Annotated in this window: 40 protein-coding genes and 2 rRNA genes; 22 read left to right on the top strand and 20 right to left on the bottom strand. The window is 70.6% G+C overall.

The features are described from left to right. The first annotated feature begins 82 nt into the window (after positions 1-82). Together C503_RS0133735 and C503_RS0133730 are read left to right on the top strand one after the other, a co-directional pair. On the top strand, positions 83-1840 hold the full coding sequence (locus tag C503_RS0133735) for a glycoside hydrolase family 15 protein (protein ID WP_281170555.1): 1758 nt from the start codon (positions 83-85) through the stop codon (positions 1838-1840). After that, on the top strand, positions 1837-3141 hold the full coding sequence (locus tag C503_RS0133730; RefSeq protein ID WP_018686641.1) for an MFS transporter: 1305 nt from the start codon (positions 1837-1839) through the stop codon (positions 3139-3141). The genes C503_RS0133735 and C503_RS0133730 overlap by 4 nt, the downstream gene beginning before the upstream one ends. A 25-nt stretch (positions 3142-3166) precedes the next feature. Here C503_RS0133730 and C503_RS45245 read toward each other — a convergent pair whose 3' ends face one another. The 3 genes from C503_RS45245 to C503_RS0133715 form a co-directional block, all read right to left on the bottom strand. Continuing rightward, positions 3167-3343, bottom strand: coding sequence for a DUF397 domain-containing protein (locus C503_RS45245; RefSeq protein WP_018686640.1), 177 nt, complete (start codon positions 3341-3343; stop codon positions 3167-3169). Between the two features lie 64 nt (positions 3344-3407). Next, positions 3408-3593, bottom strand: a complete 186-nt coding sequence (locus C503_RS0133720; protein WP_018686639.1) for a DUF397 domain-containing protein — start codon at positions 3591-3593, stop codon at positions 3408-3410. Positions 3594-3622: 29 nt separating this feature from the next. Beyond that, entirely contained in the window at positions 3623-4474 is an 852-nt protein-coding gene (locus tag C503_RS0133715; protein ID WP_018686638.1) for a helix-turn-helix domain-containing protein, read from the bottom strand. A 181-nt stretch (positions 4475-4655) separates the two neighbouring features. On the opposite strand from C503_RS0133715, the gene C503_RS0133710 reads away from it, so the two are divergent. Further along, positions 4656-4925, top strand: coding sequence for a hypothetical protein (locus tag C503_RS0133710; RefSeq protein WP_156893694.1), 270 nt, complete (start codon positions 4656-4658; stop codon positions 4923-4925). After that, positions 4922-5749, top strand: a complete 828-nt coding sequence (locus C503_RS0133705) for a helix-turn-helix domain-containing protein (RefSeq protein ID WP_018686636.1) — start codon at positions 4922-4924, stop codon at positions 5747-5749. Before C503_RS0133710 ends, C503_RS0133705 begins: the two co-directional genes overlap by 4 nt. A 97-nt stretch (positions 5750-5846) precedes the next feature. Here the strand turns inward: C503_RS0133705 and C503_RS0133700 are convergent, their stop codons facing one another. Further along, positions 5847-6665 carry a hypothetical protein gene (locus C503_RS0133700; protein WP_018686635.1) on the bottom strand — a complete coding sequence of 273 codons (819 nt, stop codon included), beginning with the start codon at positions 6663-6665 and terminating at the stop codon, positions 5847-5849. A gap of 297 nt (positions 6666-6962) precedes the next feature. Beyond that, complete coding sequence (locus C503_RS0133695; RefSeq protein WP_018686634.1) at positions 6963-7586, bottom strand: DUF998 domain-containing protein; 624 nt, start codon at positions 7584-7586, stop codon at positions 6963-6965. Positions 7587-7671: 85 nt separating this feature from the next. On the opposite strand from C503_RS0133695, the gene C503_RS41890 reads away from it, so the two are divergent. Both C503_RS41890 and C503_RS48670 read left to right on the top strand, forming a co-directional pair. Next, positions 7672-7866 carry a hypothetical protein gene (locus tag C503_RS41890; RefSeq protein ID WP_018686633.1) on the top strand — a complete coding sequence of 65 codons (195 nt, stop codon included), beginning with the start codon at positions 7672-7674 and terminating at the stop codon, positions 7864-7866. Positions 7867-7887: 21 nt separating this feature from the next. After that, positions 7888-9987, top strand: a complete 2100-nt coding sequence (locus C503_RS48670) for a tetratricopeptide repeat protein (RefSeq protein ID WP_156893693.1) — start codon at positions 7888-7890, stop codon at positions 9985-9987. Positions 9988-10336: 349 nt separating this feature from the next. On the opposite strand, the gene C503_RS0133680 is transcribed toward C503_RS48670, so the two are convergent. Continuing rightward, positions 10337-11371: a hemolysin family protein gene (locus C503_RS0133680; protein ID WP_018686631.1), complete on the bottom strand. Its 1035-nt coding sequence runs from the start codon at positions 11369-11371 to the stop codon at positions 10337-10339. Next, positions 11368-12690 (bottom strand): hemolysin family protein, encoded by a 1323-nt coding sequence (locus tag C503_RS0133675; RefSeq protein ID WP_018686630.1) that lies wholly within the window; start codon positions 12688-12690, stop codon positions 11368-11370. The genes C503_RS0133680 and C503_RS0133675 overlap by 4 nt, the downstream gene beginning before the upstream one ends. A 532-nt stretch (positions 12691-13222) precedes the next feature. Here C503_RS0133675 and C503_RS0133665 point away from each other — a divergent pair. Both C503_RS0133665 and C503_RS0133660 read left to right on the top strand, forming a co-directional pair. After that, positions 13223-14338, top strand: a complete 1116-nt coding sequence (locus C503_RS0133665) for a tryptophan dimethylallyltransferase family protein (RefSeq protein ID WP_018686628.1) — start codon at positions 13223-13225, stop codon at positions 14336-14338. A gap of 45 nt (positions 14339-14383) precedes the next feature. Further along, complete coding sequence (locus C503_RS0133660; RefSeq protein ID WP_018686627.1) at positions 14384-15757, top strand: tryptophanase; 1374 nt, start codon at positions 14384-14386, stop codon at positions 15755-15757. A gap of 54 nt (positions 15758-15811) precedes the next feature. Here C503_RS0133660 and C503_RS0133655 read toward each other — a convergent pair whose 3' ends face one another. From C503_RS0133655 to C503_RS0133640, 4 genes are all read right to left on the bottom strand, one after another. After that, positions 15812-16420 (bottom strand): GTP-binding protein, encoded by a 609-nt coding sequence (locus tag C503_RS0133655; RefSeq protein WP_026316968.1) that lies wholly within the window; start codon positions 16418-16420, stop codon positions 15812-15814. After that, positions 16401-16772, bottom strand: coding sequence for a DUF742 domain-containing protein (locus C503_RS0133650; protein WP_026316967.1), 372 nt, complete (start codon positions 16770-16772; stop codon positions 16401-16403). The genes C503_RS0133655 and C503_RS0133650 overlap by 20 nt, the downstream gene beginning before the upstream one ends. Further along, positions 16772-17203 (bottom strand): roadblock/LC7 domain-containing protein, encoded by a 432-nt coding sequence (locus tag C503_RS0133645; RefSeq protein WP_018686624.1) that lies wholly within the window; start codon positions 17201-17203, stop codon positions 16772-16774. Before C503_RS0133645 ends, C503_RS0133650 begins: the two co-directional genes overlap by 1 nt. Before the next feature lie 64 nt (positions 17204-17267). Further along, positions 17268-19715, bottom strand: coding sequence for a sensor histidine kinase (locus C503_RS0133640; protein ID WP_018686623.1), 2448 nt, complete (start codon positions 19713-19715; stop codon positions 17268-17270). A gap of 420 nt (positions 19716-20135) precedes the next feature. Between C503_RS0133640 and C503_RS0133635 the strand changes: the two genes are divergently transcribed. Both C503_RS0133635 and C503_RS0133630 read left to right on the top strand, forming a co-directional pair. Beyond that, the gene (locus C503_RS0133635; protein WP_018686622.1) at positions 20136-22010 is read left to right on the top strand and encodes a DNA/RNA non-specific endonuclease; all 1875 of its coding nucleotides are present in this window, start codon (positions 20136-20138) and stop codon (positions 22008-22010) included. Positions 22011-22153: 143 nt separating this feature from the next. Continuing rightward, positions 22154-22969 (top strand): hypothetical protein, encoded by an 816-nt coding sequence (locus C503_RS0133630; RefSeq protein WP_018686621.1) that lies wholly within the window; start codon positions 22154-22156, stop codon positions 22967-22969. Here the strand turns inward: C503_RS0133630 and C503_RS41880 are convergent. Continuing rightward, on the bottom strand, positions 22941-23795 hold the full coding sequence (locus tag C503_RS41880; RefSeq protein ID WP_033401346.1) for a response regulator transcription factor: 855 nt from the start codon (positions 23793-23795) through the stop codon (positions 22941-22943). The two genes, C503_RS0133630 and C503_RS41880, sit on opposite strands and share 29 nt — an antisense overlap. Before the next feature lie 272 nt (positions 23796-24067). Here C503_RS41880 and C503_RS0133620 point away from each other — a divergent pair, with 272 nt between their 5' ends. Together C503_RS0133620 and C503_RS0133615 are read left to right on the top strand one after the other, a co-directional pair. Continuing rightward, the gene (locus C503_RS0133620; protein ID WP_018686619.1) at positions 24068-24886 is read left to right on the top strand and encodes a hypothetical protein; all 819 of its coding nucleotides are present in this window, start codon (positions 24068-24070) and stop codon (positions 24884-24886) included. 30 nt (positions 24887-24916) lie between these two features. Further along, positions 24917-25270 carry a VOC family protein gene (locus C503_RS0133615; protein WP_026316966.1) on the top strand — a complete coding sequence of 118 codons (354 nt, stop codon included), beginning with the start codon at positions 24917-24919 and terminating at the stop codon, positions 25268-25270. Between the two features lie 10 nt (positions 25271-25280). Here the strand turns inward: C503_RS0133615 and C503_RS0133610 are convergent, their stop codons facing one another. The 5 genes from C503_RS0133610 to C503_RS0133590 form a co-directional block, all read right to left on the bottom strand. Further along, a complete protein-coding gene (locus C503_RS0133610) occupies positions 25281-25664 on the bottom strand; it encodes a pyridoxamine 5'-phosphate oxidase family protein (protein ID WP_018686617.1) in 384 nt (127 codons plus the stop codon). Positions 25665-25737: 73 nt separating this feature from the next. After that, positions 25738-26673, bottom strand: coding sequence for a sporulation protein (locus C503_RS0133605; RefSeq protein WP_018686616.1), 936 nt, complete (start codon positions 26671-26673; stop codon positions 25738-25740). 82 nt (positions 26674-26755) lie between these two features. Next, positions 26756-27133 carry a RidA family protein gene (locus C503_RS0133600; RefSeq protein ID WP_018686615.1) on the bottom strand — a complete coding sequence of 126 codons (378 nt, stop codon included), beginning with the start codon at positions 27131-27133 and terminating at the stop codon, positions 26756-26758. A 50-nt stretch (positions 27134-27183) separates the two neighbouring features. Then, on the bottom strand, positions 27184-27933 hold the full coding sequence (locus C503_RS0133595) for an IclR family transcriptional regulator (RefSeq protein ID WP_018686614.1): 750 nt from the start codon (positions 27931-27933) through the stop codon (positions 27184-27186). Next, positions 27930-28889 carry a sugar kinase gene (locus tag C503_RS0133590; RefSeq protein WP_245572648.1) on the bottom strand — a complete coding sequence of 320 codons (960 nt, stop codon included), beginning with the start codon at positions 28887-28889 and terminating at the stop codon, positions 27930-27932. The genes C503_RS0133595 and C503_RS0133590 overlap by 4 nt, the downstream gene beginning before the upstream one ends. Before the next feature lie 263 nt (positions 28890-29152). On the opposite strand from C503_RS0133590, the gene C503_RS0133585 reads away from it, so the two are divergent. The 4 genes from C503_RS0133585 to C503_RS0133570 all read left to right on the top strand — a co-directional run bounded on the left by C503_RS0133585 (position 29153) and on the right by C503_RS0133570 (position 34717). After that, positions 29153-30445: an amino acid deaminase gene (locus C503_RS0133585; RefSeq protein WP_018686612.1), complete on the top strand. Its 1293-nt coding sequence runs from the start codon at positions 29153-29155 to the stop codon at positions 30443-30445. A gap of 1 nt (position 30446) precedes the next feature. After that, positions 30447-32045: an N-acyl-D-amino-acid deacylase family protein gene (locus C503_RS0133580; RefSeq protein WP_018686611.1), complete on the top strand. Its 1599-nt coding sequence runs from the start codon at positions 30447-30449 to the stop codon at positions 32043-32045. Between the two features lies 1 nt (position 32046). Further along, entirely contained in the window at positions 32047-33075 is a 1029-nt protein-coding gene (locus C503_RS41875) for a lactonase family protein (RefSeq protein ID WP_018686610.1), read from the top strand. 106 nt (positions 33076-33181) lie between these two features. After that, entirely contained in the window at positions 33182-34717 is a 1536-nt protein-coding gene (locus tag C503_RS0133570; protein WP_018686609.1) for a beta-N-acetylhexosaminidase, read from the top strand. 122 nt (positions 34718-34839) lie between these two features. Here the strand turns inward: C503_RS0133570 and C503_RS0133565 are convergent, their stop codons facing one another. Further along, entirely contained in the window at positions 34840-35616 is a 777-nt protein-coding gene (locus tag C503_RS0133565) for a GntR family transcriptional regulator (RefSeq protein ID WP_018686608.1), read from the bottom strand. A 184-nt stretch (positions 35617-35800) separates the two neighbouring features. Between C503_RS0133565 and C503_RS0133560 the strand changes: the two genes are divergently transcribed. The 6 genes from C503_RS0133560 to C503_RS47485 all read left to right on the top strand — a co-directional run bounded on the left by C503_RS0133560 (position 35801) and on the right by C503_RS47485 (position 43468). Further along, positions 35801-37099 carry a sugar ABC transporter substrate-binding protein gene (locus tag C503_RS0133560; protein ID WP_026316963.1) on the top strand — a complete coding sequence of 433 codons (1299 nt, stop codon included), beginning with the start codon at positions 35801-35803 and terminating at the stop codon, positions 37097-37099. A 10-nt stretch (positions 37100-37109) separates the two neighbouring features. Further along, complete coding sequence (locus tag C503_RS0133555) at positions 37110-38087, top strand: carbohydrate ABC transporter permease (protein ID WP_018686606.1); 978 nt, start codon at positions 37110-37112, stop codon at positions 38085-38087. 4 nt (positions 38088-38091) lie between these two features. Then, the gene (locus C503_RS0133550; protein ID WP_018686605.1) at positions 38092-38925 is read left to right on the top strand and encodes a carbohydrate ABC transporter permease; all 834 of its coding nucleotides are present in this window, start codon (positions 38092-38094) and stop codon (positions 38923-38925) included. Continuing rightward, positions 38925-40430, top strand: a complete 1506-nt coding sequence (locus C503_RS0133545) for a glycoside hydrolase family 3 N-terminal domain-containing protein (RefSeq protein ID WP_018686604.1) — start codon at positions 38925-38927, stop codon at positions 40428-40430. Before C503_RS0133550 ends, C503_RS0133545 begins: the two co-directional genes overlap by 1 nt. A 149-nt stretch (positions 40431-40579) precedes the next feature. After that, positions 40580-42208 carry a glycosyl hydrolase family 18 protein gene (locus tag C503_RS0133540; protein ID WP_018686603.1) on the top strand — a complete coding sequence of 543 codons (1629 nt, stop codon included), beginning with the start codon at positions 40580-40582 and terminating at the stop codon, positions 42206-42208. A 312-nt stretch (positions 42209-42520) separates the two neighbouring features. Then, positions 42521-43468, top strand: coding sequence for a GNAT family N-acetyltransferase (locus tag C503_RS47485; RefSeq protein ID WP_018686602.1), 948 nt, complete (start codon positions 42521-42523; stop codon positions 43466-43468). A 138-nt stretch (positions 43469-43606) separates the two neighbouring features. Here C503_RS47485 and rrf read toward each other — a convergent pair. Beyond that, a 5S ribosomal RNA gene (gene rrf, locus C503_RS0133525) occupies positions 43607-43723 on the bottom strand. 75 nt (positions 43724-43798) lie between these two features. After that, positions 43799-43889, bottom strand: a 23S ribosomal RNA gene (locus C503_RS0133520); the annotation flags it as partial.

Raw genomic sequence — 43889 nt, 5'->3', positions numbered from 1 at the left:
TTGGGGGTTCACCGGGTTTGGGGGACGTGTGGGGGTGGGTGGGGGGTGGAGGGTTGGGGGAAATCGGAGGTTGGGAGGGGTTGTGGATAGCGGGTTTCCGTCTATTGCGGGGCATGGGATGGTGGGGGATTTGCAGACGGCGGCGTTGGTTTCCGAGCGGGGGGCGATTGATTGGTGGTGTAGTCCTCGGTTTGATTCTGCCAGCATTTTTGCCGGGCTGTTGGATCGGGAGCGGGGTGGGTATTGTGAAGTCTCAGCCGTGGGAAAGGCTGTTACGAAGCAGTTGTATTTGCCGGATACGGCGATTCTTGTGACGCGGTTTATGGCGGATAGTGGGGTTGGGGAGGTTGCCGACTTCATGCCGCCTGTTGTCGAGGCTACTGGGGTGCATCGGATTATCCGGGTCGTTCGGGTGGTTCGGGGGCGGATGGAGTTCACATTCGAGTGTCGGCCTCGGTTTGATTATGGGCGGGGTGGGCATTCGCTGGAGTTGCGAGATGGGGGTAGGGCTGTTTTTCGGGGGGTGGAGACCTTGCATCTTTGGGCTTCGGTGGGCGTGGAGGGGGACGGGGCGGATGTGGTGGGGAGGTTTGTTCTTGAGGAGGGGGAAAGTGCGGTTATCGCATTGGGGACGGGGGGCGATTTGGATGTTGTGCGGGCTGAGGAGGAGTTCGAGAGGTGTCGGGGGTTCTGGTTGGACTGGTTGAAGTCCTCGACGTATCGGGGGCGGTGGCAGGATGCGGTGAATCGGTCGGCGATCACGTTGAAGTTGTTGACGTATGCGCCGACGGGGGCGCCGGTGGCGGCTGCCACGTTGGGGTTGCCGGAGCAGGTCGGGGGTGAGCGGAACTGGGACTATCGGTATACGTGGATTCGGGATGCGTCGTTGTCGGTGCGGGCGTTGACGGATCTCGGGTTCGAGGATGAGGCCGATGCGTTTCGGCGTTGGTTGCGGGATCGGTTGGACGAAAGGGGTACCGAACCACTCGGGATTCTTTATCGGGTGGATGGGAGTGCGCAGACCGACGAGTATGAGCTTCCGCATCTCGCAGGGTATCGGGATTCCAGGCCGGTTCGGGTGGGGAATGCGGCGGCCGGGCAGCTTCAGCTCGATATCTACGGGGAGGCGATCGACGCGCTTGCGCAGAGTGGTGAGCTTGGGGCCATCAGCGGGTGGGGGAAGGTCACCGAATTACTCGACTGGCTGGTCGATCATTGGGATCGGCCGGATGAGGGAATCTGGGAGACTCGGAGCGGTCGGCAGAACTTCACCTACAGCAGGCTGATGACGTGGGTGGCGTTTGACCGGGGAATTCGGTTCGCAACGGCGCATGCGCGGCCTGCCGATCTCGGGCGTTGGATCGAGGCGCGGGACGCGGTGTTCCGGCAGATCGTGGATCGGGGGTGGAACTCGGAGAAGCAGGCGTTTGTCCAGCATTTCGACACCGATGTGTTGGACGCGTCACTGTTGTTGATGCCTCGGGTGGGGTTCATCTCGCCGCGTGACCCGGCGTGGTTGTCGACGTTGGATGCCATGGAGAGGGAGCTGGTCAGCGACAGCCTGGTCTATCGGTACAACCCGGAGGCCGCGCCGGACGGGCTGCAAGGCACCGAAGGGACGTTCAACCTGTGCAGCTTCCTTTACGTGGAGGCGTTGGCGCGGGCGGGCAGGGTCCACCAGGCTCGGTATGCGTTCGACAAGATGCTTACCTATGCCAATCATGTCGGATTGTTCGCGGAGGAGATCGGGCCGACCGGGGAGCAATTGGGCAACTTCCCGCAGGCGTTCACGCATCTGGCGTTGGTGGCGGCCGCGCAGGCGTTGGACGAGCACGGATGAGGCAGGTGTTGGTGCCGCTCGCGTTGGCCCAGTTCGTGTGCAGCTTCGCGGGCTCCAACCTGAACGTCATGATCAACGACATCAGTCGGGACCTGGACACGACCGTGCGCGGGGTGCAGGTCGCGATCACGGTGTTCCTGCTGGTCATGGCCGCGTTGATGATCCCGGGGGGCAAGCTCACCGATCGGATCGGGCGGAAGCGGTGTTTTGTCGCGGGGCTTGCCACGTACGGGGTCGGTGCGATCCTCAGTGCGATCGCGCCAGGGCTCGGCGTGTTGATCCTGGGCAACTCGATCCTGGAAGGGGTAGGCACGGCGCTGTTGATCCCGCCGGTCTACATCCTGGCGACGTTGCTGTTCACCGGCACCGCGAGCCGGGCCCGCGCGTTCGGGGCGATCATGGCGATGGGCGGGGTCGGGGCGGCGGCCGGGCCGCTGATCGGCGGGCTGATCGCCTCGACGCTGGGCTGGCGGGCGGCGTTCGGGTTCCAGGCGCTGGTCGTGGCGGTGATCATCGGGCTGAGTCTGCGGATCAAGGACCCGGTCGCGCCGGATCCGACGCGGTCGGCGGATCCGGTCGGGGCGGTGTTGTCGGCGGTGGGGCTGACCTCGATCGTCGGGGGCATCCTGGTGGCGGACGACAACATCGGGCTGACGATTGCCCTGGTCGTGCTCGGAGCATTGATCCTGGTCTGGTTCTTCCTCTGGGTCCGGCACCGCGAGCGCTCCGGGCGTGAACCACTGATCTCGTTGAGCCTGTTCCGGAACAGGACGGCCAACCTCGGGCTGGGCACGCAACACCTGCAGTGGCTGCTGCTGATGGGCATCTCGTTCGTGGTCGCGGCCTACTACCAGGTCGTGCGCGGCTACAACCCCATCCAGACCGGGTTGGTGACCACCTCCGCCACGGTCGGCATCCTGGTCACGTCCCTGTCGGCGGAACGGCTCGCCCGTCGGCACGCGCAGCGAACGCTGATCATCGCGGGCTTCGCGGTCACGGTCGCCGGGATCGGGCTGCTGCTGGCGCACGCGGCTATCGTCGGGCTGCTGTTGATCGGGCTGGGGGTCGGAGCAATGTTGACGCCGTCGGTGAATGTGGTGCAATCCGGGTTCGGCGAGGAGCAACAGGGCGAGATCTCGGGGCTTTCGCGGAGCATCTCGAACCTGGGATCGGCACTCGGCACGGCCATCGCGGGCACGATCCTGGTCGCGAGCCCGGCGCACGCGTACGGGGCGGCGATGATCGTGCTGGCCGTGGTCGGCCTCGGCGGCCTGGCGACGGCCGCGTTCCTCCCCCGCTGACAACCAGCGGGGGAGGAACGGCGCGCTAGCGGCCGAGTCGGCCGGACTTCACCGCGAGCAGCAGTGTGTCCACTGTGATCGCGACGAGGGCGGTACCGGGGTTCTTCGCGTCCCGGATCGCGTCACGCGTGTGCGCGATCTCGACACATTCACCACCGTTGCCGCTGCTGTAGGAACTTCTACGCCACCGGATCTGGTCCATGCGATGTCCTCCGCTCGCCGCGATCATCCCGACTCACGAGGTTATCGAGCCGTCGGGAGCACGGTCAGCGGCTGAAAGAGCCGTTCTTGACCGCTGCGACGAGCGCGTCGACCCGGACCGTGCCCAGTGCGGGGCCGGTCGGGTTCTTGCTGTCGCGGACAGCGTCCATGGTGTGCGCGAGTTCGACGCAGTTGCCGTTGTTGCCTGCACTGCGCGAGCTCTTGCGCCACCTGATCCGGTTCTGTTCCATCGTTCTAGCCTTCCTCTGTTCGCCCGGGTCTAGCTATTGACCAGGCTAACCAGGAGGCTGCGAGTGTCGTCAGGCGACAGTGCCATCGTGGCTGCGTGCCTGAAGGCAGCCGTGTAGGTGACGAGGTCGGCCGGACGCTCCAGGTAGGCCGCCCCGTTCGGGAACTCGACGTATACGAAGTTGGGCTCTTTCTCTTCGGGCAGGGTCAACAGCGAGAACGGGCCGGTCATGCAGGGGTGCGGCCCCACCGTGAACGGCATGACCTGCAGCGTCAAGTACGGCCGCTCGGACATGTCGATCAGGTGCTTCAGCTGGTCGGCGAAGTCGCCGATCGGCCTGCGGACAACGGCTTCGTTCAGAACCACGTGTAGCTGAGGCGGCCTGTTCTCCAGCCGCTTCCAGCGCTCGGCCCGGAAGGCAACCGACTTCTCCAGTTCGGCCTCGTCAGCGCCTTCGGCGTACACGGCTCGCAGAGCGCGGACATAGCTCGGCACCTGGAGCAAGCCAGGAACCAACTCGGAGTCGTAGACCAGGATCTCCGCGGCATCCGCCTCGAAGCCAACGTAGTTCTCGAACCAGTTGGGGACGGTGTCGGAGTGGCTGAGCCACCAGCCGCGCTCATTGCTCTCTTCGGCCTGTCGGATCAGCATGTCGACCTGCGGCGCGCCGATGTCGTAGAGCTGGCAGAGGAATCGGACGTTCCGTGGCAGGATCGCGTGCCTGCCGTTCTCGATGCGACTGATCGTAGGGCGCTTCACACCGAGGTAGGTCGCGGCGTCTTCCTGGGACTTGTTCGCGGCCTCGCGCAGTTCGCGGAGTTGCTTGCCGAGGCGCCAGCGGCGGACGAGGGAACCGGGGTTGAGATCATCTGTCTCTTCCATGGCGCACAGTCTGCCTGCACATCCGCCAAGTACGTACCTAGTTCACTCGATCGAGGTATCGTCGTGGCGTACGTACACACCGTACGGTTCAGGCGTCGGCGAAGCCGACGGCTCGCGCCGCCCGGGGCTCATCGCCCGGGTTGCCGGGCGGCGCGGGTCTCACAGGGCGGGGTGGCGGCTGGTGGCACGTTTACGACGGGCGTTATCGCTGTGCGACCTGTTCAGGCCCGAGCGCGACCCGGAGTCCTGGACCGTGTGGTGCCGCACCGGGGACGGTCGGGTCGCCCGGCTGGACGTGGCGGTGACGAACGCCGGGGTGGTGGTGACCGCGTCCGACCAGGGGCCGTGGGTGCTGCCGCCGTTACGGGTGGGCCGGTTGCGGGCGGCGTTACGGGACGCGGCGCTGACCTGCGCGTCCCTCGATCCTCGGAACACGGACCGGATGTCATGAGCACCAAGACCGCCACCAGCACGCGTTACCGCCGCACGACGACGCAATTGCGCAAGCTGCGACTGGACGCGGGATTGTCCGCACTGACCGTCGCGGAGCGATTGAACTGGTGTCCGAGCAAGCTCACTCGGATCGAGTTGGGTCGGCGCGATCTGCGGCCCGATGATGTGGCCGAGTATCTGCGGGTGGTCGGAGCAAAGGCGACGGAGCGCAAGTCAATCCTGCGTGGGCTGTTGGCGGAGACGGCCGCGCACTGGTGGTGGAACCGGCATCTTGAGGTCCCGGACGCGTGGCGGGACGCGGTGGACCTGGAGTCCCGGGCCGCGTCGGTGACGGTGTACGCGTCCACGCTGCTGCCCGAGGTGGTGCAGACGGCGGATTACGCGGCGGCGGTGTTGGCGAACTCGCATCCGGAGATGGATGAATCCGCTCGGCACCGTCGGGTGACGTTGACGATGAGCCGTCAGCTGGTGTTGTTCAATCGTCGGAAACTGCCGGTGACGATTATCGTCGATGAGCCGGTATTGCGTCGGCGGGTACTCCCCCGGGCAGGCGGGCAAGACCAGTTGAACCATTTGAAACGACTCGCCGCGCGGGTGGATCTGCGGGTCGTGCCGGACACGCACCTGCATCCCGGGCTGTCGACGCACGCGTTCACGCTGCTCACGTTCCGGGACGAGCCGACGACCCTGCACACCGACGGCCGCTACCCGGCCATCGACAGTCCCGGCCAGATCGCCGAGTACCGGCACATCTCGCGACTGCTGCTGTCGGCGGCCCTTCCCCCAGCGGAGTCTTTGGCGCTCATCGGCTCCATCGATTGAATCCGGACCACCGGAGGTCTTCGGCCTTGCTCCTGCTCGGCGGCGGTGAATTGACATGAGCCGTGGTCGGAGCAATATTGCTCCGACCACGGCTTTGTCAGCGGTGCGCCAGGACCCAGCGGGCGTGACAGTTGCGCCAGCCGATGTCGCGGCGGGTGCTGGGGTGGACGAGGGGGATCCAGCGCAGTTCGCGGCCGCCGAGCGGGATGTGGCGGGCGGCGCCGTAGTCGCCGGTGCGGCAGAAGGGGACGCGGTCGGTGCCGACGAGGCCCGCGAAGACGTCGGCGGCCTCCTTGCCGAGGGTGATCACGGTGGGGGCGTCGGACTCGCGGAGCTGGCGGAGCAGCTCGCGGCCCTCGGCGTGCAAGGCGACGCGGACGAGGTCGCGGCGGTCGGGGCGGCGGCGCAGGTGGGACAGGGGCAGTCCGGCGGTGGGGGCGAACCGGTCGTACTGGGAGATGGCGCGGTCCTGGCGTTCGCCCGCCTTGACGAAGTAGGTGGGGACGCAGTCGGTGAAGTAGGTGGCGCGGGGGTCCAGGCGCAGGGGATCCAGGACGTCGCTGACGACCAGGCGGCCGGAACCGGGAGTGGCGGCGGCCTCGACCGTGCCCCAGGCGTCGCGCCAGCCGACCTCGCGGCGCCAGGCCTCGACGTGGGCGGACCGGTCGTCGCCGGTCCAGAAGGCGGTGGGCTCGTCGGCCACGGCCAGCGCGGCCACGGGGCGGGCGCCGGGGGGCTGCCAGCGGACGTGCAGGGCGCTCGGGTAGACGCCGAGGACGAAGGCGGCGGCGCGGTCGGTGCTGGGGAGGCGGGGTTCGCGTCGTACCGCCCGTCGACCGAACGGGTAGACGCCGAGAGTCGGGGGCGGTGAACCCGGGCCGGGCAGCCACGCTTCCTCGGTACAGGCTTCGATCACGAAGACGGTATCGCCAGACGGACGGGGGATGTGACACCGGTCGCACCCGATGGTGGTAGGCGGGATGGGGCAGTCCGCCCGTCCTGGGCCGGGTGATCAATGGGTGTGCTGGTGGGGATGGGGGGTTCAGGGGTGCGCCCATGTGGGATGGGTCGGCAAGTAGGCGGACTGGGCAGAGGTCGTCGGTCGCTCGTCTTCGCCGACCCGGGTGATCGCATCGCGGTAGTCGTGTCCCGGGGGCGCGGACTCGCGGCAGCGTGTCCCTGGGTGACCGCGGCCTGGGACGGTCCTGGTCGGTCAGGCCGGGATGGGCGGTCGGGTCGGGGGCCGGGTCAGGCCGATGAGAAGGGTGGCGAAGGCGGCTACGGCGCTGCCCGCGATCACGCGTTCGACGAGGCCGAGGGGGATCGTGGTCCACCAGGGAGCGCCGCCGGAGAGCATGCGGATGGCGCCGACGACGATGACGGCGAACCAGGTGAGGGAGAGCAGGCCGAGGGCGCGGGCGGACCAGCGCCAGGGTGGGAGGGCGCGGCCTGCTGCGGTGAGGACGGCCAGGGGTAAGGAGAGGAAGGCGGCGACGCTGGCGTAGCGGTGGATCATGCCGCCGGTGCTGGGGCCGATGGCCCAGTTGTTCTTGGTGAACGCGACCACGGCGAGCAGGCTCACGACCCACACCGCGCCGAGGACGAGGACCAGTGGTCGGGTTCGGTCGCGGATGAGGGCGAAGCCGAGCGCGGAGCCCGCGGCGACCAGGAGGATGGCGAGGTCGAACAGCCATTTGTTGGGGCCGAGCGCGTATTCGCTGATGGTGCGGCGGACCGGGCTGAGGTCGCTGGTGGGCGGGATGACGTGCAGGATGAGCAGGCAGGTGACGCCGGTGCACAGGGCTGCCAGGGCCAGGGCGGGGCCGCGGGTCGCCATTGTGGTCACCTCCGTTCGTCCCGGTCAGGGTAGGAGGCGACGATGTGGGGAACCTGAGCCCAGTGTCGGGAGAAGATGAGAAACCGTGAACGAGCCGGACCCGGAGCAGGACGTGCCGCCCGAGGTGCACACCGTGTGCCCGTTGTGCGGGGGTGGCGGCATGATCGCCGACCCGAAGCAGGCCATCATCGGGGGCGAGCCGCGGACGGTGGACAACGGGCGGGCCTGTGGGCACTGCGCCACCGACGGGCATTTCCCGGGGATCGTGCCGCCGGTGTGAGCGTTCGGCGATCATGTGGGGGTGGACGCTGACCGGATCGTGGGTGGGGTCGGGAAGGCCGTTCAGGCCGGAGTGGTGCACGGGGGCATCCACATCCATGGCGAGTCGGCCGGGAGTGGGTTGCCCTGTCGGTTCGGGCAGGTGCCGTTGCGGGCGGAGGCGTACCAGGAGCGGGCGCTGAGCGGGCTGGACGCCGGGTGCGTCGTGTTGGTGGGGATGGGCGGGGCGGGGAAGACGCAGGTCGCGGCCGGGGTGGCGCAGGGGGCGCGGGAGGCCGGGGTGGGGGTGCTCGCGTGGGTCAACGCGGGGTCGCGGGAGCAGGTGGTGTCCGCGTACATGGCGTTGGCGGCGCGGATCGGCGGGGTCGAGCGGGAGCCCGAGGAGGCGGTCGACTGGGTGTTGGGGTGGTTGGACTCGACGTCCGAGTCGTGGCTGGTGGTGTTGGACGATGTCGGGTCGCCCGCCGATGTGCGGGGGTTGGTGCCCGCGGGGACCGCGACCGGGCGGGTGGTGGTGACGACGCGGGAGCGCAGTTCGGTGTGGCGGGGGCAGGGGCGCAGCGTCGTGCAGGTCGGGTTGTTCACCGAGGAGCAGGCGCGGGAGTGTCTGGGGCGTTGGCTGGTCGATCAGCCGCGGCTGTTGGACGGCGTGGATGAGCTGATCGGCGAGTTGGAGCGGTTGCCGTTGGCGGTCGGACAGGCCGGTGCATATCTGTCGGAGCAGGAGATGTCGTGCTCCGAGTACCTTGAGCGGTTCCGGGAGCGGGACGGTCGGTTGTCCGAGTTGTTCCCGGACGGGGAGCGGCTGCCGGTGGGGCTGGACCGGGTGGTCGCGGTGACGTGGTCGATGTCGGTCGGGCGGGCGGACGAGCAGGAGCCCGCGGGATTGGCCGGGCCGTTGATGCATGTGTTGTCCGTGCTGGATTCTCACGGTATTCCGATGCGATTGTTAGGAGCTTGGCCGCTGGTGCAGTACCTGTCGACCGGGCGGGATGCACTGGTGGGCGAGCGGGATGTGCTGGACGCGGCTCGGTGTCTGGCTCGGATGAATCTGATCGGGCTGGACGGTCGGCCCGGGTTCGAGGCGACGGGGATCCGGGTGCATGCGTTGGTGCAGCGTGCTACCCGGGAGCTGGTGTCGGTGGATCGGTTGGCGGTTCAGGTCCGGGTCGCGGCGGACGCGTTGTCGGCGGTGTGGCCTCGGGTGGAGAGCACGTCGGTGTTCACCGAGGTGTTGCGCGCCAACGCGATGGCGGTGATCGGGGTGGCCGAGGGGTTGGCGCCGGATCCGTTGTGGGGGGCGGATGGGCACGCGATGCTGTTCACGGTGGGGCACAGCTGGGGGTCGGTGGGGCAGGTCGGGGTGGCTCGGGATTATCTGGCTCGGTTGTCCGAGCGGAGTGTTCGCATTCTCGGGGTGGATCATCCGGATACGCTGGCTATTCGGCACAATGCCGCGCATTGGCGTGGGCGAGCCGGGGACTTCGCGGGGGCTCTGGACGAGGCGCAGTCGGTGCTGGTCGATCGGTCGCGGGTGCTGGGGGCGGACCACCCGGACACGTTGATCACCCGGAACAGCATCGTCCGGTGGCGGCGGTTGCTCGGGGATATCGGCGGTGGGCTCGCCGAGCTGCAGCGGATCCTGGCGGATCGGGAGCGGGTGCTCGGGCCGGATCACCCGGACACGTTGGTGAGTCGGAACAACATCGCGAGCTGGCGGGGGCGGTCCGGGGATGTCATGGGGGCGCTCGCGGACTTTCGGGCCCTGCTGGCGGATCGGGAGCGGGTGCTGGGGCCGGACCATCCGGGCACGTTGACGGCTCGGAGCAATGTGGCCAGTTGGCGGGGGCGGTCGGGGGATGTCGCGGGGGCGGTGGCCGATCTCTCGGTGCTGTTGGTGGATCGGTCGCGGGTGTTGGGGGTGGATCATCCGAGCACGTTGGTCACTCGGAGCAATCTGGCGCATTGGCTTGGCGAGGGTGGGGACGCGGTGGGGGCGTTGGCCGGGTTTCGGGCGGTGTTGGCGGATCGGGAGCGGGTGCTCGGGGTGGATCATCCGGACACGGTGAGGTCTCGGCGGAGTGTTGTTTATTGGGAGGTGATGGTCGAGGAGGGTGAGTGATCGGGTGGGGGTCAAGTGGTGGGGTGGGGCTGGGGATGGTTCGGGCGGGTGTGGACAACTTCGCTTGGGACCCCCGATGTCTATTCTACCTGGGGGAATAGGCGGGTTGCCGGGGGTTGATCTTGGGTGTGGACAACCCGGGGTGGCTTTCGGGCAGGTTCGTGGTCGGGGTTGCCGGGGTTTGATCGGGTGAGAGGTGGGCCGATCGGCCGCAAGTCCGGGTGAGGAGTCGGGGATGGATCGGGCGAGTTGTGGACAACTCGCCGGGATCCCCCGAAATCCATTCTACCTGGGGAAACAGGCGGGTGGGGTGGGGGTGATCCTGGGTGTGGACAACTTCGGGAGTGGCCTAGGCGGGGTCGGTTTCGTCGTGGAAGTCGCCGAGGATTTGTTCCAGGAGGTCTTCCAGGGCGGCCAGGCCGGTGATGGTGCCGTCGGGGTCGGTGACCAGGGCCAGCTGGGATCGTTCGGTGCGCATGCGGGCCACGGCGTCGGTGGTGGGCAGGGTTTCGGGGAGGGTCAGGGCGGGGGTCATCAGGGATCGGGCCGTGGTGGGGGTCTGGATCATCGTGGCGCGGACGGCGTCGCGGATGTGGACGATGCCGAGGGGGGTGTCGGCGTGGGTGACGATCAGGCGGGAGCGGCCGGTGGCGCGGGAGGCGGCCTCGATGTCCGCCGGGGTGGCGTCGGCCGGGATGGTGATCATGGCGGTGCGGGGGGCCATGACCTGGGCGACGGTGGTGTGGCGGGCCTGGAGGACGCCGGTCAGGATCTGGTGTTGTTGTTCCGGGAGCAGGCCGTGTTCGCGGGATTCCCGCAGTAGGACGCGGAGGTCGTCGGGGCCGTGGGCCTGGGCGACGGTGTCCTGGGGTTCGACCTTGACCAGGCGCAGGGTCGCGTTGGCGAGGCCGTTCAGCAGGTTCAGGACCGGTCGGGTGGCTCGGGTGAATGCCCGGAAGGGCAATGCGAGCATTCGGGCGGAGCGTTCCGGGTGGGAGATGGCCCAGGACTTGGGGGCCATCTCGCCGATGACCATGTGCAGGAAGACGACCAGGATCACGGCCAGGACGAACGCGATGGGGTAGGCCCAGGTGTCGGGGAGGCCCAGGGTGGTGAACAGCGGCTCGACGAGGGCGGCGACGGCGGGTTTGGCCAGGGCGCCCAAGCCCAGGGTGCACAGCGTGATGCCGAGTTGGGCGCCCGCGAGCATCACGGACAGTTCGCGGGTGCCCGCGACGGCCGCCTTCGCGGCGCGGCTGCCCTCGGCGGCGGCCTCTTCGAGGCGGTGGCGTTTGCTGGCCACCAGGGCGAACTCGGCGGCGACGAAGAAGGCGTTGGCGACCAGCAGGACGAGCGAGATCAGCAGGGCGGGGCCGGTGCTCATCGGGACACCTCGACGTCGTGGGTGACCGAGACCAGCACGGTGTGGGGGACGCGGCGGTGGACCTCGGTGACCGAGAGCAGGGCGGTGGCCGCGGTGAGCGGGACCTCGACCTGGTCGCCGGGGCGGGGCACCCGGCCAAGGCGTTGCATGACCAGGCCGCTGACGGTGTCGTAGCCGGGGCTGTCGGGCAGTTCGATGCCGGTCACCTCGGCCACCTCGTCGACCCGCCAGCGGGCGGGCAGCGACCAGGAGCCGTCGGGGTGGGCGACGGCGTGCGACTCCAGGTGGTCGTCCTCGTCCAGGATCTCGCCGACGACCTCCTCGGCGACGTCCTCGAAGGAGACCACGCCTGCGAAGCCGCCGAACTCGTCGACGACGCAGGCGAGCTGGCGGTGTTCGGCGCGCAGGCGTTCGAGGACCTCGGGCAGCGGGAGGCTGTCGGGCAGGAACAGGGCGGGTGCGGCGATGTCGCCGACGGGGGTGTCGGCGCGGCGGTCCGGGGGGATGGTCAGGACCTCGGCGAGGCCGACGACGCCGCGGACGTCGTCGATGTCGGTGCCGACGACGGGGAAGCGGGAGCGGCCGGTGTCGAGCAGTTCCACCACCCGGGTGACGGGGTCGTCCGCCCGGGTCACGTGCACGTCGACGCGCGGGGTCATGACCTGCCCCGCAGTGAGGGTGCGGAAGTCGAGGCCGCCTTCGAGCAGGCGGGAGGTGCCGGGGTCGAGGTGGCCGCCCTGGCGGGACTCGCCGATGATGCCGCGCAGGTCCTCCGGGGTGGCGCCCTGGGGCAGCTCCTCGATGGGCTCGATGCCCACGGCCCGCAGCAACCGGGTGGACACGGTGTCGAACAGCCTGATCAGCGGGCCCGCGACGGCGAGGTAGCCGAGGGTGGAGCGGCTCAGCGCCTTGGCGAGGGCCTCGGGTTTGGCGATGGCGAGGTTCTTGGGGGCCAGCTCGCCGAAGACCATCTGCACGACGGTGGACACGAGCAGGGCGAGCACGACCGACAGCGCATGGCTCGCCGCGGTCGACAGGCCGGTGAGGCCGATCGACTCGGCGACGCCGCCGCCCAGGTAGGGCTCGGAGACGTAACCGACGAGCAGGGCGGTGACGGTGATGCCGAACTGGGCGCCGGAGAGCATGAACGACAGCCGCTGGGTGACCCGGTAGGCGCGTTCGGCGGCCTGGTCGCCGTCGTCGGCGAGCTGGCGCAGGCGGTTGCGGTCGACGGCGACGTAGGCGAACTCCTGGGCCACGAAGTAGCCGGTGGCGGCGGTGAGCACCAGGACGGTCACGAGACCGATCAGGATCAGCACCGGCACTCCGCGGGAAGCGGTGTGCGGCGGGTCGGGCGCCGGGCGTCACCCGGCCCGGGACTGCAGCCATCCGGTGATGTCATGACCCCGACGCTAACACGATGTCCGATTCGCGGGCCGGGACCCGGGCGGACCGCGACGGGGTGAGTGGACCGCTCGGGTGCCCGTTCGGCCCACTGGGTGGACACGTGATGCAGATCGCTCGACTACGGTGCGTGTCCGACAGGGCTCGTCTGTCCGAGATGGACCAGTCCGAACGCGATCTTATGCACGTTCACGCATATTTACTGATCATGCGCGATGCCCGCGGCACGGCCCGGATCGGTAAGTTTTTCACGATGTGAATTGGTTCACATCGACCGCCGAAGAAAGGGGCGACACTCCGTGGTCAATTTGCCGGTCAATGGTGGAATTCGCCACTGGACCGTCATTTACGCTCGGTCAGCGCGACGGCATGATCTCTTCACTTGCTTGGCGGTAGTGGCGGGTTCCGGCTCACCCGTACGTTGCCCACGAACGTTGGAGACCAGTATTGTTCCGCGACAGTGAGGGCCCCGAGGTGCAGAGCACGATCTCGCTGAACGAACATACCGGGGCCCAATTGCGCGGACTCTGCCACGCCATCGGCCTCGACCACCGGGCCGACGAGGTGTGCGCGGTCGTCGCCGGGCTGTTCGGCCCGGCGGGCACGCGAGCGGTGACCGAGCCGCCGCTGTGGCGGTCCGATGTGTCCGACGACCACACGCCCGTCGAGTACTCCGTCTCGTTCGAAGAGGACGGTTCGCACACCCTGCGGCTGCTCGTCGAATGCGGCCCGCAGCGGCCCGGCGGACGCGCGCTGCTGGCCGCCGCGCTGCGCGGGCTGGACGGCCTGGCCGAGCGGTACCCGTTGTCGCTGGACCGTTTCGACGCGGTGCGCGACCTGTTCCTCCCCGAGGACCCGCGCGGGCTGTTCTCGCTGTGGTTCTCGGTGGTGGTGACCGCGGCGGCGGTGCGGGTCAAGGTATATCTCAACCCCCAGGTGTCCGGCGCGGCCGCGGCCGAGGGCCTGGTCATCAGTGGTCTGGACCGGCTGGGGTTCGCCGACGCGGCGGCCGCGCTGCGCGGCCGCGGCGCGCGCCCGTGCTCCACTGTGGACACTTTCTCGTTCTTCGCGCTGGACCTCGACGACACGCCGCGCTCGCGGGTCAAGGTCTACCGCACGCACCCCAGGGCCCGGATCGCCCACATGGGACCGCTGGCGGCGGCCAGCCCGGACACCGACCTGGACGCGCTCGCCGAGTTCCACCGGGTCGTCGGCGACACCGACGTCTACGACGGCAGGCCGCTGGTCTCCAGCCACACGTTCCTGCAGGACGCGCCGGGGCCCAGCGGGTTCTCGCTGTACCTGCCGGTGCGCGACTACGTGCCCGACGACGAGGTGGCGCTGGCGCGGGTGCGCGCCCTGCTGGCCAGGCACGGGTTCGACGACCGGCCGCTGTCCCGGGCGATCGCGGCGGTCACCGACCGTCCACTCGCCGACGGTGTCGGGCTGATCGCGCACGTGTCGCTCAAGACCGGCCGCCCCCGGCCGGGCATCACGGTCTACCTGTCGGCCGAGGCGTACGCGGTCGCCGAACCGGGGCGGGTCCGGGCGGGCGCGGCGTGAGGACACTCCACTGAGAACAACCGGGGAAAAGGACGTTAACAAAACATGCCGTTGATGGAGCCGTACCGGGTCAAGGTCGTCGAACCCATTCCGGTGCTGACCCGGGCCGAGCGCGAGGCGGCGTTGGCGCGGGCCGGGTACAACCCATTCAACCTGCGCGCCGAGGAGATCACGATCGATCTCCTGAGCGATTCCGGGACGAATGCCCTTTCCGCCGCGCAACAGGCCGCAGGCATGGTCGGGGACGAGTCGTATGCGGGCGCGCGGTCGTTCTACCGCTTCCGGGCCGAGGTGGAAGGGCTCACCGGCTATCCGCACATCATGCCGGTGCACCAGGGGCGGGCGGCGGAGCGGATCCTGTTCGCCACCCTGCTCAAGCCCGGCCAGCTGTCGCTGAGCAACACGCATTTCGACACGACCAGGGCGAACGTGCAGCTGGTCGGCGCGGTCGCGGTCGACCTGCCCTGCCAGGAGGCAGCCGACCTGGACAGCGAGGCGCCGTTCAAGGGCGACATCGACCTCGCGGCGCTGACCGACGCGCTGACCGGCCCGGACCGCGACCGGGTCGGCATCGTGCTGATGACGGTGACCAACAACGGCGGCGGCGGGCAACCGGTATCGATGGCCAACCTGACCGCCGTGTCGCGGCTGTGCAGGCAGCACGGGGTGCCGTTCTACCTGGACGCGGCCCGGTTCGCGGAGAACGCGTGGCTGGTGACCCAGCGTGAGCCCGGGTACGCGCACCTGTCCCCCGCGCAGGTCGCCCGGCTGGCGTTCGACCTGGCCGACGGCGCGGTGGCGTCGCTGAAGAAGGACGCCATCGCGCACATCGGCGGGTTCCTGGCGGTGCGCGACGAGGAGCTGGCCAAGCGCTGCGAGCTGCTGCTCACGGCCACCGAGGGCTTCCGCACCTACGGCGGGCTGTCCGGGCGGGACCTGGAGATCCTGGCGCAGGGCCTGCGCGAGGTCGTGCAGCCGGACTACCTGCGGTCGCGGGCGGCGGCCACGCACCACCTCGGCGAGCTGATCACCGCGGCGGGCGTGTCGATCGTGCGGCCCGCCGGGATCCACGCGCTGTACCTGAACGCGGGCAGGCTGCTCACGCACCTGGCGCCGGGCCGGTACCCGGGGCACGCGCTGGCGATGGAGCTGTACCTGGCTGGCGGCATCCGGTGCGCCGAGCTGGGGTCGCTGTACCTGGGCGAGGAGGACGCGGACGGCAACCTGGTGAAGTCCGCGCCCTACGAGCTGGTGCGGCTGGCGATCCCGCGGCGGGTGTACACACAGAGCCACCTGGAATACGTGGCCGAGGTGCTCGCGGAGATCGCCAAGGCGCCGGAGCGGGTGCCCGGCTACCGGATCGTGGAGTCACCGCCGCTGCTGCGGCATTTCAACTGCCGGGTCGAGCCCATCCGCTGAGAGCACGAGCACGGCCCGGGGTGATCAACCCCGGGCCGTCTCTCGTTCCCTGGGTCAGGACTGGCGGGCCGGGGCGCGCTGTTCGAGCTGGGCCATCGTGTACTGGACCAGCTCGACCAGGACGCCCTTGCTGGACTCCCGCGTGCGCGCGTCGCACTTCACGACCGGCACCGTCGGCTCGATGTCGAGGGCCTGGCGGACCTCGTCCACCGTGTGGTCCCAGGCGCCGTCGAAGCCGTTGACCGCCACCACGAACGGGATGTCGCGCCGCTCGAAGAAGTCGATCGACGGGAAGCTGGAGTCGAGCCTGCGGGTGTCCACCAGGACGATGGCGCCCAGCGCGCCGTGCGCCAGCTCGTCCCACATGAACCAGAACCGGTTCTGCCCCGGGGTGCCGAACAGGTAGAGCACCACCTGCGGGTTGATCGTGATGCGGCCGAAGTCCAGCGCGACGGTGGTGGTCTCCTTGCCCTCTATCCCCTGCATGTCGTCCACGCCGACGCTGGCCTCGGTGAGCACCTCCTCGGTGCGCAGCGGGGGGATCTCGCTGACCGAGTTCACCATGGTGGTCTTGCCGACGCCGAAGCCGCCTGCGACCACGATCTTCAACGAGGTGGGGACCGTGAGGGTGTCGTTCACCTGGTCAGATCCTCCGAATGCCATCGAGTACCGCCTGTAGGAGCTTCGTGTCGGAGATCTCCGTGGTCTGGAACAGCGCGCCCGCGCGCACGTCGCCGCGTTCGATCAGGTCGCCGAGCAGGACCTTCACCACCACCAGCGGCAGGTTCACGTACGCGGCCACCTCGGCGACCGAGAGCGGGACGTGGCAGAGCTCGATGATGCGCAGGTGCTCCGGGGACAGCGCCGAGGTGTCCGAGGGCGCGCGGGTGACCTGGACCTGGGTGACCAGGTTGAGGTTCGGGGCGTTGGGCCGGGTGCGCCCCCGCGTCATCGCGTAGGGGCGCACGAGCGGTCCGGCTGCCTCGTCGAACCACCAGTCCTGGTCGCCCGGCATCACGAGGGCCGTCGTCCGGAGACGGCCGGGGCACCGCCCCGGGGGGCCGAGGCCAGGTGCGCGCCGACCCGCTTGACCAGCATGTTCATCTCGTAGGCGATCATGCCCACGTCGGCGTCCTCCTCGCCGAGCACGGCCAGGCAGGCGCCGCGGCCCGCGGCGGTGACGAACAGGAACGCGTGGTCCATCTCCACGATGGTCTGGCGCACCTGGCCGCCGCCGAACTGCCTGCCGGTTCCTCTGGCCAGGCTCTGGAACGCCGAGGCCATCGCGGACAGGTGCTCGGAGTCGTCCTTGGACAGCTCCGCGGAACGGCCCAACAGCAGCCCGTCCGCGGACAGCACGACCGAGTGGCGGATGCCGACGACCCGGCGGACCAGGTCGTCCAGCAGCCAGTTCAGCTGGTGGTCTTGGCCGATCTTGTCGTTCACCTCGGGCTGCCCTTCCCCGTCGTCGAGCGATTGCGGTGTCCTGCCGTTGCTGCGCGCCGCGTTCTCACGCCTCGCCCTCCTCGGTGCGCCGGGCCCGCAGCGTGCCCCGCTGGAACGCCGACATGGTGTCGCGGACCCGCGAGGCGGTCTGCTCGCCGTCGGCCTCGGGCTCGGCCTCCCACTCGACGACCACGGGCTCCTCGCGCAGCTGCGGGGCCAGGTTCTGCTGTCGTTTCCGGCGGGGCAGGCTCGGGGGCCCGCCCGGGTGCCCGTTCTGCGTGTGCGGCGACTCCCCCACTCCCATCTCCACGGCGCCGCCCTCGACCGGCGCCTCCTCGTCGTTCTGCGGCCACCGGGTGGCCTCCGGCGCGACCGGGCGGCCCGGCTCGTCGACCGCGTCGGACCAGAACTTGTCGATCGGGCCGCGCCGCTCGTCGAGCACCGGGATGGCGGGCGCGCTGTCGCCGCCGGGCCGGGCGGCGGGCACCCTGGCCGGGATGCGCGGGCGCGGGCTGGGCGGCTCGTTCTCCGGCACGTACTCGACGGTCTCGGCGACGATGTCGGACGGGATGAACACCAGCGCCACGGTGCCGCCGTAGGGGGACTCGCGCAGCTCCACCCGGATCGCCCGGCGGGCGGCCAGCCGGGCCACCACGAACAGGCCGAGCCGGGACTCGCCGCGCAGCGCCATGGCGTCGAACTCGGGCGGGCGGGCCAGCATCTGGTTGGCCGCCTCCCGGTCCTCGGCGGTCATGCCAAGGCCGTGGTCCTCGATCTCCACCGCGACACCGCCGGAGACCAGGCTGGTGTAGACCTCGACCTGGGAGCGCGGCGGGGAGAACGAGGCGGCGTTGTCGACGAGCTCGGCCACCAGGTGGATGGTGTCGGCGACCGCGACGCCCTGCAGCGCGACGTCCGGGACCTGCTGGACGCGCACCCGCACGTACTGCTCGGTCTCGGCGACGGCGGCGCGCAGGATGTCCAGCAGGCGCACGGGTTTGCGCCATTGGCGGCCGGGCTGCTCGCCCGCGAGGATGATCAGGTTCTCGGCGTTGCGGCGGGCGCGGGTGGCCAGGTGGTCGAGCTGGAAGAGGGCGTCGAGGTGCTCGGGGTTCTCCTCCTCGCGCTCCATCTTGTCCAGGATCTTGAGCTGGCGGTGCACCAGGCCCTGGTGGCGGTGCGCGATGCCGAGGAAGACCCGGTTGACGCCCTCGCGGGCCTGGCTCTCCTTCACCGCGGCGGCGATGGCGGTGTACTGGGCGGCGTTGAACGCGTCGGCCACCTGGCCGATCTCGTCGGTGCCGTAGTCCAGCGGCGGGACCTCCACGCCCACGTCCACGTGGTCGCCGGTGCGCAGCCGGTCGACGATGCCGGGCAGCCGCTCGTGGGCCAGCCGCAGCGAGTCGTTCTTGAGCCGGTCCAGGCGGGTGACCAGGGCCTTGTTGACCAGTCGGCGGGAGATGCGCACGGCGAGCACGATGCCGGTGACCACGGCCAGCAGCGCGATCAGGCTGCCGACGATGACCTCGAAGAACTTGTCGTCGGCGCGTTGCAGGCCGAGGTCGACGCCGTCGGTGGCCTGTTCGATGGCCAGCCGGACCAGTTCCTCGGAGGCGGTGGAGGTGACCGACTCCCAGTCGGCCGCGCGCACCGGCATGACCGGCGGCTCGACCCGGTTGCGGCCGGTGCCGGTGGTGCCCTCCGGCCGGGGCGCGGCGCCGATCATGGCGTTCTCGAAGGTGGTCAGCCGCAGCCAGGACTCGGCCGAGGTGAGCCGCTGGTAGTGCGCCTTGACCTTGTCGGTGCCCTCGCCCGCGGCGGTGACCAGGCCCGCGCGGTAGGCGCCGACGAGGTTGCTGAACTCGACGTGCTGGTCGGCGTTGAACGTGCCCGCGGCGATCGCGGCGGAGCCGAGCGAGGAGGCGCGGGACATGCGGTCGGCGGCGCGGAAGATGTCGGTGGCGGTCAGACCGGCCTGCACCACGACCGGGTCGGGCAGGATGCGGGCCTGGGTGTCGAACAGCGCGGTGCCCGCGTCCAGGACGCTGTTGTAGTAGTTGTAGATCTCGGTCTTGTCCGCGCGGCCGGACTCGACCTGGGCACGGCGCTGCGGCAGAGGCGCCAGGGCCTGGTTGAGGGCCTGGACGCGGGCGTTGACCTCGGCGGGCGCGTTCGCGGAGAGGTTGTCCAGGGCGGTGCGCAGGTCGGCGATGGCCTTGTCGGATGCCTGCTGCTGTGTCCTGAGCGCGAGGGTGTCGGGGTTGGCGGTGCTCAGCGCGGTCAGGGTGAGCTGGCGTTCGCGCTGCAGCGCGGCGAAGGTGTCGACCGCGGGGATCGAGGCGTCCTTCACGCCGCCGGTGACGGCCTTGAGGTAGATGCCGTCGAAGACCGTGTAGGAGGAGAACACCGCCCACATCACCAGCAGGATGACGCTGGGCACCACCACGACGCCGGTGAGGCGGGACCGGATCGTCGTCGTCGCCTTGGCGGGCGACCCGCTGTTCCGCTGCACGGCTCTCCAGGGTCGTCGATGTCACTCGCTTACCCGCATGGGTCAACACCTGGCGAGTGACCGAACCGCGTTCTTCGCAGATCAATCTCACTCAGTGCCAGCAACCGCACGCGGTACGCGAGACGCGAGCCTACCGGTTCACCCGTACAGGTAAGTGACCGGTCTGCGTCCCGACATGGCGGGCAAGTGACCAACCGATCGTGTACCAGGTCATCCCATGCCTGCCCGCACGCGGGATATCCGCTGTTCGCGCGGGGTGTACCCATCGGTCACCCGAGTTTCGCCCGCGGGGGCTGTCCCCGGGTCGGAAAGATCCGGAAACCTTGCCCTCCTCCGTTGATCAAGAGCAGTGTGGTTATCCCGTCCCCGCCGATCCCACGCGGCCCCGGCCAGCTCCGCGCCGCGGGTTAGGACAACGTCATGGCCTCCTCGCCCGAGCCCACCCCGGAGCTGTTCGCCGCGCTGCGCGAGTTCGTGCGTGCCCGCGGGGAGTCCTACCTGGCCGATCCCAACGTGACCTCCGTCGGCGTCGGGCACAAGGTGCGCGGCGGCAGGCGCACCGGCGGGATCGCCCTGCAGTTCACCGTGGGCGCGAAGGCGGAGCCGGAGAGCCTGGCGGCGCTGGGCACCGAGCCGTTGCCGTCGAGCGTCACGGTGGCGGGCGTCCAGGTGCCCACCGACGTGGTGCAGCGCTCCTACCGGCCCGGGTTCCGGGTGGTCGAGGAGGTCGGGGCGGACGAGCGCAAGGTGCGGGTGGACCCGGTGCGGCCGGGGGTGAGCGTCGGGCACCCGACGATCACCTGCGGCACGGTGGGCGCGATCGTCTACGACCGGCAGGACGGCACGCCCTACGTGCTGAGCAACTGGCACGTGCTCGACGGCGCCGACGGCAGGGTCGGCGACGAGGTCGTGCAGCCCGGCGCGTACGACGACAACCGGGTGGACGGCACCGGGCTGGGCCCGCTGACCCGCTCCTACCTGGGCATCGCCGGGGACGCGGCGGTCGCGGCGGTCACCGACCGGGCGGTGGACGCGAGCATCGTGGGCCTGGACGTCGCGCCGGAGGAGATCGGCGAGCCGGAGCTGGGCGACAAGGTGGTCAAGAGCGGCCGCACCACCGGGGTGACACACGGTGTGGTGCGCCGGATCGACGCGATCGTGAAGATCGACTACCCGGGGGTGGGCAGCCGGAACATCGGCTGCTTCGAGATCGGCGTGGACCCCGCGCACGAGCCGGACGGCGGGGAGATCACCAAGGGCGGCGACTCCGGGGCGGCGTGGCTGTTCAAGGCGGGCAACGGCAGGCCGACCAGGGTGCTGGCCGGCCTGCACTTCGCGGGCGAGGGCGGCGGGGACGTCGACGAGCACGCGCTGGCCTGCCTGCCGCAGTCGGTGTTCGACAAGCTCGACATCACGCTGCACCACCCGGAGAGCGAGGCGGCCAAGCGCAAGCCGGGCAAGCCCGGGAAACCCCAGCCGACCACCGGCACCGGGTACGACGTGCGGTTCCTCGGCGTGGAGATCCCGGTGCCCGACCTGGACCCGGCGGTGCGCGACGACGCGTGCCTGCTCGACGGGTCCAGCCGCATCGACTACACGCACTTCTCGCTGGCGCTGCGCACCTCGCGCAAGTTCGCGTTCTGGGTGGCGTGGAACATCGACGGCGGCGGGCTGCGCAAGCTCAGCCGCACCGGCATCCCGTTCGTGAAGGACCCACGGCTTCCCGCGGCCGCGCAGGCGGGCGACGAGGTGTACAAGGACAACCGGCTCGACCGCGGGCACATCGCCCGGCGCGCGGACCTGCTGTGGGGGTCGGCGGCGGAGGCGGCCAAGGCCAACCACGACTCCTTCTACTTCCCCAACATCACCCCGCAGATGGACGACTTCAACCAGAGCATGCGGCACGGCATCTGGGGACGGCTGGAGGACGCGATCTTCGCCGACGTGGACGTGGACCACCTGAAGGTGAGCGTGTTCGGCGGGCCGGTGTGCCAGGACGACGACCGCGCGTACCGGGGGGTGCAGGTGCCGCGCGAGTTCTGGAAGATCATCGCCTCGGTGCAGGACGGGGCGTTACGGGCCAGCGCGTTCCTGCTGACGCAGAACCTGGACCACCTGGAGACGCTCGATTTCGACGAGTTCCGTGTTTATCAGGTCACGCTGGGTGAATTGCAGGAACGGACGTCGCTGCGTTTCCCGGATGTGCTCGTCGGCGCCGACACCGCGCCCGCCAAGCCCGAGGCCGAGGCCGTCCGCACCCCGTTGACCAGCATGTCCGACATCACCTGGAGCTAGCCTCAGCTCGATAAAGGGCTCGACAAGGCGCCCGGAATCGTTCGAAAGGCACGCACCCGAAACACACCCGGACGCGTACCCGGGCCACTCCCCGCACGGCTGAATCTTGTGGCAACAAGCCGAATGCCGAAGGGGAAACGCCAATGCGCCGCAGCCGGGTCACCGCCCTCGCCGCCTCCGTTCTCGCCGCCTCCGCCCTGGTGGTCGCCGCGCAGCCGGGCTCCGCGATCGCGACCGGCGGCGTCGACAACGGCAGCGACCGGCTGTACGTGGAGGCCGAGGCGTACACCTTCGACGAGCCGGGCGTGTTCGACTCCGGCGACGCCAACACCGTCGCGGTCGCCGCCGCGAGCGACACCGCCTGCACCGACACCACCTACGCGCTCAAGACCTGGAAGGTCAGCGGCACCCTGACCTGGTACTACAACGGCACCGGCGTCCCGGCCAACATCGCCAACACCGCGCTGCAGGCCATCACCGACTCGTCGAACACGGTGGCCAAGGGCACCAACCGGTGCGGCCTGCCCGCCACCTTCACCACCATCTACAAGTACGCGGGCACCAGCACCGTCAAGCCGCAGGTCGCCTCGAACGCCTCCTGCACCGGCAACGACGGCAAGTCCGTCATCGGCTGGGGCACGCTGCCCACCAAGGTGCTCGCCTACACCTGCACCTACTACAACGCGCGCGGCGTCGTGGTCTCCTCCGACACCCTGATCGACAACAAGCAGTACACCTGGTTCACCTCGCTGCCCGCCAACTGCGCCGGGCAGCAGTACGACCTGCAGTCGACCATCACCCACGAGCGCCTGCACACCGCGGGCCTGGCGCACGTCGACCAGGTGAAGAACGCCGCGCAGACCATGGTCCCGGCCAGCACCCCGTGCACCGTCTCCCGCCGCCTGCTCGGCGCGGGCGACTACGCGGGCCTCAAGGCACTGGCTGGCGCCACAAAGTAGCCCCCTCGGCGGCCGGTCCCCCCAGACGAGACCCCCGAGCGTCCCCGGCTGGCCCGGTGGTTCCCCGCGAACCACCGGGCCCGCGTTTGTTCTGGGCCGCCTTCAGCTGCAACCCGCCGACCAGCTCGCCGCGGCCTGCGCGCACGGCGGGCCGGTAGCGGTAGCCGACCCCGCGCACGGCGGCGATCGGCGAGCCGTTGCCCGCCCAGCCGAGCTTGCGGCGCAGCCGCAGCACGGCGAACTTGACCCGGTCCGGGCCGATGCCGGTCGGGTCGTCCCATACCGAGGCCAGCAGGTTGGTCAGGGTCAGCGCGGCACCGGCGTTGCGCACCAGGATGTTGAGCAGGCGGAACTCGGTGGCGGTCAGCTCCAGCTCGCGGCCGTCCACGGTGACCAGCCGGGTGCGGTGGTCGATGCGGACCAGGCCGTCGTCGTAGACCTGTTCCACCTCGGCGGCCTCCGAGCCGCCCGCGCGGCGCAGCAGCGCCTCCACCCTGGCCAGCAGCTCGGTCGCGGAGAACGGCTTGGTCAGGTAGTCGTCGGCGCCCGCGCGCAGCGCGCGGACCTTGGCCGAGACGCTGTCCTGGCCGGTGACCACCATGACCGGCAGGTCGGCCAGGTCGCGCACGCGCTCCAGCACCGACCACCCGTCCAGGCCCGGCAGGCCCAGGTCGAGCAGCAGCAGCTCGGGCCGGTGCTCGTGCAGCATGCGCAGACCCGCGCGGCCGTCCTCGGCGCCCAGGAACTCGTGACCGGCGGTGTCGAAGAGCAACCGGAGCACGACCAGGAAATCCGGGTCGTCCTCCACCGCGAGAATCCTGGCCATCGTCGCGCTCACCCCCTTCGACGTGGGCCGGAGCGGCCCGGGTGTGAACAACGTAAGTCCGCCAGGGGCGCGGCGCCGGACGCGGGTCACCCGATGGTGGCTACCGACCGCAACCGAAACACAACTGCCCGCTCAACTCGGGTGCTCCCGAGCAGCCGAAGAGTTTGACCCCGAAAGTGACCGGGAACATAGTCCTTTGTCCGGTCGACCCTCTCGGTCCACTCCGGCACGGTCCCCGCCGTCGACAGCCCACCGACGAAAGGGGATCCGTCATGCGCCGCCACTCGATCGCGTTGCTCGCCGCCACCGTCCTCGCCGCCGGCACGGTGGTCACCTGTCCGCCGCCCATCCCGATCCGCAGCGCGGACGACGACCAGGTGTTCGTCGTCGGCGAGGCGATCATGGCGGGCGACGCGGACGACGAACCGGGCAGAGTCGAGGCAAGCCCGGCCGACGCGCAGAACGCGGGCGGGGTGAAGGCCGACGTCGACACCTCGTGCAGCGACCAGAGCTACGCGCTCAAGACGTGGAAGGTCGCGGGCACGCTCACCTGGCTCTACAACGCCGACGGCGCGCCGCCCGCGGTGGCGAACACCGCGCTGCAGGCGATCACCAACGCGGGCAACACCGTGGCCAAGGGCGCCAACCGGTGCGGCCTGCCCACCACGTTCACCACCGTCTACAAGTACGGCGGCGCGGCCACCGTCAAGCCGCAGGTGGCCAGCGACCTGACCTGCACCGGCAACGACGGCAAGTCGGTGACCGGGTGGGGGTCGCTGCCGCCCAAGGTGCTCGCCTACACCTGCACGTTCTTCAACTCCAAGGGCGCGGTGATCGCCTCCGACCTGCTGATCGACAACGTCGCCTACACCTGGTTCACCACGATGCCCGCGGGATGCGCGGGACAGCTGTACGACCTGGAGACGACGATGACGCACGAGCGGCTGCACACCGCCGGGCTCGCGCACGTGGACCAGACGCGCAACGCGGCGCAGACGATGACACCCGCCAGCGCGCCGTGCGACACGTCCCGGCGGTTGCTGGGCGCCGGGGACTACGCCGGGCTGAAGGCGGCGGGGACGGTTCGGTAGCGGGCCGCCGTCCTGGCACGATCACCGGGTATGGAACGTGTGCTTGGGATCGGTGGGTATTTCATCCGCGCCGCGGACCCGGAGGCGTTGAGTGCCTGGTATCGGGATTGCCTCGGGTTGGATCCGGACCCGCATGGGGCGTGGCGGCAGGCCGACGGGCCTACTGTTTTCGCCGCATTCGAGGCTGGGACGGACTACTTCGGGAGTGCGTCCCAGCAGACCATGCTGAACTTCCGGGTTCGGGACCTGGACGCGATGCTGGGGCAGCTGGGGGAGAGCGGGGCGAGGGTTTCCGATGAGGTGCAGGAGATGGCGGGGGTGGGGAGGTTCGGGTGGGTGAGTGATCCGGAGGGGAACCGGGTCGAGCTGTGGGAACCTGCCTAGGGATCTCGCGCTATGCGCGGTGCTCGGGGCGGATGGTGCCCAGGCAGCGGTCGACGGTGATCTCGATGACCACCCGTTCCGGGTTGGGGCGGGGCTCGCGGTAGCGGGCGGCGTAGCGGCGTTCGGCGTCGTGGACCCGGGCCGGGGTGTCGAGGACGGTCGCGGGGCCCTCCAGGGTGCTCCACCTGCGACCGTCCACTTGACACACTGCGGCACGGCCGCCCGCGAGGGCGTTGCGGGCCTTGGCGGAGCCGCGTGAGGTGATCACGCGGACGACCCCGGCCTCGGGGTCGTAGGTGGCGCCGACCGGGGTGACGTGGGGGGAGCCGTTCGGGCGCAGGGTGGTGAGGGTGCACAGGTGGCGTTCTCGCCAGAACTCCTCGAAGTCGGACACCGTGCGGACGGTACCCGGCCGGTAAGACGAAGGGCGGACCGGGATTCCGGTCCGCCCTTCCGTCCACTGTGAACTAGTCGTCGTCGCCGAAGAGGTCGCCGATGCCGTCGAAGACCTCGCCGAGGACCATGCCGCCGACGATGCCGCCCGCGACCCCGGCGACCACGCCACCGATGCCGGGACCCTCATGGTGGCCGCCGTGGAACCCGTGGCCGCCGTGCTGGCCGTGGCCCGGGTGGCCTGCCCGACGACCGGCCACCTGGTCCAGCCACTCGTGGATCCGGGCCGCCCAGTCGGTGTGTTCGGCTTCGCGGTGGCCGACGTGGAAACGGCCGTAGACGTCGCCGCCGGAGTGGAACAGACCGGAGCGGCGGTCGGCCTCCAGGACCACCGCCATTCCCTCCGGGTCGGTGACGAAGGTCAGCTCGACCTGGGAGATGCCGCGCGCCAGGTGCGGCGGCGGGTAGAACTCGATCTCCTGGAAGAACGGCAGCCGTTGGTGGACACCCTGGATGCGGCCCGCTTCCAGGTCCGCGGTCCTGAAACGGAAACCGAGGTCACCGAACGCGGCGAGCACCGCCGCCTGGGACGGGAGCGGGACGACGTGCACCGGGTCCTGGTCGCCCTTGTCGACGGCCTTGGCCACCGCCAGTTCGGTGCGCAGGCCCAGGGCCATGCCGTGCAGGTGGGCGCCGAAGACCTCGGTGAGCGGGGTCTCCCAGGGCACCGGCAACTCGAACGGGATGGCGCGGGACTCGCCCGCGCGCAACGTGAACCGGCCCGCGACCACGGCCCGGTCGAACTCGACCGCGGCCGAGCTGTCGTCGCTGCGTTCGACCCTGGTGACCAGCGACAAGGCGACGTAATCGATGTCCGCGTCGGCCTCGCCGCCGGTCATGCGCACCTCGCCGGAGAGCACGCCGCCCGGGTGGACCCGGGAGTCGGTCAGCACCGTGTCGACGCTCGGGCCGCCGACCCCGAGGGCCCGGAGCATCTTCCTGAAGACCATGTCACCCTTCCTCGAACCTGTGGGGGAATCCGCCCATCGGACGTCCAAGGGCGGCACAAGGTTGAGTCAAGGGTAGCCAAAATCAATCCAGCACTGCCAAGGCGTCGATCTCCACCAGCAGCCCCGGCGGCAATCCGACATAGACGGTGGTGCGGGCGGGCTTGGGCTCGCTGAGGAAGCGGGCGTAGACCTCGTTCATCTCGGCGAAGTGCGCCACGTCGGTGAGGAAGACGCGGAACATGACCACGTCCGCCTCGGTGGCGCCCGCCTCGGCGAGCACGGCCTGGACGTTGCGCAGGACCTGCTCGGTCTGCTCGGCCACGGTGGTGCCGACGATCCCGCCGGTCTCCGGGTCGAAGGCGACCTGGCCGGACACCTGCACGATGTTGCCCTTGCGCACCCCGGGCGAGAGCGGCACGGCGGGCGGCTTGCCCGCGGGGGTGAGCGCGGTCCTGGGCATGGTTGTCCTCCTGGGTGACGGTTTCCGGACCACGGTCCGGTGTGGACGGATCAGCGGTCGGGGGTCCAGCCGCAGGCGACCGAGGCCTTGTCGGCGGCGCGCAGCAGGTCCGGGACGAGGGCGAGCAGGCCGTCGTAGTCGAGCAGGATCTTGGGCACGGACACCGACACCGCGGCCAGCACCTCGCCGCGCTGGCCGCGGACCGGGGCGCCGACGCAGTGGATGAAGTCCTCGTGCTCGGAGTCGTCGACGGCGTAGCCGCGCTCGGCGACGGCGGCCAGCTCGGCCAGGTAGGCCTCGGCGGTGGTGATCGTGTTCGCGGTCAGCCGGGTGTACTCGATGGACCCGGCGACCTCGCGGCGGCGCGGTTCGGGGAAGGCGGCGACGAGGACCTTGGCGACCGCGGTGCAGTGCAGGGCGGCGCGTTTGCCGACGCGCGAGTACATGCGGACGTGGTGGCGGCTCTCGTACTTGTCGATGTAGACGACCTCGCCGCCCTCGTAGCTGGCCAGGTGCACGGTGTGCCCGGTCAGCTCGTTGAGCTCGCGCAGCGCGGGCTCGGCGGCGCGGCGTACGTCGCGGTCGTCGAGGGCGCGGTTGGCCAGATCGAACAGGGCGGTGCCGAGCCGGTAGTGGCGGGCGTCGTCGCGCTGCACGAAGCGGTGCGCCTCCAGGGTGCGCAGCAGCCGCAGCACGGTGGTCTTGTGCACGTGCGCGTGCTCGGCGAGCTGGTCGAGGGTGCGCGGGCCCTCGGCGAGGGCGTCGAGCAGGGTCAGCGCGCGGTCGAGGCTCTGGCTCATCCCCGGCACACCCCCTGGGCGGTGAGGCAGGCGGCGGCCCAGGCGCGCGGGTCGGCGTCGAGCAGGTCGCCGACGGTCTCGGGGGGCAGCGGGTCGGCCATGTCGTGGTGGGTGCGCAGGACGTTGGCGGCCTGCAGGTGCCCGGCGCGCAGCGACCGCGCGGGCGGCCAGCCTGCCAGGACGGCGGCCAGGAACCCGGCGGCGAACGCGTCGCCCGCGCCGACCGGTTCGACGACCTCGACGCGCAGCGCCGGTTCGAACACCGGCGGCAGGTCGTGGCCGGTGGCGGGGTCGCGGGTGATCAGGGTGGCGCCCTGCGCGCCCTGTTTGACCAGCAGTGTCTCCGGTTCGGGCAGCAGCGCGCGGATGTCGGCGGGGCGGGCGGCGCCCCATACGGTCTCGGCCTCGTCGGCGCCGACGAGCAGCAGGTCGGCGCGGGCGGCCAGGTCGCGCAGCACCCCCGGATCCTCCCCGACCCACAGCGCGGGCCGCCAGTTGAGGTCGAACGACACCCGGAAGCCGGTGCGCGGCAGGTCGAGCACGGCGCGCAGCAGGTCCCGGCAGGCCGCGGACAGGGCGGCGGTGATGCCGCTGACGTGGACGACGCCCACGTCCGCGAGGTCGACCCGGTCGAGCACCTCGGGCCCCATGGCCGCGGCGGCCGAGCCGCGCCGGTAGTAGCGCACGGGGCTGCCCGCGGCGTCGCTCTCCTTGATGTAGAGGCCGGTCGGGCGGGCCGGGTCGACGTGGACGCCGCTCACGTCCACCCCGGCGGCGGCGACCGCGGCCACGACGGCGCGGCCGAACGGGTCGTCGCCGACGGCGCTCACCCAGGCCGCGGGCACGCCCAGCCCGGCCAGCGCGCAGGCCACATTGGACTCGGCGCCGCCGACGACGCGGGTCCAGGCGCGCACCTCGTGCGCGGGGCCGGGCTCGGCGGGCACGAACACCGCCATCGACTCCCCCAGGCACAGCACGCGGGTCCCCGCGGCCTGCTCGACCTGTCGCACCAGCACCCCATCCCTCTCCGGCAACCGGTGATGCCCCCCGCGCGTCCCGGTGTCATTGACCGGCACCGGCGGAATGCTACACACTTCGTATCACATAGCGCACCAACCGTTGCGTCACGCGCAATTGGTCTTCCTGGTCGGCAGTGCGATTCGACTAGGGTGCTCAGGAGCGGGCGCCGCTCGGGTGCCCAGGACCGGAGGGGGTCGCGGTGCCGGGTCCCGCGCGCATCGACCGCGAGGCACTGGGCAGGCTGGCCGCGGAACCGCTGGACTGGCGGTTCAAATCGGTGCCGCACGCGCTGTTCGGCAAGACCGTCGGGGAGGCGCTGCGCACGCGGCCCGGCCTGTTCCGGGACGGGTTCACCGGGCCGATCGTGGCGCTGGACAACGAGGCCCTTGAGCACAACCTGGCCACCATGGCGGGCTGGTGCGCCGAGCGCGGGCTGCTGCTGGCCCCGCACGGCAAGACGACCATGGCGCCCGCGCTGTTCGCCCGCCAGCTGGAGCACGGCGCGTGGGGGATCACCGCGGCGACCACCGGGCAGCTGCGGGTGTACCGGGCGTTCGGGGTGAGCCGGGTGCTGTTCGCCAACGTGCTGGTCGACCCGGACGGGCTGGCGTGGCTGGCGGCCGAGCTGGCGGCGGACCCGGGGTTCGAGTTCGTGTGCTGGGCGGACTCGGTACGCGCGGTGGAGCTGATGACCGAGGGGCTGGGGGAGCCCGCGCGGCCGGTGGACGTGCTGGTCGAGGTCGGCGTGCCGGGCGGGCGCACCGGGGTGCGGGACCTGGCGACGGCGCGGGCGGTGGCCGCGGCGGTGGTGGCGAGCCCGGCGCTGCGGCTGGCCGGGGTCGGCGGCTACGAGGGCCCGGCCGGGCACGACGCGGGCGCGGAGTCACTGGCAGCGGTGGACGCGTACCTGGCGCGGCTGCGGGAGACCGTGCTCGCACTGCGGGAGGGGTTCGAGACGTCGCAAGTGATCGTGACCGCGGGCGGCAGCGCCTACTTCGACCAGGTCGCCGACCTGCTGACCGGGCCGTGGCCGGGTCTGGACGTGCTGCCGGTGCTGCGCAGCGGCGCCTACATCACCCACGACGACGGCCACTACCGCGCGATCTCGCCGCTGGGCGAGCACCCGCGGCTGGACGCCGCTCCCCCGCTGCGCTCGGCGCTGCGGGCATGGGCGCAGGTGATCTCGCAGCCGGAGCCGGGGCTGGCGCTGTTGGCGTGCGGGAAGCGGGACGTGCCCTACGACCTGGACATGCCCGAGCCGCAGGTGTTACGCACCCGGTCGGGCACGCGGGCGCTGAGCGGGGCGCGGGTGAGCGCGGTCAACGACCAGCACACGTTCCTGGCCCTGGACCCGGGCACCCGGGTCGAGGTGGGCGACTGGGTGGGGATGGGGCTCTCGCACCCGTGCACGGTGTTCGACAAGTGGGTGCTGCTGCCGGTGACCGGGGCGGACGGGGAGACCGTGGTCGACCTCGTCCGTACCTTCTTCTGACATGACCGCACCGGACATCCTCTTCCGCGGGGCCACCGTCGTGGACGGCACCGGCTCCCCCGGCTACCGCGCGGACGTGCGGGTGGCCGCGGGCCGGATCGCCGAGATCGACCTGGCAGGCGGGCTGTCGGCGGCGCCGGGCACCCGGGTGACCGAGGCCGACGGGCTGGTGCTGGCGCCCGGGTTCATCGACATGCACTCGCACTCGGACCTGCGGCTGCTGGCCGAGCCCGAGCACCTGGCCAAGATCTCCCAGGGCGTGACGCTGGAGGTGCTGGGGCAGGACGGGCTGTCGTACGCGCCGGTGAACGACGAGACGCTGGCGGTGCTGCGCGCGCAGCTGGCGGGCTGGAACGGGGACCCGCCCGGGTTCGACTGGAACTGGCGCGACGTGGGCTGCTACCTGGGCAGGCTGGACAAGGGCGTGGCGGTGAACGCCGCCTACCTGGTGCCGCACGGGACGGTGCGGATGATGGTGATGGGCTGGGCGGACCGGCCCGCGACCACCGCGGAGATCGCGCGGATGTGCGAGATCACCGCGACCGGGCTGCGCGAGGGCGCGGTGGGGTTGTCGGCGGGGCTGACGTACGCGCCGGGCATGTACGCCGAGGAGGCGGAGCTGTCGGCGTTGCTGGAGGTGGTGGCCGCGCACGGCGGCTACTTCAGCCCGCACCACCGCAGCTACGGGGCGGGGGCGCTGGAGGCGTACCGGGAGATGGTGGAGCTGAGCGCGCGCACCGGCTGCCCGCTGCACCTGGCGCACGCGACGATGAACTTCCCGGTGAACGCGGGCCGCGCGGGCGAGCTGCTGGCGCTGCTGGACGAGACCGGCGCGGACGTCACACTGGACACCTACCCGTACCTGGCGGGCGCCACCTACCTGTCGGCGCTGCTGCCGAGCTGGGCGGCGGCGGGCGGCGCGGCCGAGACACTCGCCCGGCTGTCCGACGCGGACACCCGGGAGCTGGTGCGGGCGGAGCTGGAGGAGACCGGCTCGGACGGCTGCCACGGGGTGCCGGTGGACTGGACCGCCATCGAGATCAACGGGGTGCGACTGGCCGAGCACCGGCACCTGGTGGGCCGCACGGTGGCCGAGTCGGCCGCCGCCGCGGGCGTGCCGCCGTTCGAGCTGTTCGCCGACACGCTGGTGCGCGAGCGGCTGGGCACCTCGTGCCTGATGCACGTGGGACACGAGGAGAACGTGCGCGCGATCATGCGCCACCCCGCGCACACCGGCGGCAGCGACGGGCTGCTGGTCGGCGACCGGCCGCATCCGCGGGCGTGGGGCACCTTCCCCCGCTACCTCGGTCACTACGTGCGTGAACTGGGCGTGCTCGGGCTGGAGGAGTGCGTGGCGCACCTGACCGGCCGCCCCGCCCGTCGCCTGCGCCTCACCGACCGCGGCCTGGTGCGCGTGGGCCACGCCGCCGACCTGGTCCTGTTCGACCCGACCACGATCACCGACACCGCGACCTACGCCGAGCCGAGGCAACCGGCCACGGGCATCCCGCACGTCCTGGTCAACGGCGTCCCGGTGATCGCGGACGGCACACCCACCGGGGAACTGCCCGGCCACTCGATCCGAAGGGCGGGCGCCTGAGATGTCCCGGTCCGAATCCGCTTACCCCGTTCCCGAGGCCGACACCCAGGCCGTCTACATCGGCACGCTCGGCGGGGACGGGCTCGTGGTCGCCGAGGCGGACGGGCCCGCGTTGCGGGTCACCGGTGCGTTGACCGAGCTGCGGGAGCCGTCGGCGTTGGCATTCGGCGCGGACCGGCGGACGCTCTACGCGGTGTCGGAGCTGGCGCAGGGGCGGGTGACCGCGGTGGACGTGTCGGATCCGGGGAAGCCGGTGGTGTGGCAGTCGCAGCTCTCGGGTGGGAACGGGCCCACTCATCTGGCCGTGGTCGGGCGGTACGTGGTGACCGCGCACTACGGCGACGGGGTCGTGGCGGCCAACCGGCTCGGCGGGGACGGGTCGGTGGGGCCGGTGGCGAGCAAGGTTCGGCACCCCGGGGCCACGCCGCACGCGCACCAGGTGGTGCCGGATCCGAGCGGGCGGTGGCTGCTGTCGGTGGACCTGGGCGCGGACGCGGTGTTCGTGCACGGGCTGGACCAGCGGACCGGGAAGCTGACCGCGCACTCGCGGATGCCGTTGCCCGCCGGGACCGGGCCGCGGCACCTGGTGTTCCACCCGGACGGCACCCGGGTGTTCGTGCTGGCCGAGCTGCGGCCGGAGATCACCACGGCGCACTGGGACGGGGTGGCAGGCACCCTCAACCCGGGCTCCAGCGTGCGGGTGACCGGGCCGGACGCGCCGGACCCGACGTACCCGGCGGAGATCGTGGTCAGCCAGGACGGGCGGTTCCTGTACGCGACCACCCGGGGCGAGGACGCGGTCGCGGTGCTGCGGGTAGAGTCCAGCGGGCCAGTATTGGTCCAGACCTCTCCGACCGGTGGGGCCTGGCCGAGGCACTGCGCGCTCGGACCGGACGGGCGGTGGCTCTACGTGGCCAACCAGCACTCGGACACGGTCACCTGGCTGCCGCGCGACCCGGCGACCGGTGAACTCGGTCCGGTCGCGGGCAGCATCCCGGTGCGGGGTGCCGTCTGGGTGGAGTTCGCCTGATCGGTGGAACTTGTGCCGGTAGATCCGGCGCTCTACCATCCCGGATTGCCGCCAGTGAAACGTTGGTTGCACAGAGCGCAACCAGTTCCGGAAGGATCCCCGCGGGATGACCGGCTTCGCGACCCTGATCCCCCGGCCGGTCTCCGCCAGCCCCGCCCCCGGCGAACTCGTCGTCGACTCGGTCGCGGCCGTGACGGACCCGACCACTGTGGTCATCGACCCGGCCGCGGTGCCAGAGCCAGGCGGATACCGACTTTCCATAACGACCACCGGCCTCACCGCGCTCGCGCACGACGCCGCCGGGGCCTTCCACGCCACCCAGACCGTGCGGCAGCTGCTCGGCCCGGACGCCTTCCGCGCCGCCGACATCCACGACGGCCCGTGGACGCTGCCCTGCGGCGAGATCGCCGACCACCCCCGGTTCGGCTGGCGCGGCGTGCTGCTGGACGTGGCCAGGCACTTCCTGCCCAAGGCCGCCGTGCTGCGGTTCCTGGACCTGATGGCCGCGCACAAGCTCAACGTGCTGCACTTCCACCTCACCGACGACCAGGGCTGGCGGCTGGAGGTCCCCGGCTACCCCCGGCTCACCGAGGTCGGGTCCTGGCGCGTCGGGTCCTGGGTGGGCAGGCAGCCCGACGGCGACCCGACCCACGACGGCCGCCCGCACGGCGGCTACTACACCACCGCCGACCTGCGCGAGATCGTCGCCTACGCGCGCGAGCGGCACATCACCGTGGTGCCCGAGGTGGACATCCCCGGGCACAGCCAGGCCGCCATCGCCGCCTACCCCGAGCTGGGGGTCACCAAGCGGGAGATCCCGGTCTGGCACGCCTGGGGGGTCAGCGAGTACGTGCTCGACCCGGCCGAGACCACCCTGGAGTTCTGCCGGGCCGTGCTCGACCACGTGGTGACCGTGTTCGACTCGCCGGTCGTGTGCCTTGGCGGCGACGAGGTGCCCACCACCCAGTGGAACGACAGCGTCCCGGTCAAGGAACGCGTCCGCGAGCTGGACCTGGACTCCCCCGACGAGCTGCACGGCTGGTTCATCCGCACGCTGGCCAGGCATCTGGCCGGGCACGGGCGGCGGGTGCTGGGCTGGGACGAGATCGTGGACGCCGGTGACCTGCCGGACGGGGCGATCGTGGCGTCCTGGCGCGGCGAGGCAGCGGGTGTGCGCGCGGCGCTGGCGGGGCACGATGTCGTCATGTGCCCGGAGACCCGGATCTACCTGGACCACCGGCAGTCGGCGAGTGACGACGAGCCGGTGCCGGTGGGCTACATCCACACGCTCGCCGACGTGCGCGCCTACGAGCCGGTCCCGGCCGCGCTGCCCGCCGAGGCCCGGCACCGGGTGCTCGGGGCGCAGGCGCAGCTGTGGTCGGAGCACTTCGACAATCCGCGTCGGGTCGATTACGCTGCCTTCCCCCGGCTCGCCGCGTTCGCCGAGGTGGTGTGGAGCCCGCACCAGGCCGAGGTGGACGAGGACGAGTTCGTGCGGCGGGTGGCCGAGCACCACCTGCCCCGGCTGGACGCGCTCGGCGTGGAGTACCGACCGCTGTCCGGGCCCCGGCCATGGCAGCAGCGCCCGGGGGTCCCCGGTCGCGGGCCCGGGGGGTCCGGGCGCGCGGTCACGGACCGGTGAGCGGCCCGGCGCCCGCACCGAGAAAGCGAGGAACCACCCGGCCCGAACCGGCCGGACGACGCGGGAAGGAATGCTTCCCGGGATATTCCGGCCCGACCGGGGTGCCGGGCCGGAAATCGTCCTCACGCGCGCCGCGATTGCTCCGAAGGACGCGGCGAGACCAGGGTGGCCACGAATTTGTAACGGTCCCCCCGGTATACCGAGCGGACCCATTCCACCGGCCTGCCCTCGGTGTCGAAGGAATGCCGGGACAGCAGCAGCATGAGCGCGCCTGCCTCGTTTCCCAGCAGCGCCGCCTCGGCCGGGGTGGCCAGCGCGGTCTCGATCGTCTCCTCCGCGTGGCCCAGCTCCACGCCGTAGTGCTGGTAGAGCACGCCGTAGAGCGAGCCGTCGCCGACGTAGCGGTCCAGGCCGGGGAAGCGGGCCAGCGGCAGCCGCGAGGTCTCGATGGCCATCGGCTCGCCGTCGGCCCGCCGGAGCCTGCGCAGGCGCAGCACGTCGTCGCCGGAGCGGATGCCCAGCAGCGCGGCCAGCTCCGGGTCGGCGGCCCCGATCCGGGCGTCGAGCAGGGAGGACGTGGGTCTACGGCCGTGCGAGCGCATGTCCTCGGTGTAGGAGGACAGCTGCAGCCGCTGAGTCAGCTTGCCCTCCCCGGCGAAGGTGCCGCTGCCGTGCACACGGGTCAGCCTGCCCTCCGCGGTCAGCTCGGCCAGTGCCTTGCGCACGGTCGTGCGGGAGACCCCGAACTCGCTGGCCAGGGCTCGCTCCCCGGGCAACGAGCCGCCGGGGGACACCACCCGCAGCAGCTCGGCGAGCCGCTCCTTGAGTTCCCAGTGCTTCGGTGTTCGAGGCGATTTCTTACCGTTTTCCACGGCATCGCCGGGCAGGTTCTCACCCATGTTGTTCCTTGCTCGCCCATGCGTCGGCGACCCGCGTCGAGACGGACATCTGATGTCACGTTTAAGCATTTATCTTGACAAGCCCGAGAAGTACGGACCACTCTAATCGCAATGGTCTAAACCACTCAAGTCCTTCGCCCCGCCCAACCTCGGACGGGGCAGCGTCCGGAAGGAATGCATCACTGTGAGAGTTTGGTCGAAGGCACTGGTCGGAGGGGTGGCGATCGCCCTCGCGGTCTCCGGCTGCGCGGGGTCCAGCGGCGACAGCCCGTCGACCTCGTCCCAGGCCCCCTCCGGGCCGCGCGAGATCACCGTGTGGCTGATGAACGGCTCGGCGCCCAAGGGCCTGCTCGACTCCCTCAACAAGGAGTTCGAGAGCACGCACAAGGACGTCAAGGTCAAGTACGAAGAGCAGCAGTGGAACGGCATCCAGGACAAGCTGACCACCGCGCTGGCCAGCAACGACGCCCCGGACCTGATCGAGATCGGCAACACCCAGGCGCCCAAGTTCGCCAGCGAGGGCGTGCTTGAGGACGTCACCGCCGACGCCGACTCGTTCAACGGCGCCAACTGGCTGCCGTCGCTGAAGGACTCCGGCTCGTGGGACGGCAAGCAGTACGCCGTGCCGTTCTACGCCGCCAACCGCGAGGTGCTCTACCGCAAGGACCTGTTCGAGAAGGCGGGCATCACCACGCCGCCGAAGTCCCGCCAGGAGTGGCTGGACGCGATCACCAAGCTCAAGGCCGCCAACGCGAGCGACCCGGAGTTCCAGGCGCTGTACCTGCCCGGCCAGAACTGGTACACGCTGGCCTCGTTCATCTGGGACGAGGGCGGCGACATCGCCAAGAAGGACGGCACCAAGTTCACCGCCTCGCTGTCCACCCCGGAGGCCAAGGCGGGCCTGGAGTTCTACAAGCAGCTGGTCGACGCCTCGGGCACCAAGGCGCCCAAGGACGCCGACGAGCAGACCCCGGAGCAGGCGGGCATCTACGCCCAGGGCCACGTCGCGATGATGATCGCCCTGCCGTGGGAGGTCGCCACCGCGGCCAAGTCCGACCCCTCCATCAAGGACAAGACCTCGGCGTTCCCGATCCCGTCGAAGACCGCGGGCAAGACCGCGCCGGTCTTCCAGGGCGGCTCGGACCTGGCCATCCCGGCCAACTCCAAGGACAAGGACCTGGCCAAGGACTACCTGAAGCTGATCACCAGCGACAAGTACCAGGCCGAGTTCGCCAAGGCGGGCATGATCCCGGGCACCTCCAAGGACGTCAGCGCCCTGGAGGCCGACCCGGTCAACGCCGCCATGGCCGCCGCGTCCAAGAACGGCCACGCGCTCCCGGCGACCCCGGGCTGGGCGACCGTCGAGGCGGGCCAGAACCCGCTCAAGGACATGCTGACCGCGTACCTGACCGGCGCGAAGCAGATCGACGCGGCCACCAAGGACGCCGATGACGCGCTGAACAAGGCGTTCTCGGGCAGCTGATCGAGACACGATGACCACTACCGTGGACACCGCGCGGTCGGCGGGGACTCCCCCGCCGGCCGCGCGGCCCGGCGCCCGGCGCCGGGCCCGTCGCCCCCTCGCCGACGTGGCCGTGCCCTACCTGATGATGCTGCCCGCCGTGGTGCTGATCGTGGCACTGCTCGGCTGGCCCGCGATTCAGGTGCTGTTGATCAGCTTCCGCAAGCTCGACCTGGGCGAGCTGGTGAAGGGCAAGGTCGTCTGGGTCGGCTTCGACAACTACACCAACGTGCTGTCCGACCCCGGGTTCTGGGAGATCGGGCTGCGCACCGTCCTGTTCACCGCGGGCGCCGTCGTCGCCACGCTGCTGCTGGGCCTGGGCATCGCGCTGCTGATGCGGCACCTGAGCAGGTGGGTCCGGATCGTCCTGCAGGTCTCCCTGGTGCTGGCCTGGGCGACGCCGATCATCGCCACCACCACCGTGTTCCAGTGGATCTTCGACCAGCAGTACGGGATCCTCAACAAGACGCTGGTCAAGCTCGGCTTCGACTCCTTCCAGGGGCACTCCTGGTTCAGCACCGGTGGCGACGTGCTGATCGTGATCGGGCTGCTGGTGGTCTGGCAGGCCGTGCCGTTCATCGCCTTCACCCTCTACGCGGGCCTGATCGGCACCTCCAAGGACCTCTATGAGGCCGTCGCGCTCGACGGCGCGGGCGGCTGGCAGGCCTTCCGCGCGGTCAGCTGGCCCGCGGTGAAGCCGCTGCTGACCATGGTCACGTTCCTGTCGGTGCTCTGGGACTTCAAGGTCATCGCCCAGGTGTGGGCGATGCGCCAGGGCGGCCCCGACGGCGGGAGCACGACCCTGCCGGTGCTGCTGTACCTGCGCGGCATCGCGGCCAGCCACTTCGGCATCGCCTCCGCGGTCGCGGTGCTGATGTTGATCGTGCTCGTCGCGATCACCTGGCGGTACATGCGCCTGCTGATCCGCTCACCGGAAACGGAGCTGTAGAGCCATGCTGCGAAAGACGCACGCCCAACGGCTGGCGCTCGCGGTGGTCGGCCTGGTCGTGGCCCTGGTGTTCTTCTTCCCGACCTACTGGATGTTCACCACCGCGCTCAAGACCCCGGCGCAGATCCTGTCCCCGGCCTACGACCTGATCCCGCTGTCGGCGACGTTCAAGAACTTCGTCAACGCGGTCACCAAGCCGGGCTTCACGACCTTCCTGACCAACAGCCTGATCGTGACGCTCGGCGCGGTGGCCTGCTCGCTGATCGCGGGCATGCTCGCCGCCGTGCCGCTGGCCCGGCTGCGCTTCCGCGGCCGCAAGGGCTTCCTGCTGCTGGTGCTGATCGCGCAGGTGGCGCCGCTTGAGGCGCTGTTCATCCCGATGTACCTGATCATGCGCGACGCCGACCTGCTCAACGAGCTGCCCGGCCTGATCCTGGTGTACGTGGCGCTGACGCTGCCGTTCACGGTGTGGACGCTGCGCGGGTTCGTCAAGGGCATCCCGGTCGAGCTGGAGGAGGCCGGGATGGTCGACGGCTGCGGCCGCTGGGGCGTGTTCCGCCGGATCACCCTGCCGCTGCTCGGCCCCGGCCTGGTGGCCACCTCGGTGTTCGGCTTCATCACCGCGTGGAACGAGTTCCTCTACGGCCTGGTGTTCATGCGCGACAAGGACAAGCAGACGCTGCCGGTGTGGCTGTCCACGTTCAAGACCGCGTTCGGCACCGACTGGGGCGGCATCATGGCCGCCTCGGTGGTCTACGCGATCCCCGCGCTGATCTTCTTCCTGCTGGTCCAGCGCAAGCTGGTGTCCGGCGGCACGGCCGGGGCGGTGAAGGGCTGATGGGCGAACAGCGACTGCGCGCACTGGCCGAGTCGGTGCTGCTGCCCGGGTTCTCCGGGCACACCGCGCCGGACTGGGTGCGGGAACGGATCGCGGGCGGCATGGGCGGTGTCGTGCTCTTCGGGCGCAACATCGCCGACGACGACCAGGTCGCGGCGCTCACCGCCCAGCTGCGCGGCGAACGCGACGACGTGGTGATCGGCATCGACGAGGAGGGGGGCGACGTCACCAGGCTCGACGCCGCCACCGGCTCGACGCTGCCCGGCCCGCTCGCGCTCGGCGCGGCGGGCGACCTGAACCTCACCACCGAGGTCGGCACCGCGCTGGGCGCCCGGCTCGCGGCCTGCGGGGTCACCCTGGATCTCGCGCCGTGCGCGGACCTGACGCTCACCATGGACGACCCGATCATCGGGGTGCGGGCCTTCGGGTCCGACCCGTACGCGGTGGCCGCGCACGTGGCCGCCTACGTGCGTGGCATGCAGAGCGCGGGCGTGGCCACCACGGCCAAGCACTTCCCCGGGCACGGGGCGGCCACCTCGGACTCGCACTTCGAGCTGCCGGTGCTGCCGCGCACCCCGGACGAGCTGCGGGCGATGGAACTGGTCCCGTTCCGCGCCGCGATCGCCGCGGGCACCCGCGCGGTCATGACCGGCCACCTGGTCGTGCCCGAGTGGGGCGACGACCCGGCCACGGTCAACCGGATCGCCATCGAGGAGATCCTGCGCGGCGAGCTGGGCTTCACCGGCGCGGTCGTCACCGACGCGCTGGAGATGGGCGCGGTCGCCGGGCACCTCGGCAACGCCGACGGCCTGGCCGACGCGGCCGTGCGCTCCCTGAGGGCGGGGGCGGACGCGCTGTGCATCGGCGGGGAGATCTCCTACGCCGAGGCCGTGACCTCGATGGTGGACCGGATCGTGGCCGCCGTGCTGGCGGGCACGCTGACCGAGGAGCGACTGGCCGAGGCGGCCGAGCGCACCCGGTCGCTGGGAGTGTCGCCGCGCGGTGGCGTGGTGGCCCGCGACGAGCGCGAGCTGGGCATGGCGGTGGCGCGCAAGGCGCTGCGGACCAATCACCTGCCCGCGCTGTCGGACAGCCCGCTGGTGGTCGACATCGTGGTCGACCCGACCATCGCCGCAGGTCCGGTCCCCTGGGGCCTCGGCCCGCACCTGACCGAGCTGCTGCCCGGCGCCACCGCCGTGCGGGTCGCCGCCGACGAACCGGGCGACCTGGTGGCCAAGGCCCGCGGCCGCGAGGTGGTGGTGGCCACCCGCGACGCGCACCGGTACCCGGCGGTGACCGCGCTGGTGGCCGAGCTGGTCCGGGTCGCGACCGGGGTCGTGCACGTGGAGACCGGCATCGCGGGGCCCGAGCTGGGCACGCTGGGCCGGGTGGACACGTTCGGCGGCTCGTGGTCCGGTCTGCGGGCGGCCGCGGAGGCGCTCGCCGGATCGGCCGTTTCCGGGCGACTCAGACATACCGCCACGTCAGGACTGGTGGAACCGTAACCGCGCGTTACCGGACGCGCACCGTTGGCGTCCATTCGACTGGCGCAATTGCTCCATTCGAGTGAGACTATTGGTCTAGACCTTGTCCCGAATAATTGGTCTGGACCACGGTAGACAGTGTTATCCCTGCTCCCCTTCGAGGTGAACAATTGTCCAGGTTCCGATGGCATCTGACCGCGGCGGCCGTCGCCGCGGCCGCCGTCACGTTCGGCGTCGTGGCCGCGCCCGCTAGCGGTGCGGCGTCCCCCACGGCGGAGTTCCAGAAGACGTCCGACTGGGGCACCGGCTTCAGCGGAAAGGTCACCATCAGCAACGGTGGCAGCAGCGCGCTCAGCAGCTGGGCTGTCGAGTTCGACCTCCCGACGGGCACCAACATCCCGTCGGCGTGGGACGCGGCGCTGACCAAGACGGGTAACCACTACAAGTTCACCAACCTGTCCTGGAACGGGAACGTGCCCGCGGGCAGCACCGCCTCGTTCGGCTTCAACGGCACCGGCCCCGGCAACCCCTCGGGCTGCACCCTCAACGGTGCGCCGTGCACCGGTGGTACCAACCCGACCACCACCACCACGACGTCGACGACCACTACGACGACGTCGACCACCACGACCACCACCACGAAGCCGTCGGACTCGACGACCACGACCACCACCACGACCAACCCGGGCGGCGGCGGTAACCGGGTCGTCGGCTACTTCGTGGACTGGGGCGTGTACGGCCGCAACTACCACGTCAAGAACATCGACACCAGTGGTTCGGCCGCGAAGCTGACGCACATCAACTTCTCGTTCGGCAACGTGACCAACGGCCAGTGCGCGATCGGCGACTCGTACGCCGACTACGACAAGGCCTACACCGCCGACCAGAGCGTCGACGGCGTCGCGGACAACTGGGACCAGCCGCTGCGCGGCTCGTTCAACCAGCTGCTCAAGCTGAAGAAGAAGTACCCGAACCTGAAGGTCCTCTGGTCCTTCGGTGGCTGGACCTGGTCCGGCGGGTTCGGCCAGGCGTCGAAGAACGCCGCCGCCTTCGCGAACTCGTGCTACAACCTGATCAACGACTCGCGCTGGAAGGGCCTCTTCGACGGCATCGACATCGACTGGGAGTACCCGAACGCGTGCGGCCTCACCTGTGACACCAGCGGCCCGGACGCGCTCAAGACCCTCCTGACCGCGCTGCGTGCCAAGTTCGGCCAGAGCTTCCTCATCACCGCCGCCATCACCGCCGACGCGTCGGCTGGCGGCAAGATGGACCTCGCCGACTACAACGGCGCGGCGCAGCAGCTCGACTGGATCTCGCCGATGACCTACGACTTCTTCGGCGCGTGGGACGCCAAGGGCCCGACCGCCCCGCACTCCCCGCTCACCTCGTACACCGGCATCCCGCACGAGGGCTTCAACTCGGCGGACGCGGTGAACAAGCTGAAGGCCAAGGGCATCCCGGCGAACAAGATCCTGCTCGGTGTCGGCTTCTACGGCCGCGGCTGGACCGGCGTCACCCAGGCCGCCCCGGGCGGCACGGCCACCGGCGCGGCCCAGGGCACCTACGAGGCAGGCATCGAGGACTACAAGGTCCTCAAGAACAGCTGCAAGTCGAACGGCACCATCGCGGGCACCGCGTACGCGTACTGCGGTACCAACTGGTGGAGCTACGACACCCCGGCGACCATCGCGGGCAAGCGCAACTGGGCCAACTCGCAGGGTCTCGGCGGCACCTTCTTCTGGGAGCTGTCCGGTGACACCACCAACGGCGAGCTGATCTCGGCTCTGCGCGGCTAGTCTCCGGCTGGGACGGGCCGGATGTGGGCGGCTGCCCGGGTCAACCCCGGGCAGCCGCTCAGGCCGTTGACCCGCCACACCGCGTGACCGATCCAGTCAAGACCGCCCCTCCGGCCCGGCCGCCGGAAGGCCCCCGGATCGTTCGGATCCGGGACTTCTCGTGCGACGACGGATGTGCGATCGCGACGGTTCGATGAGTGAACTTGCAGTCAGGACTTTGCTTTCGACCGATCGGAGTCGACCAGGACCTGCCCGGGTCGGCTCCGCCACTTTGACCGCGCTGCCGCGGCAGCGCTCACGCGGAGGTGCCACGTGGACGTGGACGACGGGGACGCGGGGCTGGAGCTGGTATACCTGCTGCGCCGGATCACCGGCCGCCTCGACCTGATGGGCTCGGAGTTCGCCGCAGCCAACGGCCTGCACCCGACCGATCTGCGCGCGTTGGTCCATCTGCTGGACGCACGGCGCGAGGAGATCCCGGCGACGCCGGGCTGGCTCAGCGGGAAGCTCGCACTCAACTCGGCCTCGGTGACCGCCCTGGTCGACCGCCTGGTCCGAGCCGGATACGTACGCCGGACCAGGGACAACCGGGACCGCAGACGGGTACTGCTGACCGTCCAGGACGAGGCCGTACGGCTCGGCTGGGCGTTCTTCGGCGGGGTCACCCGGGACATGCTCGCCGCCATGCGCGAGTTCGACGGCGCCGAGCTCGGCATCGCCCGCCGGTTCCTGGAGCGCATGCACGACGTGGTGCGCGCCGACAAACCCACCGACCCGGTGGTGCGGTTACTGCCGCTGGACGAGGCCACCACCGAACGGCTGCTCACCGTGGCCGTGCACGAGGCAAGGCCGATCGACGTCATGCCCCCGGTGCCGGACGGCGACACCTGGACACCGGCCGCGGAGAACGCGTTCCGGGAGTTCCACCGGTCGCACTTCCACGGCGCGCACGGCACGGTCATGTACGCCGTGGAGGCCGAGGGCAGCCTGACCGGCATGATCCGGATGGCCAGGGTGTCCACCGACGAGGCCGAGACCGGCATGTGGCTGGGCCGCTCGGCCAGAGGCAAGGGCATCGGCACCGCCGCGCTGCGGGCCCTGGTCGCCGAGGCCGCCGCGGTGGGCGTGCGCACCATCGTGGCCGACTCGACCTCGGGGAACGCGGCCGCGCTCGGCGCCCTGCGCACCTGTGGGGCGACGCTGACCCACCACGGTGACGATGTCCGGGCCGAGCTGCCGATCGGCGTGCCCACCCGCTGAGGTCCCCTCCGCCAGCCGCCACTGCCCACCCGGTGGCGGCATATTGGCGTGCCCGCGGTTCCCTTTCCTGAACATGACGAAGTCCCCTGTCTCGACTCAGCTTGTCGCTGAGGAGACAGGGGACTTCGTTCAATGTAAGTCCGGCGGCGTCCTACTCTCCCACACCCTCACGAGTGCAGTACCATCGGCGCTGGTGGGCTTAGCTTCCGGGTTCGGGATGGGACCGGGCGTTTCCCCACCGCTATGACCGCCGTAACACTATGAAACAATCCAACCACCATCAGATCGTGGTCGGTGTCTCAGATACCGTACAGTGGATGCGTAGCATGTTTGTTGTAAGCCCTCGGCCTATTAGTACCGGTCGACTCCACCCCTTACAAGGCTTCCATCTCCGGCCTATCAACCCAGTGGTCTAGCTGGG

Origin of the sequence: Actinokineospora enzanensis DSM 44649 (genome assembly GCF_000374445.1) — a bacterium.
Lineage (GTDB): Bacteria > Actinomycetota > Actinomycetes > Mycobacteriales > Pseudonocardiaceae > Actinokineospora > Actinokineospora enzanensis.
This window is presented reverse-complemented; position numbering and strand designations above follow the sequence as displayed.

Coding starts and splice junctions, on each gene's coding strand:
- C503_RS0133730 (WP_018686641.1), top strand. CDS start 1,837: ATGAGGCAGGTGTTGGTGCCGCTCGCGTTGGCCCAGTTCGTGTGCAGC.
- C503_RS45245 (WP_018686640.1), bottom strand. CDS start 3,343: ATGGACCAGATCCGGTGGCGTAGAAGTTCCTACAGCAGCGGCAACGGT.
- C503_RS0133720 (WP_018686639.1), bottom strand. CDS start 3,593: ATGGAACAGAACCGGATCAGGTGGCGCAAGAGCTCGCGCAGTGCAGGC.
- C503_RS0133715 (WP_018686638.1), bottom strand. CDS start 4,474: ATGGAAGAGACAGATGATCTCAACCCCGGTTCCCTCGTCCGCCGCTGG.
- C503_RS0133705 (WP_018686636.1), top strand. CDS start 4,922: ATGAGCACCAAGACCGCCACCAGCACGCGTTACCGCCGCACGACGACG.
- C503_RS0133695 (WP_018686634.1), bottom strand. CDS start 7,586: ATGGCGACCCGCGGCCCCGCCCTGGCCCTGGCAGCCCTGTGCACCGGC.
- C503_RS0133680 (WP_018686631.1), bottom strand. CDS start 11,371: ATGAGCACCGGCCCCGCCCTGCTGATCTCGCTCGTCCTGCTGGTCGCC.
- C503_RS0133660 (WP_018686627.1), top strand. CDS start 14,384: ATGCCGTTGATGGAGCCGTACCGGGTCAAGGTCGTCGAACCCATTCCG.
- C503_RS0133655 (WP_026316968.1), bottom strand. CDS start 16,420: ATGGCATTCGGAGGATCTGACCAGGTGAACGACACCCTCACGGTCCCC.
- C503_RS0133650 (WP_026316967.1), bottom strand. CDS start 16,772: ATGCCGGGCGACCAGGACTGGTGGTTCGACGAGGCAGCCGGACCGCTC.
- C503_RS0133635 (WP_018686622.1), top strand. CDS start 20,136: ATGGCCTCCTCGCCCGAGCCCACCCCGGAGCTGTTCGCCGCGCTGCGC.
- C503_RS0133630 (WP_018686621.1), top strand. CDS start 22,154: ATGCGCCGCAGCCGGGTCACCGCCCTCGCCGCCTCCGTTCTCGCCGCC.
- C503_RS41880 (WP_033401346.1), bottom strand. CDS start 23,795: ATGGCCAGGATTCTCGCGGTGGAGGACGACCCGGATTTCCTGGTCGTG.
- C503_RS0133620 (WP_018686619.1), top strand. CDS start 24,068: ATGCGCCGCCACTCGATCGCGTTGCTCGCCGCCACCGTCCTCGCCGCC.
- C503_RS0133615 (WP_026316966.1), top strand. CDS start 24,917: ATGGAACGTGTGCTTGGGATCGGTGGGTATTTCATCCGCGCCGCGGAC.
- C503_RS0133605 (WP_018686616.1), bottom strand. CDS start 26,673: ATGGTCTTCAGGAAGATGCTCCGGGCCCTCGGGGTCGGCGGCCCGAGC.
- C503_RS0133600 (WP_018686615.1), bottom strand. CDS start 27,133: ATGCCCAGGACCGCGCTCACCCCCGCGGGCAAGCCGCCCGCCGTGCCG.
- C503_RS0133595 (WP_018686614.1), bottom strand. CDS start 27,933: ATGAGCCAGAGCCTCGACCGCGCGCTGACCCTGCTCGACGCCCTCGCC.
- C503_RS0133590 (WP_245572648.1), bottom strand. CDS start 28,889: ATGGCGGTGTTCGTGCCCGCCGAGCCCGGCCCCGCGCACGAGGTGCGC.
- C503_RS0133580 (WP_018686611.1), top strand. CDS start 30,447: ATGACCGCACCGGACATCCTCTTCCGCGGGGCCACCGTCGTGGACGGC.
- C503_RS41875 (WP_018686610.1), top strand. CDS start 32,047: ATGTCCCGGTCCGAATCCGCTTACCCCGTTCCCGAGGCCGACACCCAG.
- C503_RS0133570 (WP_018686609.1), top strand. CDS start 33,182: ATGACCGGCTTCGCGACCCTGATCCCCCGGCCGGTCTCCGCCAGCCCC.
- C503_RS0133565 (WP_018686608.1), bottom strand. CDS start 35,616: ATGGGTGAGAACCTGCCCGGCGATGCCGTGGAAAACGGTAAGAAATCG.
- C503_RS0133555 (WP_018686606.1), top strand. CDS start 37,110: ATGACCACTACCGTGGACACCGCGCGGTCGGCGGGGACTCCCCCGCCG.
- C503_RS0133550 (WP_018686605.1), top strand. CDS start 38,092: ATGCTGCGAAAGACGCACGCCCAACGGCTGGCGCTCGCGGTGGTCGGC.
- C503_RS0133545 (WP_018686604.1), top strand. CDS start 38,925: ATGGGCGAACAGCGACTGCGCGCACTGGCCGAGTCGGTGCTGCTGCCC.